A 54,258-nucleotide genomic window follows, 5' to 3' on the forward strand; every position below is an offset into this window, starting at 1 on the left:
GCTGCAGCTCCAGTTGGGCCAGGTACTCGGCGTGGGCCTCGGGGGCCTCGCGGTGGGCGCGAAGGGCGGCGACCTGGCGGGCCTCGGCCTCGGCGCACAGGGTGGCGAACTCGGTGCTGGCGGCCGGTGGGCGGTAGGCCTCTCGGTGGGCGGCGAGGGCTTGGTGGTAGCCGGCCGACGCGGTTTCCCGGCTCCGGACCGACCTTGCCTCGGCGCCCGGGGCGGCCTCGGGGTTTACCGCGGTAAACCGATCTGGCTCGGCGGGGGTGACCGTTCCGATCGGCAGGACGCGGATGCTGCGGACGGCATCCGCACCGACCTTGTCGTTGATCTGGTGGCAGAGCTGTCCGCCGAGGAGTCGCAGTTGGGTGGCGTAGGCGGGGGATCCGGGACGCAGGTCGAGGCGGCGGCGTTCGGCGTCGTAGGCGACGGCCAGGACGTTCCCGTCGTACTGCGGGTAGAGCTCGGTCCAGCGGGCGAGGATGTTGCCGCCCTGGACTCGGCCGGTCCAGCCCTGCTCGGTGCGGAGCCGGTCGAGGACGGCGCCGAAGGTCTGGGGGTCGCGGCCGTCGATGCCGCGGCGCTGGAGCCGGCGGACGGGCTTGACCGGTCCGGTGCCCGGTCGGCGGCCGGTCTTGTAGGCGGCGAGGGCCTGGCGGGCGAGGTCGGCGCCGGAGGGGCGCGGTGCGTCAGGCATAGGTGGCGTCCTTCCAGGGGTTGATGCGGATGTTCGTGGAGATCTCGAGCTGGGCCAGGCGGACGAGCCGGTCGCCGTACACCTTGCGCGCGCCGTCCTCGCCCGCGGTGGCGATCCAGGCGCGGACGATGCCGAGGTCGGAGGTGGCCTGCAGCTGCATCTCGGCGAGGTCCTCGGTGCTGAGGTCGATCTCGCCCTCGGCGACGTCGATCCCGGCTCCCTCAGCGACGGGGAGAGCGCAGCCAGCCCAGTCGCCGACGGCGTTCCGGGGGCCCTCCTCGTGCGAGGCGGAGTCGAGCTCGGCAAGGCGCGCGGCGTCCTGGGCCAGGGTGCTGCGGATGAAGGCGGCCGGGTGCTTCGGACGCCAGCCCAGGCACATGCCGCTGAGCTCGTCGGCGATCTGCTGCCCGGTCAGACCCCGGTCGAAGAGCGGCCGCAGCACGAACGCGAGCCGCCGGAGCCGCCGCTCGCCCTGCGTCCAGTTGACCAGGGCGCGGACCAGGCGGGTCTCCTGGAGCTCCCGGGCGACCTGAGCGGGAGAACGGCGGGCGGCCCCGCCGTTGCTGTTGCGCTTGTTGTCGGTCGAGGTGGATGCGGTTCGCCGCGCGCGCTTGCGCGTCGTGTCTTCTTCACCACCCACTACCTGCACCTGACCCTCCTCATCTACCGAGACCAGGGAAGGGGGCGCACAGCGGTTTTCCACAGGCGGGTTGTCCACAGGCTTCGGGGGGGTGGCGAGGGCGCGGGCCTCGTAGCCGGAGCCGATGATCCGGTGGCCCATGGCGCGGTCGTAGACCGGGGGGATCACCGCGGCGTAGATGGTGGCGGTGCCGGCGTAGCCGGTCAGGCCGAGGGCGCGGCGGACGTTGGTCTTGGTGCCGTGCACGACCCAGACGAGGGCGCCGAGCTCGCGGAGGACGGCGACGTGCCGCTTCACGGTCGCCCGGTTGATGCCGAGGCGGGCGGCCATCTCGTCGAGGCAGTACCGGGCGTGCCCGGTGTCGTAGTCCATGCGCGCAGCGAGGTCCTCAGCGACGGCGAGCGTCGTGCGGTTGGCGCGTGGGTGGTAGCCGGCCTGGATGAGCCAGCGGGTCGAGCGGAGCCACCGGCGGGGGCCCGTCCGGCGGGACGCCGTGTGCGCGATCTCCTGCTCGGCACCGCGCACGAGGACGTGCTCGGAGACGGTTCTCTGGCACGGGATGTCACCCGAGGGGAGGGAGATAAGCCGCGAATCGCCCTCTCGGGCGCGCGGAAGCTGACAAACAGCAGCGTCGTACTGCACTATGTACCCGTTCCTGCTCTCGGAAGAGGGCATGAAAAAGCCCCGCTTCGGTGGGTGCTGGTTCTGGTGCGAACCTGAAGGACGCTCGAAACTCGGGCCCCGTCGCCAAACGGGATCTGAAGTTCGGGCCTTAGCTCGAAGCGCCAACTTCGAGCCGTAGGAAGTGGCCGCGCACGGTGCGCCAACACCAGCGGCCGGCGGTTGAGGATGTGCCCCCGCCAAGGGGCCCAGGGACCTCCCGCCTAGGAAGTCGCTACGTCATCTGATCTCTCTCTCTCTCTCGTTCGTTCGTCACGCCGGTCCTCGAGGCGAGGAATCCCGGCTGCCTGATGGTCGGCGCGGTCAGAGGCGGCGAGTATCGCCAGCGCGAACTGCCGCGCCTCGGCGGTCTTCGTGGGGCTCGCGGCGCCCGTCAGGGAGGACAGCTTCAGGAGCTGGCGCCTGCTCTCGGGCAGCGTCAGGTCAGCGGCGGCCGAGGACTGCCCGGCCGGGCTGCTCATCGCGTGGTGGGGGTAGTCGTGGTGTGGCCCGCGCTCGACGCCGGTGTGATCTTCACGGCGGAGCACTGGGTCCCACTGGTCGCCCTCCAGGGAGGGCGGCTACTCTGCTGCATGTCGGCCTTACCTAACTTCCGGTGGGTGTGCCGACGGAGGCCGGCACCTTCTGGCGAGGTGTGTCGGCCACGGCCCCGCTCCAACGCTTGCCGGCGAAGGACTTCAGCGGGGCCTTCGCCCTTTTCAGGGCTCCGGCCAACGGGCGTCTCGGTCCGCTCGGTGTCTGAGTGGTCGTCTGGCGCCAGGCGCAGCCTATCCCTTGAGCTCGCCATCGAGCTACCTCCCTTCCGGATCGGTCCGGTCGTGTCGTACGAGCCGACTTGTCATCAGATATCCAGGTCATCGGACAGTCGTGCGATCGGGCGTCCGTGTCCTAGGAAAGTTCAAAGAAAATAAGTCGTTCAAGCAGCCGTGCGGCCCTGTCCAACGGAAGAGACCAGCAGCGAAAAGGAAGTAGGAGGAGCCGGGCTGCTCGGGCCGTCGGTGGGTGGCTGCTCGGCGGCACGGGCCCGGCGCCTCGCGCGGGCGCGGGTGGCCGCAGGTCTGCAGACCGTCTTGCAGCGGCACCTCTCGTCGTTGTACCGGCGCTCGCCGTGTGCCATCCCCTCTTTCCGGGCGGCCTGGCCGGCGGCCCGAGCGGCGAGGAACGCGGCGGCGAACTCGGGGTCTTTGGTGGCGTACTGCGTGGGCACGTACCCGGTCACGCCGACCCGGGCGGCGGCGTCACGCAGGTATGCCCCGGCGGTGACCGCCGCGAGGAACTTCTCGCGGGCGTCGGGCGTGAACGTCGGCGGGCGGCCCCGCCCGCGGGTCACGTCCGGTCCCGGGCGGTGCGCACGTCGGTGTCGGCCGGGTGCAGGGTGTTCAGGGACCGCTCGGCCAGCTGCCCCATGCCGGTGTACCCGGCTTCTGTCAGTGAGCCTCGGAGGCGGCGCAGGGCGGCGTCGTCCCAGCGGGGCTGTTCGGCGAGCTTCCGCAGGCGGTACCCGACGGTCAGGGCGGTGTTCCACACGCGTCGTACGGCTTCGGCGTCCAGGTCGGGGAAGAGGAGCTCGGGGAGCTTGTCCGGCTGGCCCACGACGTCGAGCTCGGCGGCCGCGAGGACGCCGGCCAGGAACTGGGCGGAGGAGACCGCGCGGGCGGTGAGGGCCTGGTCGGCCTGGCGCAGGGTGGTGGGGTGGGTGGTCACGCGGCGGTCTCCATGATGCGGACGGGCAGGGGAAGCAGCGACGCAGCCGGGGCCCGGTGCGTGAGCACCAGGTGCCGGGCGGCCGCCGGGGCGGGGACGGGCCGGACGCGCGGGTAGTCGGGCAGGCCCGGGATGACGAGCTGGACCGGTCGGCCGCGCTCGATGCGTCGCTGGCGGGCGCCGTTGGTGCTGGGGGCGGCGACGATCGGCCAGCGGCCGTCGGGCACGACCCGGGTGCGGGCCGGGAGGATCCCGCAGGCGCGCGCCGCTTCGAGGAGGAGTTCGCGGCTCGCGGTCTCCTTGTCCAGGCCGAGCAGCGTGCACAGGGCGGAGCGCTGCCAGTTCGCGGTGCGGAGGTCCATGTGGGCCCGGTAGGCGACGAGCTCCTCGTCGGTCTCGCGGGCGAGCGCGGCCAGGAGGCGGCGCTTGGCCGCGAGGCTCTCCGGGGAGAGCTTCGCGATGGCCGGGGGCAGCGCGGCGGTGGGGGCCGGTTCTGGCAGAACCGGCTGGGCCGTGCGGCTGGCGATGAGCGCCCGGTGCCGGTCGAGGGACCGCTGCCCGCCCATGATGTGGTCCGGCTCGGCCAGGCCGCCGCCGGGGACCTCGGTGTTCGCGTAGATCCGGCAGGCGGCCAGGACGGGGCACCGGTTGCAGATGGCGATGGCACGGCGCTCGTACTCACGGCGCAGGGCCTGGGGCAGGCCGCCGTCCTCGGTAGACCTCGCCCAGGCGTCGAGAGGAAGGGTGTCGTCGGCCGCGGACATGCGGGGCTGGTCCGGGTCGGGGGCGCAGCCGCGGTAGGCGTAGTGGCGGTGTTCGGTGAAGTCGGTGTAGGCGGTCTCGGTGGTGGTCACTGGGTGGGGCCCCCTTCCTGGGAGTGGCGGGTGTGGGCGTAGGCGGCGTCGACGGTGTCGCAGGCCTCGGTGAGGACGTCGTCGGCGGTGGTGCGCGCGGCGAGCCGGGCGCGCAGGGAGGCGACGTCGCGGTCGAGGGAGCTGTGGATGAGGCGGACGGCGGCGGCGCGGTTCCGGTCGCGATGGCGGTGGTAGACGGTCCCGGCGCCGTACCCGGCGAGGACGCCGGCCAGTACGGAGAGGGTGAGCAGCGCGGGGTGGGCCACGGCGGGGCCTCCAGAGGGTGGGGTGGGTGGGTTGGCCCCGCCGTGGGGCGCGGGGTCAGGCGGCGTGGAGGATGGCGCGCAGGCGGGTGCCGATCCAGGCGCCTACCTGGGGGGAGACGGCGTTGCCGAAGCCGTCGACCTGGTTGCGGGCTGAGCCCCAGACCTTGAAGGTGCCGCTGTAGTCGGCGAAGTCGACGTCGAAGCCGCAGCCGCGGCCGACCTCGTGGGCGGCCATCATGCGGAAGTAGCACTCCTCCAGCGGCAGGTCGGCCAGGGATGCCCGCCACTCGGCCGTGAGCAGTGCCGTGGTGTCGCGGGTGGTGAGGGTGCCGAGCGGGTCGAGCAGCGGGTGCGGTGCGGTCTCGTTGCCGAGGGGCCCGTTCTGCTTGAACCAGCCGGCCGCGGTGAGCAGGCCGGGGATCTGGTCGGAGGTGAACGTCGGCATGGCCTCGCCGTGCACGGTGGGGACCGTGTTCTTGCGGAACGGGATGATCCCGGAGGACACCACGGCGAGGGTCTCCGAGCCGACCTGGGTGGGCAGGGGCTCCCCGGCGCCGCGCGGACCGCCCTGGTAGTTGTCCACGGCGAGCGCGATGGGCGGGGTGATGATGCCGGTGGTGTTGGTGGCCGGCTGTGCCCACAGGGGTTCGTCGAAGCCCCGCGAGCGGCAGTTGGAGCCGGGCCGCTCGAAGGTGTTCCCGGCCGCGGCCATGATGGCGCCGGTCGAGAGGATCGACGTCTCCTGCTGGCTGGTCTGGGTCGCCAGCGGCTGCCAGGGATGCCGCTCGGAGCCGTAAACGGCCTTGGCGGGCATGAGGACGGCCGGGAAGTCGGCGAACCGCTGGCGGCAGCGTTCCGCGCGCGCCATCGTCGCGGCCGCGAGCGGCCTGGGCCGGTCCCCGATCCGGGTGCCGAGCGTGCTCAGGTCCAGCGCGGCCAGCGACGGCGTCATCGGCGGGACGACCGGCCGGCGGCAGCTCGGGCACCGGTACTCGTACTGCTTGCCGTAGCGCACCGACCCGGTCGGCGGGATACCCGTGCGCCAGGTCCACACGGCCTCGACGTCCTTGTCGCAGTGCAGGCAGTGGGACACCGGACGGTGCTCCAGGTCCGGCGTGGGCAGGGACCGGTCCCAGAACGCCCAGTAGGCCCGGTCGCGGGACTGCGGCACCCCGAAGAACTGGCTGTTGAGGTACAGGACCTTGTGGTTGTAGCCGAGGATGTCGAACTGCTTCAGCCACCAGCGGTACGTCGACCCGTCGCCCACCTTCCGGCGGCCCTGGACTGCGGGGCCCCATGAGGTCAGCTCGGTCGTGCACTCGACGAGGATCAGCCGGGGGCGGTGCTGCGCGGCGTAGTGCAGCACGCAGTTCGCGGTGGCCCGGTCCCGCTCGGAGCGGGTGACGCGCGCCTCGTAGTCGGGGTCCTCCAGCTCGAACAGGCCCACGCCCTGCTCGTACGCCTTGATCGTGTTGGCCTGGGAGTGGTTCACGCAGCTCACGCCGGCCGCCAGGAAGTCGGCAGGGGGAAGGTCCCGGGCCGAGTGGTAGTCCGCGGCCTCCGGGTCCTTCCCCCTGCCGACTTCCTGGCGGCCGGGGGAAGGTCCCGGGCCGAGTGGTAGTCCGCGGCCTCCGGGTCGACCAGGTCGGCGATCCAGTGCTCGGCCTCGGGGTGGTTCGCCTCGTGGACCTCGACCTTGTAGGCGTTGTGGTTCGCCGCCATGATCGTCGTGACACCGGCCAGGGAGAGGCCCTTGGTCAGTCCCCCGAAGCCGGAGAACAGGTCGACCGCCGTCACCTCGTCGTGGCGGAACCGGCGGCGCCTGACGGCCGGGCGATGTGTGGCGGTACGGCGCTTCTTCAGCATCTGGGGCGGCATCAGGCACTCCTCTCGTGGTCGTTCCCGTCCGCGGCGGCCTTGCGCGCACCGCCGATGCGGCTGATCAGCCCGCCGAGAGTGGTCAGCTCCTGGGTGTCCGGGGCGAACAGGGCAGCGCCCAGGAGGCCTCGCTGGGACAGCTCGCCCCGGTACAGGGCGAGCAGCTGCTCGTAGGTCGTCTCCGGGTTCAGGGCCTTGGCGACGTAGTCCTGCACGGTGGGCATCGGCGTGCCCTCGCTGAGCCACCGCACGATCTTGTTGCCGGTCTCGGTGTTGGGCAGCTCGATCCGCTCGCCGGACTCGAACAGGCCCGGGTAGGAGCACTTCGAGACGGTCATGGTGTGTTCCATGTCGAGGTCGCCGACGAAGTCGAACTCGTACTCGGCGTCTGCCCGCTGGTCCGGCTTCAGCCCGACCTTCTTGGGCTCGACCCCGCCGTTCTTATTGGTGACCAGCTCGTACGCCGTCTTGACCCGCAGGGTCATGATCACGTGACCGGGGTAGGCCATGACGGCGTCCCACATCTCGTGCTCGACCGGCTTGATGGTCTTCCAGCCCGAGGTGAAGGCGTTGTTGGAGCGGGAGGCGCTGGTCGTGCGGTCGACCTGTTCAAGGACGCCGCCTCGCCCGGACCAGTAGTGCGTGCCGGAGTCGATGATCATGACGTCGATGCCCTGCCGCGCGCCGACGGCGAGCGCCCGTACCAGGGTCTGCGGGCGGAAGTCCGGCATCCGCAGGTGCTTGAAGGGGAACAGGCTGGCGTAGTGGCTGGCACGCCCGCGCTCGGTGTCGCAGACGCCGATGTTCGTGCCCATGCCCGCGGCCATGGCCAGGGCGGTGTAGGACTTCCCCGCGTTGGCCGGGCCGGTCAGGGCGATCATGGCGTTCGTCGCGGGCCGGGTGGCGTCCACGAAGGTGAGTTCTTCGCGCTGGTTCGGGACGTGCTGGGTCGGACCCTCCGCCGTCTTGCTGGCGGGGGCCTCGGTGGCCGTGGCCATGAGGTCTCTCCTATGGGGTTGTGGCAGTGCTGTGCGGCAAGGGGCCCGGTTGTCGGCGTCCAGGCCCGGGGGCCGCGCGCCGGCGTTACGCCTTCGCCGTGGTGATGTTGTGCTTCTGCAGCAGGTACGCCGCGGCGACCCGCGCCGGCGTGACCGTCCAGCCGTACTCCTGGGTCCGCTCCGGGGCGATGTCCTTGACCTGCTGCATCAGGTCGCGGTCCGGCGTGACGTTCAGGTTGACGGTTTCGGCGGTGGCGCCGGAGTTGCGGCGGGCGCGGACCGGGGCGTCGGGGACGAACTTGCCAGCGAGGAAGGCGGTGAAGGCCTCGTTCACGTCAGCGGTCAGCGACTCGGAGGCCAGGGCCTTCAGCTGCTCACGCACGTCGCGGGGCATGGGGATCGCCAGGTTGGGGTTGCCGCCGCTCCTGGTGGCCGGCTTCAGCTTCAGCAGTTCCCAGCCGCGGGGGGCCAGAACCTCGTCGAGCGCGTCGGCGAGGAGCGGGTCCGTCGGGCGGAGCTTGTCGGAGGCGACGACGAGGCGGGCGCGGATCGACTCGGAGGTGGAGCGGGCCATGGTGGGTCCTTCCGGCATGCGCCTTCGGGTCCGAGGTCCGGCCGGAGGGCGCGTGGGGGCGTGGGCCATCACAGTCTCCCATCTTCTATTGCGCGAGCCATAGGTTATGGACTCACGTGCCGGGCCGGGGTGGCCCTGCGACGCCAAGATTACCCATAACCTATTGTGCACGCAATAGGTTATGGGTAGAGTGGAGTCACACCACGAAGACGGGGGCACCGATGAAGCACACCAACCGCCAGACCACCACCCGCACCCTCACCGACCTCTACCGCGCCATCGACCGCCAGCACGCCGTCACCATCACCTACCTCAAGCCCGGCGAGACCGAGCCCACCGTCCGCACCGTCGAGATCCACGAGCTGCGCACCACCACCGCCCGCATCGCCAAGGACGGCACCGTGAAGGGCGGCGACATCGTGGTCGTGGCCATGTGCCGCCTGCGAGGCGAGGCCCGCGAGTTCCACCTCGCCGGGATCCTCACCTACACCGTCCACCGCATCGCCCACACGCTCGCCATCCCCACGAACACCACCTACGAGCCCACCCCTTCCGCTCCCGCACACGACGAGACCGCGCTCATCCACTTCGAGCTGGAGCGCGACCGCGACGACGCCGACTACCGCCCCCGCCGCCCCCTCACCCAGACCGACGCCGACCTCGCCGCGTAGGAGCAGGCATGAGCTTCCAGAGCATCTTCGACGCCATGAAGAACGCGTACGAACGAGACCACCCGGACGCCAAAGATCCGATCCCTCCGACGACCACGCCGTACCTGGAGGCCCGCCAGCTTCCGCCCGTGGACCCGCAGGTGCCGTCCGCCCACGTACGTACCGCCTACCACCTGCGGCAGGGCCCGAACATGAACAATGGCGAGCACGCCGTCCTCGACCAGCCGCTCCACTCCGGCCGCCTCAACCGCAGCACCGGCGACGCGCTCTGCAAGCCCCAGGCGAAGTTCTGGGGCCTCTACGAAAGCCCCGAGCTGACGGTGTCCTGCCAGCGGTGCCTGGAGATGGCCGCGCGGCACGGCATCACCATCCGCACCGCGCGCTGACCACGCAGCATGGCGAAGGCCACCACCCCGAACCGGGGAGGTGGCCTTCGAAGTTCACACGTATCGCGCAAGCGCAGCCTAGCTGAACCCTTCACCAGGCCGCCACCCCCTTCAAGGAGCGGCCCCGCGCCGTGCGAAGTACGCGGGGCCCGCCCTCGGGGCACACCCGTCCTGGGGGGTGTCACAACGACCGTATGCCGCCCGCCGTCAACGGGCCCGTGAGTACGAGCCGTACGGGTTACGCCACCCCGAGCGCCCGCGCCCGGCGCACGTCCAGCGGCACCGCGTCGACCGCCCGCCGCAACTGCTCCATCGTCGTCGGCAGCGGAGACCACCCGTAGCGGCCGGCCATCGAGAAGTTCAGTGCCGTCACGCCCTTCGCGTACGCCGCCATCACTCCCTTGTGCTGCAGCGTCACGCCCGGCGGGCCCACCGTGGTCGCGCGCAGCGTCACCCACAGCCCCGACCGGCCGCCCTCCAACGGCAGCGCGTCGACCACCTGCTGCCGGGACTCCAGCCACCGCCGCACCGCCACCCGAGTGCCTGCAGACAGCTCGTACCACTCGACCTCGGGTACCGGCTCCAGCTCGCCGACCGCCGCCAGCACCCGCTGCCGCGTCGCCTCTGAACGCTGGGACCCCCACCCGTACAGCACCGCCTCCACCGCCGACGGATGCACCTCTGCCAGGGCGGCGATCTCCCCGATCCGCGACGCCGACGCCCGCTGAGGCCGCCGCCGGATCCCGACGGCCGCCAGGCCCTCGGCCAGGTCCGTCAACCGCAGCGCCGCCAGCTCCCCCGAGCGAGAGCCCGAGTCCAGCACGATCCCGACCATCGCCAGGACCCGGTCCCGCTCCGGCCCCGACATGCCGATCCCGCCGCGCTGCAGCGGCCCATGCGCGGCCAGGTCCGCCAGCCCCCGGTACAGAGCCGCCCGGTCCCGCGCCGGCACCGTGTCCTTCAGCTCGGGCTGCTCGACCACCGGCAGCCACACCGCCTTCTCCGGTACCGCCAGGTCGGCCAGCAGCGCCAGGACGTCCCGTACGATCCGCAGCGTCGCCACCGGCAAGGGCCGGCCCACATCCTCCGCGCGGGCCCGCAGCTCACCCGCCTCGGCGAGCTCCCAGAACGCCCGAAGCGCCGGCCTGGTGAACAACCGCGCCGCCGACCGCCGCGCGTGCGCGGGGATCTCCTCGCGGCCGACCGCCCGGTCGAGCATCCCCACGACCATCCAGAGCTGATCCGCCCGCGAACGCGACACCTGCACAGGGACACCCCCGACGCCGGGAACCGGCTCCCGGCCGTCCCACAGCTCCCGGTCCCGAGGAGCGATCCGCTCTACGGCCTCCGCGACCTGCCGCACCGAGGGCGCATCGTACGTCTGGCCCACCCGACTCTCCTTCCACCCACCCCGAGTGGATCGTACGGGCGGGGGCGCGCGACGGCGTCCTCGTGCGTCACAAGGAGGTGCCGCCGCGGTTCTTCTGCGCTCGCTCCTGGGCAGCCTGGCCGATCTTCACCAACGGGTTCCGCGCTCCCTTGCTGTCCTCCTCGTCGATGTAGCCGATCAGCGCCTTCGACCGGTCGTCCCACCCGCCGTGCCGGCCGATGTCGACGATGTCCGCGCCGGCGTCCCGCGCCGACTTCACCCCGCCGCGGCGCAGCGCGTGCGAGGTCCATTTCCCCGGCCGGCCCGTGCGCCGGATGGAGCGGTCGACGACATCCGACGCGGCCTCTTCCGTCATCCGCCCCGACGGGTCCCCAATCGGCTCGCCGCCCCGTGTCATCTCCGGCGCCAGGTAGCCGTACCGGTCGATGCGCTGGAACAGCGGGAAGGCCGTACGGTCCTCGCCCGCCAGAGCGGCCTCCATCTCGGCGACCAGCGCGCGGACCGACCGCACGGCGCACAGCTCGGGCTCCGGGTCGAGCGGCACCTCGACCTCCTGCCACTTCTTTCTCTTCTTCCGGTACACACGGACGAGGAGCCCCCCCGCCGTCGGCCTCCGTGAAGCTCGCCGGCCAGTCCAGCGGCACCAGCTCGCTGCCGCGCGACATCAGCGCGTGCCCGAGCAGCATCAGCGCCGCGTCCCGGCGCCCGGCCAGCGTCTGCCGGTCGAGCAGCGCGAGCGCGTCGGCGAGCACGGTGCGGTCGGCGGCACTCGCCTTGCTCGGCATCGCGCGCGGGTCCTTCGCCACCGACAGCTCAGCCTGATACCCGCGCACCACCTTCCGCGCGCCCATCGTGTCCGGCGGCTTGTGCCCCTCGGCCCGGTGCGCGGCCCGGATCGACGCGATGACCCGCCCCATGGAGGAAGGGCTGTACGGGAGACCGGTCTTCTCCCGCGGTGTCCGCTTCAGGTGCGACAGGTACGCCGTCACCGTCTGCGGCGCCGCGGGCATCGGGCGCCGGCCGACGACCGCACACCACTCGGCGAAGCGCAGCATGTCCCCGCCATACGCCCGCTCGGTCGACCAGGGGATGCCGGCCTGGACGTCCTCCTCCGCCTCCGGAGGCAGCCAGGCGTCAGGGTCCGCCTCCGGCTCCCCCAGCGGGGCGACGAGTTGGCCGCGCACGGGCACGAGGTCGCCGACGATCTCCGCGTCCACGATGTCGTCGTCGCTGTTCACCGGCGTGCCCCAGGAACTCCGAGCGCCGGGTGCGTCTTCAGGTACCATCCGTCACCCGCCTCTGCCGGGCCGCCGCAGTAGCAGCAGAGCACATCGACGTCGAGGCGCCGGACCCGGTGATGGCTGTAGAGCCCGGCGGCGCACGATGCGCAGGCGGTGCCGCCAGCGGTCGCCTTCAGCATCGGTCGGCCGGTGGTCGTGAAGAGGACTGGGTGGCGCGGACCATGCGGGCAGTGCATCTCGCGCCCGTGCTCCAGCAACCAGTGCACGGGCGTTGCAGGGCCTCGCTCAACAGGGCATCCGCACACCTCCGCGACGTAGGTGCGGTCCCCGACGCGGTCCTCGACCTCCACCGGCTTCGGGCAGTGCGGCAGGAGCCGCAGGAAGACCTCGCTCATCGGGCGGCGTCCTTCTCCTCCTGGGTGGCGTACGTGCGCGGGTCGAAGACCAGCTCGGCGTGCCACATGTCCGCAGGGTCCATCACGTGCTCGATGCTCTCCACCCGGTACCGGGTACAGCGCCGGCCGCCGCGCGCCTCCAGAAGCAGGAAGTCGCCCTCGCGGATCAGGGTGCCGTCGTGACCCCAGCCCGAGGCCTGGACGCGCTGACCGCTGTCCGTGACCCGGCTGATGGAGTAGTCGTGTCCCCAGAACCGTCGGCCGGGGCCGAAGTCGTGCGTCCGGTCCGGCGCGGGAGTGGTCGTGCTCATGGCGCTCTCCCCTCCTGTGATCTTGGCTCTTGAGAAGAAACATTATCTGGAGCCAGACGTACCGATACCCCCGAACCATCCACCATTCGGGGGCACCTGACGACCAGTCGTTCCGTTGCAGACGACTTCTGTGAGAGCGATCCTAAGCTCAGAGGGTCACTCGCGGGGATCCACTGCCAGGCCGAGGATGGCTCAGCCCCCGTCGCTCGCTCGCCACGACGGCGGCACGACGTGCGCATCGATGTCCGCCTTCCGGAGAGAAGTCGTTACGACGAACTGCCGACAGAATTCGAACTCCTCTCTGGTCGGCTTCCTCCCAACGACATCCCGGCTCGTGAGCACTCGCTCCATGGCGGCCTCGTCCTCGTGGTCCCCTCCCCAGAAGATGTTCCGAGGGGTCAGAGCCTGGAACCTGGCGTAGTGGTGCAGGCTGCCTCCCAGGACCAGCCACTGCATGGCGTCCTGCAGGGCGCCGACCGTGTCGTCAAGCCGGTCCAACTGGCCGCTGAACTCACCGACATGGAAGTTGCTCCTGTCGAAGATCTTCCTGAAGGTGCCGCTCAGCTTCCGAAGGTGCGTTTCCCTTCGGGAGATCTTCGACAGAAGGGAGCCGTAAGGCCAGGACGGGTCCCGAAGGGTCGTCAGGAGAGCCAACTGCAGCAAGGCGAGACCCGCTCCTCCCTGGTCCGCCTCGAATCGCTCCGACGCTCGGCTGACCCACTTCCGGACTTCCTCCTGAGGGATGACGTACGAGGTGTCGACCGACCACAAGGGTGCGTCGAAGACGCGCGGGACGTTGTCGTCGAAGAATGCGAAGGTGTCGCGAACGGCCTGCTCCACCGTGTCGGCCGACGGCAATCCCGCAGCGTGCTTCAGCCCGTTCCGAGCATCGTTCAGCCTGCGCATGCCGGCCGCGCCGCTCAAGTCCTTGGCCTTCTTGAAGTAGTCCAAGAAGGTCGTGTTCTTGTCGACCGGAACGCTCCGGACATCACAGGTCAGAACCAGGAACATCTCCACCGCATCGTGCAGTGAGAGCAAGCTCGACGATCCCATCGGCAGGGGCTGACGGGCCTGAGACACTCCCTGCTCGTAGAGCATCCGGATGTACGCCAGCCGTTTCACGGACTGCTCGTCCAACATCGTCATCACGTGCCCCTCTCGCAGGCGCTACGAGGTCAGTTCCATCGAAGGTACAGGTGCCGACGGACTGTGCTGTAGGCATTTGTAGAGTGCGGAGCTCATGGGCCTGCTTGACCGACTTATTTTCTTTGAACTTTCCTAGGACAACAGCCGGCGGGGATCCTCCGGCGCGGTCAGATGCTCCAGGGGATCAGTTCCGCCGGTACGGGTTCGGGGGTGATGCCGTGTGCGGTGAGGAGCCGGTTTTGGGCCCGGACGTGGACCATGGCCTGGCGTAGGAGCCGCTCGCGGGATTCGACGTGCTCGCCGAGCTCGGCGACCTGGGCCTTGAGCTGGCCGATCTCTTCGCGGAGGCCGTCGATCTGGTCCTGGAGCGCGGTCCGGATTGCGTGGAAGGCGGCCTGGTCGAGCTGGCGTTGGTCGACTTCGGCCGTGGCCTCGGCGGCTTCCACGGTGGCGGCCGCCGTCTCCTGCGCGGTGTCGCGGGCGGCGGCGCGCTGCTGTCGGGCGTTGTAGGCGGTGCCGATCAGGGCGAGCACCGCGGTGGCGATGGCCGCCCAGATGCCGCTGTTCATCGAGGTCTCCATGGTGGGGGTGCCGGGCGGCGGTGGCGCCGCCCGGCCGCGCTGGATCAGACGGTGGGCAGGACGGGCTTCTTGGGGACCTTCGCGGTGACCTGGGTGCGGTCCCACATGCCGATGGCGATGGTGATGGCGGCCATGACGACGGCCTGGCGGTCAGTGGACCAGTCGAGGCCGTAGCCGATGGCGAGGGCGAGGGCGCCCTGGGCGACGCCGATGATGGCGGCGCCGAGGCCGTCGTGGACGAGGACGGCGATCAGGAGGCCCATGGCGGCCGCGGCGACGGCGTTCACGTTGGCCTGGGTCTCCGGGGAGGCGTCCCAGCCGAAGGCGGCGGCGAGCTTCACGAGGACGGCAACGAGCGTGAGCCAGGCGGCCGGCTCCCGGCCGAGGATGAGCGGGTTCTTCACGGAAGGACTCCAGAGGGAAGAAGGGGTGGAGGTGCAGGGTCAGAGGGGCTGGGGGACCTTGAGGGCGGCCCAGGTCGTGGGGCCCGGGATGCCGTTGGCGTCGGCGCCGGAGAAGCCGCACTTCCGCTGCCACTTGGCGTATGAGAGCCGGTCGGCCTCGGTCCAGTGGTCGCCGGGGCCGACGGCGTACGCGGAGCAGCCTTCGGCGACGAGTCGGCGGCCCATCAGGGTGATGAGCTCGGAACGCCGGCCGGGGCTGAAGAATCCGGCGCCCGGGAACGGCGCGTACTTCGGCGCGGACGGAGCCTTGCCAGGCAGGGTGCCGAGGAGCTTCTTCAGGCTCCCCTCCCCCGGGACGCCGTCGGCGGCCGCGCCCGTGAGACCGAGAGAGCGCTGGAAGGCCTGGTAGTTCAGGGTGTCGGCGTCGGACCAGGTCGGGCCGGGCCCGGACTTGTAGTGCTTCCCGAAGCCGCGGGCGACGAGGGCCTGGCCCACCTTGGTGATGTGGCCGCCGGTGGCGCCGTAGCCGTACTTCAGCCCGTTGATGCTGGCCTGGTAGCGGGCGGGGGTCTTCGAGCCGCCGCCGGTCCCCGGGGTGGGCTTCTTCCCGACGATCGCTGCGGCGCGCTTCACGATCTCGTCGAGCTGGGCCACGATCTTCGCGCCGGGGCAGGAGGTGTGCCCGCCCCAGGCCTTGCCGCCCATGGCGTGGTAGCCGAGTCCGCGGTCGTCGGGGCCGGTCGCCACCTTGAGCGGGACGTCGTACGTCTTCACGACCCAGGCGAAGACCTCCGCGACGCGGTCGAGCTGCTGCTCGGTGAGCGACTGGCCGCCGCGCCCCTCGTCCTCGATCGACAGCCAGCTCTTGTTCCCGCCGGCTTGGGCCCAGCCTCGGTGCTGGGTGTCGATCCACTGGTAGAGCCGGCCGTCACGGCTGGTGCCGAAGTGGGAGGAGGCCTGGGAGGCCGGGTTGCGGAACCACGCGTCGGTGCCCGCGAGGGTGCCGTCCATGATGTGCACGACGAGGCCGCGGACCTCGAGCTGGCCGTTCGGCGTGTAGTTCGGGACGGGGCGCCAGGTGGCGCCGGGCATCCGGGCCATCAGGCGTTCCCCCGCTCGGCGTCGGCGAGGTCGTCGTCGGTGGCCATCCCGCGCACCTGGCCCTCCGGGGGCGTGGTGCCCTCGTGGACAGGAAGGGTGGCCACCTCGTCGGTGGTGGTGTCGGTGTCGGGCATGGCCCGTGCTCCAGATCTTCCCCGCGCCCAGAGCTGATGTGGGTCTTCGCACTCGGTGGTGCGTCCCTCGGGGGTGGAGCGTGGGCGGAGGGTCGCCCTGGTCACAGGGTAGGCGGGTGGGGCCGGAGTGATCCCCCTGCTCCACCCGCCGAGAGCCGGATCAGGGGCGGCGGTAGGAGCCCTGGATGGTGATGGTCGCGCCGGCGGTCAGGCTGGCGCCGGTGAGGTTGGTGCCGGTGGAGTTCCGCACGCGGTCGAAGGTGGGGCTGACGGTGCCGGGGAGGGAGACCGCCTGGAGCGAGCCGCTGTTGCCGGTCATGGAGTCGCCGTTGGCGGAGACGACCTGGCGGGTGGTGCGGTCGATGTCGGTCGGCGCGGTGATGCTGATGGGGCTGCTGCCGGATCCTGCGGTCGACCCGACGACGATGTAGGCGCAGAAGTAGACCTCTTTGCCGATGACGCGGTACCAGCCGGTGCGGGTGGTGTACGTCGGCGATCCGGCGCCCGTGACAACCGGGGTGTAGGCGCTCCAGCTGGTGTCGTCGACGGTCAGGAAGGCACCCCGGAGGTTGCCGGTGACCGTCAGCGCTCCCTCAGCCGTGAGGCCGGCTGTTTCGACCAGGAGCCTGGAAAGGCCGCGCTGGAGGAGGACCTGGGTTCCGGTGACCTGGACGAGGGAGGAGGTCCCTGCGGAGCCGTCCTGGGCGAACGCCTTGATGGTGGAGACGCCGGTGTTGGCGCCGCCGATGCCTTGGATGAAGCAGTAGGAGCGGGTGTCGTTGGTGTCGAGCATCCACTGGCCGCCGTGGCCTCCGGCGGGCGACACCGTCATGAGCTTGGCGCCGCCGGAGTCGGCGGTGGGCGCCTGGAGTTCGAGCCTGGGCTGGAGGTCTCCGCCGAATTCGAGGGTGGAGGAGGAGAGGAGGCCCGGCTGGGTCTCACCCGGGTCGCCGGAGTAGAGGGCGACGCCGGGGGTGCTGGCGCCGCCGGCGTCCGGGGAGATGACGACGCGGCGCCCGGTGGTGCCGGTCTGGATGACCTTGCCGATGAGGACGTCGTCGGGGACTTCGTCGGCGACGACGGGTGCGGGGGCGACGGGCCCGTTCTGCGCGGAGGCCGTGGAGCCGGTGCCGGAGGTGTTGCGGGTGACGAGGCGGACGTAGAGCGGGGTGTCGGCCGGGATGGTGACGGTGGCGCCCTGTGGGGTCTCGATGGTGCTCTGCAGGGTGTCGGGGGTCGGGGTGAAGCCGCTGGAGGCGGACGAGTGGACCTCGACTCTGGCGAAGTCGAGGGGCGTGATGGAGCCGTCGGCGAAGGCGCCGTCCCAGCTTGCGGCGATCCCGCCGAGGACCGACTGCACGAGGGGCGTGGTCGGTGTCGGCGGGACGGGGCCGTTGACGACGTTGACGGCGGTGGTGCCGTCGGGCTGCTGGCCGACGAGCGCGCGCAGCGAGCCGCCGGTGTCGCGGATCTCGATCGCGGTGTCGTCGAGGGAGGCCGAGGAGAGCCGGGAGGTGCGCTCGACGGCGGCGAGGCGGCGCTCGATGGAGGCGAGGGTGGCGCCGATGTTCTGGGTCATGAGGTTCCTCCGTACTGGTAGAGATCTGCGGGCTTGAGCTGCACGGTGGCCTGGGGGCCGCCGGGGGCATCGGGGCGGACCGTCCAGCCGGTGATGCGGCACCAGCCGGTGTAGGTGGTCCAGGGGTTGTAGACGCGGGTGTAGATGTCGTCGCCGACCTGCCAGGAGCCGAGCGGAGCGGCGGGGGTGTCGCGGACGACGACCTCCTCCACCGCGCCTAGGCGCTGCCGGGAGATGCGTTCGGCGGAGGCGCGGGACGCGAGGACGTCGTTCGTGCGGATGTCGGGCAGGTCGAGGACGTGCTCCATGCGCAGGCGGCCGTTGCGGACCGCGGAGGTCTGGCGGCGCTTGGCCGAGCCGTCTCCGGCGCCGGAGGCGACGACTACCTGGGCGTACTCGTCGGCGGCGAGGGCGATCTCGGGGTCCTCCACGAGGTTCACGCCCGAGGCGAAGGAGATGTCGGTACGGCGGGCGCCGAGGCGCGGCCAGCCGAGACGCAGCCGTCTGATCACGGCGGTCTTGCTGGTGTTCCACTCGGCGGTGCAGGTGTAGTCGGGGGTGGCGTCGCCGGAGACGAGGTCGTCCAGGCGCTCGCCCAGGTTCGGTGTCTCCCAGGCGTTGAAGGTGTAGACGTCGCTGGGCGTGCCGACCGTGGATGTCGATGTGGTGGTGTCGACGACGACGCCGAGGTTGCCGTCAACGACGGACTGGGCGTAGGCCCAGATGTCGCGGATGACGGTGCAGCGGTCGGCGTAGGTGTAGGGGCCGCGGCCGGCGAGCCTGCCGTCGAGGTCGTGGCGGTGGTGGAGGTACGACGACCAGGACGCGGCTTCAAGGCGGACGGTGTTCTTCTGGGGGCGGATGTCCCAGATGAGGCCGCCCCACACGATCTCGCCGTCGGCCTCGACGTAGATGAGCGTGTTGCCGGGGTCGACCGCGGCCAGGTTCTGGGCAGCGAGCTTCGGCGCCAGGGCGCCGGTGAGCGCGCCGGGGCCGTTGAGCTCGGGCCCATAGGCGAGGTCGCGTAGCGAAAGGTTGTGGGTGAGCCACTCACCCGTCAGGACGTGCTGGGTCAGGACACGGGTGCTCACCGGGGTGCCTCGAAGAACTCGATGTCGGCGCAGAGGCTGGTGGCGGAGTCGACGGAGACGAGGCCGGCGTTTCCGGGTGCGCCGCCGACCTGGATGCGTGCGGTCTGGCTGGTGCCGCGGTAGTTGTCGGGGAGGGTGAGGGTGTCGGCGACGAAGACGGTGGAGCGGCGCAGGCCGGTGGCGTTGTCGTCGAGGAGGGTGTTCTGGGTGACGAGGGAGGCGCCGAAGGAGGCGCGCATGACGCCGAGGAAGGCGTTCGAGGCGAAGCGGATCTGGCCGACGTCGAACTTGATGTTGGCCTTGGATGCCCAGAGGGGGACGGGGACGGCCCAGCCGGGGGCGGTGGTGAGGTTGGTGTAGGTGGCGGTGGTGCCGCCGACCTCGTTGCTGATGGAGGCCGGGGAGGCGATCCACAGCTTGCGGTCGCGGCGGGGGTTCGCGATCTGCCGCAGGTCGACGATCCGCGCGTCGGTGACCGTGGCCGTGCTGGCGGGCAGGTCGATGCGGGCCAGCGGGATGCCGGTGCGGCCGTCGGGGATGGTGGTCGCCGAGCTGGAGACGTTGGAAATGACCTGGAAGTAGACGACCGGGTCGACGGCCGGATTCAGAGTGCCCTCGTACTCGGGGTCCTCGATGCGGACGATGAGCATGTCCGAGCGCGCCGAGCCGCCGGTGGGTGCGATGGAGACGTTGGCCGAGCCGACGTTGCTGAAGGCGTAGGAGCCCTGAAAGGCGTTGGCGCGGCCTCGGACCACTCCGGACCCGGCGGCGATCTGCACGGCGGCGCCCGGGGTGCCGAGCTGGGTGACCTTGAGGTCGGTCCCCTCGGTGACGCCTTCGTTGCCGCGGGACAGGTCGCGCACAAGCATGCGGAAGGACTGGGCGGAGTGGTCAGCGCCGTTGACGAGGATCGGCTGCGGAATCAGGGGCACGAGACGCTCCTCAGAGGGCGGTGTAGGTGCCGCGCCAGGTCAGGCGCAGGCGGGCGGTGTTCGTGGCGTCGAAGGCGGTGAACCGCATCTCGCTGGTCCCAGGCGGGACGGCGAACTGGTCGATCCGTGAGGCGGGGGCAAGCAGAGAGAGCGCGTTGCCGCCGTTCTCTCTGGTGACGGTTCGGAATCCGGGGCGGGTGTCGATCTCGATCCACTGGCCGGCGGTCAGGTTGGCGGTGGGAAGGGCGAGCGTCCGGCCGGTGGGAACGTGGGTGACGGTGACGTTCGCGCACGGGCCGGTGATCCGCAGGACGGGCCAGGCGTCGGCAGTGCCGGTGTTGGTGACCCAGCCGGGCCGGTCGGCGGCGACCGTGCCGTTCTGCACGTGGATCGGGGCGTGAACGGGTGCGCGGAACCCGCCGCCGGTGAGCCAGCCGAGGGGGATCTCGGTGACGGTCTCGGTGTCGGAGTACCAGAGCGGGTCGGTGGCGGCGAAGGAGATGTCGAGGGGGACGTATCCGTGGATGGCCTGGCGTACGTCGGCGTCGAGGAGCCGGACGCGGCCCTGGAGGCGCTTGACGGGCCGGCCGGGCCAGGCGATGCGCAGGGTGTGCGTGGCGCCGCCGGCCAGGCGTACGGCCGGGGCGTGCAGCGGCTGCTGGAGGGCGGCGAGGACGTCGAGGGCGGCCGCGCGGTCACCGGGGGTGCGGATGGCGGCGTCGATGCGGATCTCGCGGGTGGCGTAGTAGTCCGGACCGGGCCAGGCGCCGTCCATGGACGGCTGGTCGAAGTCCTCCTCGCGTACGGGCGGCCGGCCCAGGCCGGAGATGTCGCGGATCTGGACGCTGGTGCCCTTGCCGATGACGACGCCGGCGAGGTCGAGCTGCCCGGTGGTCAGGGTCGGGTCGGTCATCGGTTTGCCACTCCCCCTCGACGCGCTCGGCGCTGCTGGTGGCCGATCTCGGCGGCGATGTCGCGGGCGCTGGCGCCCGTGCGCAGCGTGGAGACGGTGATGTTGGTGTCGCCGGCGTCCTTGAGGACGACGACCTGCTGGGAGCCGCGGACGTCGGTCAGGCCGAGGCCGTGGCGGCGCGCGGCTTCGGCGAGGACCGGGAGGGCCTTGCTGCGCTTGTGGGCGCCGAGGGGCACCAGGGCTTCCCCGCCGGTGCTGGGCTCGGCGAAGGTCATCAGGCCGGCGTTCGTGCTGTAGATGCCTGCGCGGATGCCGCCGTCGGCGTACGCCTGGCCGCGGTTCGCCTTCGCCAGGTCGGTCAGGAACTTGCCCGCGCGGGCGCCCAGGGCGGACCGGATCTGTCCGGTGGCGCGGTTGGCGATGTCGATGATCTCGTCCTCGCCGAGGCCGGTGGTGGCGGCGACGTCGTGCAGGCCGGTCTTGGAGGAGCTGATGGAGGCGATGACGGCGACGAGCTGCTGCACCTGCTCGCTGGTGAGCTGCGCGTTGGCCTTCTTCGCCGCGGTGTTCGCGGTGCCGGCCTTGCGCCGGTCGGCGACGGCCGACGCGGCGAGGCTGATGGCGGTCTCGTCGCCCTGGGCGGCGAGCTGCCGTGCGAGGTCGCCGTAGCCGCGGGCCGCGAGGGTCGCCAGGTTCTGCGCGAATCGCGCGTCGGTGGCGGTGACGGCGTTCAGGGAGCGGGTGTAGTCGGTCAGCGACACCTTCGCGGTGGTGGCCAGGCCGCGCAGGGCGGCGGCCATCTCGTTGACGTACTTGGTCGAGCCGCGCGCCATCTTCTTGGTCAGGGAGACGCCGTCGGCGCCCATGGACGCGAGGGCCTGCGCGACGTCGGAACCGGCGCGTTCGGCGACGACGGCGAGGTCGCCCTGCCACCACCGCATCTGCGCGGACGACTGCTTCAGCTTGCGCTCCAGGGCGCCGAGGTCGAAGAAGTCGACCTCCTTCACCTTGCCCTTGACCTTCACCTTCTTGGTGCGGTGCGCGGCCTGCCCGGCGTCGGAGGGGGAGAACAGGGCGCCGGTCTGCGGGTCGTAGCGCCAGTCGGTGACGGACCCGGTGGCGTTCCACTGGATGCCGGAGGGGTCGCCGCCGAGGCGCCGGACGATCTCCTCGGTGATCGCGCGGGAGCGGGGGCGTGCGTCGGTCCGGAAGGGGACGTAGCCCTCGCCCTGGGTCTCCCGCTCGCCCCAGACGCGGTAGGAGCCGGCCGGGGCGATCTGCGCGATGTGCTGGTTCGGCCGGTCCCCCGGGTCGACGGCGCGGCCGCGGATGCCGCCGGTGGCGTAGTAGTCGACGACGGCGCCGGTCGCGCGGGCCTGGATCATGTCCGGGACGCCGTTGGCGTCGCGGTCGCCAGCCGACGCCGACATGTAGACGCCGATGCCGACCTGCTTGCCGTGGATGTTGTCGATGGCGTTCTGGATCTGGGCGGCGGCCGAGATGGGGCTGTTGGTGGGCACCGTGATGGTGACCGTCTTGTCGCGGGCGTTGTCGCGGATGGAGAAACCGAGCTGCTGGAGCTGCTCGCGGGCTGCGCCGGTCGGTGCGGCCATGGTGAGGGTCTTGCCTTGGGTGGCGGCCACCTTGTCCTGGATGGCCTGCAGCTCACGGACGGCGGCGACCGAAGGCGCCTTAATGTCGAGGGTCTTGCCGTCGGTCGCGGCAAGCTTCTCGATGAGCAGGTCGAGCTGCCCTCGGGCCTGGGCCGTCGGGGCGGTGATCTTGTACTCGCGGGTGCCGGGGATCAGCTCGATCTGGTAGCCGATCTCCTCGAGCTCGCGCTTGGCGTCGGCGCCGAGGGCGTCGACCTTGATGGTCTTCGCCTTCGGCGTCCGAGCGAACTCGGCCTGGATGGCGATGAGCTCGGCGAGGGCGGTGTCGACGCCCTTGGTCTGCAGGAGGATGGTCACCTGGCCGGGGATCAGGCCCATGGAGTCGGCCATCTTTTCGGCGGCCTCGGCGCCGATGCCGTAGCCGTCGGCGACCTTCAGCGCGGCGTCGCGGCCCTTCTTCATCTCCCGCTGCGCGGCGGCGATGGCTGCGGGCACGCCCTGGTTCTGGGAGAGGGCGAAGTCGTACGCGGCGATCGCCGCGGCGGCCGACGAGTCGGCGATCGTGTTGTAGGTGTCGAAGAGGGCCTGGCCGTTGGCGGTGACGGTGCTGATCGTGCCGTTCTGGCCGATGAGTGCCTGGCCGTAGCCCTTGGACTTGTCGATGCCGTTCGCCATGGCCTCGGTGGCGCGGGTGACGGCTTCGTTCACGCGGGCCTGCGCGGCCTGGAGGGACACCGACCCGCCGGACAGCAGGTCGAGGGCTTCGCGTAGGGCGCGGGTACGGGAGTCGGCGTCGGCGGTCTTGTCGGCGAGCTGGCCGACGGACCGCTTGAGCAGGTCGTAGGCGGTGGTGTTCTTCCCGGCCTTGGCGACGCCCTGGGCGAAGGCCTCGGCGTCGTCCTTTGCTTTGCGGAAGTCGCCGGCGAGGCCGCCGATGCCGACCCGCAGGTCGTCGGCGGCGCGCCCGGCGACGGTGAAGCCCTCGGCGCCGACGCCGGTCTCGGCGTCCAGGTTCCACGTCTTCTGGGCCGCGGCGGCCGCGGCGAGGCGGTCTTGGAGGTCGTCGAGGGAGGAGCCCTGGTTGGTGTAGGCGTCGACGAGCTCGGACATGGGGATCCGAGCGCGCTTGGCGACGTCGACGAGGCGCTGCTGGCCGTCGAGCGTCGTCTTGATCTTCGTCGCCATGAGGGTCTGCATGGCGACCTGGCGGACGTTCTCGTCGACGAGGCCGTTGGACTCGCGCAGCGCGGCGGACAGGTTCGCGATCTGGTTCTCGTGCTCGCGGGCGGCGGCCGCGGCCTTCTGCTGGAGAGAGGCGAGCATGCCGAGGCCGATGGCGGCGCCGGTCAGGGCGAGGCCCCACGGGCCGCCGAGCGCGCCCACCAGGCCGCCCACAGCGGTGCGCAGGCCGGTCCCGGCGGCGGCGGTGACGCCGCGCAGGCTGCTGGCGAAGCCGGTGGCCTGGCCGGAGGCCGTACGGAACGCGGCGCCCATCTGCCCGACGGTGGTGACGCGGGTCTGCAGGACGGCGAGCGCCGCGCCGTAGCGGTTGATGGAGGTGCCTGAGGCGGTGGCGAGGGCCTGCTGGATGCGCATCTGCTCGCCGAGGCTGCGGTAGGCGCCGGTGAGCCGGCCGCCGACCGTGCTGGCGAGGCCGCTGGCGACGGGCCCGACCCGGCGCATGAGGAGCATGGCGAAGACGGCGGACTGCACTGGGCCGGGCAGCGCGCCGAACATCGAGACCAGGCCGCCGACCATCTGGCCGACGGGGCCGAGGACGGTGGAGAGGACCTCGATCGCGGAGGCGGCGAGGTCGAGGACGTAGACGACGGTGTCGAGCGCGGTCGCGGCGCCCGAGCTGCCGTTGGTGATGTCGCCGAGCGCTTCGAAGACGGGGGTGGCGCCGTCGGCAAGGTTCTCCAGGACGGTGACGGCCATGCGGCCGGCGGTCATCAGGACGTGCAGGGCGGTCGCCGCCAGGTCGAGCGCGCCGTCCGTGAACGGGGCGAGCATGTCCGAGGCGGCGTCCTGCACCGCGCCGAACGTGCGGTGGGCGTCGGCGGCGATGCCGGGGCCGAACAGGGTCGCGAAGTCGTTGGCGTACTGGAAGAACTGCTCGATCCTCGGGGTGGCCTGGGCGAGCCCGGAGGTGACGGCGCGGGTGAGGTACTCCAGGCCGGGGGCGGCTCCGGTGTAGAGGGTGAGGCCGGTCTGCCTCGCCTGGGTCTTGAGCTGGAGCATGGCGCCGGCGAGGCCTTTGCCCTTGGCGGCTGCGATGTCGGAGGCGGCACCGGTGCGGGAGACGGCCTGGATGAGCGCGTCGTAGGAATCGACGCCCTGGTGGGCCAGCGCGATGGCGCCGGACATGGCGGGCTTCCCGAAGGCCTTGGCGACGGCGGCGGTGAAGTCCTGCTGGGTCAGGTCGTGCTGTGCGGCGGACAGCTTCTCGACGACGTACCGCAGGCCCTTGAAGCGGCCCTCGGCAGTCCACGCCTCGATGCCGAGGGCCTTCAGGCCTTCCTTCATCTGCGGGGTCGGCTTGGCCAGGTTGGTGAAGATGCCGCGCAGGGTGGTGCCTGCTGTCTGGCCGAGGATGCCGGCTTTGCCGAGCATGCCGACGCCGCTGGCGGCTTCCTGCATGGAGACGCCGAGGCCGTGGGCGACCGGCCCGGCGTACTTCATCGCGTAGTAGATGTCGATGATGTCGCCGGACGCCGCGTTCGCTGTCGCGGCGAGGGTGTCGGCGGCGACCTGCGCCAGGTCGGCGCCCATGCCGAACTGGTCCATCATGTCGCCGAGGTACTTCGCGGAGTCGGCGGCGTTGACCTGCGCGGCCGATGCGAGGACGAGGGAGGCCCGGGTCGAGGAGATGGCCTGCTCGGTGCGGAAGCCGGCCTTCGCCAGCTCGACCATGGACTCGGCCGCGTCGGTCGCGGTCGCGGCTGGCAGGCTCAGGTCGTTGCCGAGCTGGTTCGCCGTCAGCGCCGCCCGGCGCATCTGCACGGCCGTGCCACCGGTGACGGCACCGAACGTGTTCATCGCCTGCTGGTACTCGTTGCCCTCCTTGACCAGCTCGGCGCCGCCCATGACGAGCGCCCCGCCGGACAGCACCGCGGCCGCGCCGGTGAGCTGGTGGCGCATCCGGCCGGTCTCGTCGGCGTAGCGGCGCATCGAGGCGGCGCCGCGGTCGCCGACCCTGCTGGTGCGGGCGGCCGCGCGCTCGGCGGCGGTGGCGAGGCGGGTGAGGTCGCGGACGGCGTTGTCGATCTGCCCGGACATGCGGGCCAGGTCCCGGCCGGCGGTTCGGGAGTTCGCGCTGAGGGCGTTCAGGTGCTGCTGCGAGGTGCGGGCGGCGGCGCCGTACCGGCCCAGGCGGAGCCCCGCGCGCTCTGCGCTGGCGCCGAAGCGGTCGACGTCGCGGGCGGCGGTGCGGGCGGCCGAGCCGAAGGAGCGCACGTGGCGCGCGGCGGTGTTCGCGTCGCGGCCGAGCCCGGCGACGTGGGTGCGGGCCGTGCGGGTGTGGGCGCCGAGCGCGCGGGAGTGGGTGGCGGCCTGCCGCAGCTCGCGGGACAGGCTGCTGCCCGTGCCCCGGATGTCCACGGACAGGGTCCAGTTCGCCACCAGGCCGCCCTCCTTCTACTCGTCGTCTCGGTCTCGGCGCCGCGCGCGCCGCTCGCGTTCCTTCAGGTCGCGCTCGACCTCGCGGGCCGCGTGCACGGCGTACGGGATGAGCGCGATCTTCTTGCCGTGGAGGTCGCCGCCCTGGGCGGCTTCCTCCTGCTTGTCGGCGATGACCTGGCAGCCGATGCACCGCTGGACGACGGCCACGTAGGCGTCCTCGGTGTCGTCGCTACCGCCGTGGTCCCAGTCCTCGTGCCGGGTCCCGCACTGCGCGCACACGGTCCGCGTGTAGTCGCGGTAGGCGAGGGCCATCTCCCGATCCCGGGCGGTCCAGGTGCCGGTCCCGGCGCCGCGCCACTGGCTGTAGGGGATGCCCCAGCGGTCGCACAGCTCCAGCTCGGTGCGGAACCGGTCATCGGCGATCAGCCTTTTCCCACGTCCGCGCGGGTCTCGTTCTGCACGTTCCAGGCCGTGTTGAAGAGCTGGGCGGCCTCAGCTTCACCCCAGGTCTCCAGGAAGCTGCGGGCGTCATCGACGGTGAGCTCGTCCAGGGACGCCGCAGCGACCAGAGCCGGGCCGAACGTCTCGACGTTGACCTCATAGCCTTCCTCGGCCTGGGCCTCGGTGGGCGGGTGCAGCTTCTTCAGGCCCTCGAAGTCGCCGCGGGGCAGCGCCTGGAACCGCAGGTCGTACGCCTCGGTGTCGAACGCGGCCTGTGCGGCGTCCAGCTCCTGCTGGGCGAGCGTGACGGCTTCGGCGATGACCTGGTCGCCGGGCCGGTTGGCGGCGTCGGCCTTCGCGCGGCGCAGCGTATGCCGGGCGAGGTCCAGGGTGGTCTTGATGGCGGCGTCGTCGCAGATCGTCATCTTCAGCACGGGCCGCTGGCGGGCGCGGGCTCGGGCGGCCGGCGACTGGGTGGTGCGGGTCTTCGGGGGCATGGGGGTGTTCCTCCATCACGGGAAGGGGGGACCCGGCCGGGCGCTCGCGGCGCCCCTTCCCGAACGCTGGGGCGCCCGGCCGGGAGTCGGGGTGGGGGTGGCGGAGGGTCAGCCGCCGGGCGTGGTCGTGGTGACGGCGACGGCGGGGGTAGTGCCGCCGGTCAGGCCGGCGCCCGAGGCGGTCATCTGGGCCACGTTCTGGCCGTCGTACTGGCCGCCGAAGGTGACCGTGACGGCGGCGCCCGGGAGCGGGCCGCCGGCGCAGACGACGTCTCCGGGGTTGATGTTGGCGAGGCCTTCGAGGGCGGTCTGCACGGCCGACGCGGCGGCGTTGAAGGCGATGGCCGCGGTCGTCTGGCCGGAGAACGTCAAGGTGAAGGTGCCGCCGGTCGGGGTGCCGGTGATCGCGATCGACTGGACCTCGTCCGTACCGGCCGGCGGGACCGAGAGGTTCAGGGCGGGGGTGTCGGTGATGACGAACTTCGCCATCCACTTCGCGGCCTCGTTGTCGAGGGTGATCGTCGAGGACTTCGAGGCGACGGTGACCGGGTAGACGTCCATGGAGTTGGAGCCGGGGACGTCGCCCTTGCGCAGGAAGATGACGAAGCCGCTGGTGCCCTTGGCCAGGGCGGTCTCCAGGGCGTCGTCGGTGTCGTCCTCGTAGAAGGTGAGGGTGGAGTCGGCGGCCTGGTCCTCGCCCTCGATCTTCGAGGTGAACTTGGATTCCAGGTCGGGGGTGTCGATCGGGCTGTTCTCGAGCTGGAAGCCCTCGACGGCGGCGACGGCCTTGGTCAGCTTGGTGGCGGTGCCGAGCTCACCGCGGGTGGGGATGTAGGCGCTGGAAGCGATGGTGGTGGCGAAGAGGATCTTCGTCTTGCCACGACGGGAGAACCTGGGCATGCGTGGGACCCCTTGAAGGCGCGGTGGTGATGGCGGCCACTGCGTGGTGGCGTCCGCGTGGGGGTCCCGCCGCGGTGCGGGTCAAGCCTGACCGGGGTCAGGCGGGCGTCAGGGTGAACCTGAAGCGCTGCACGTAGCTCATGATGGCATCGGCTGGATCATTCGTTCCCCCGGGTTCGGTGTCGAGCTCACGGGTCATCACGACGGCGCCCGGGACGGGCAGATCGTGCAGCCAGTGGCCGGTGGCCGGATTGCGGGCGAGGAACGCCGTACGGGCCTTGTCGGCGAGCCACTCCGCCTGCTCGGCGCTGCCCGCGCTGCCGGGCTTGGCCGGGTCGGGGGCCGACACCGACGTCACCTGGTAGACGACGCTCAGGTCGTCGTGCTCGTCGGCCAGCGGCGGCCCGGACACGGCGGTGTCCAGGCTGTAGAGGACGTAGTAGCGCAGGCCTGCGCCGGCGGGGAGGCGGCCGCGGCCGACGGGCAGGCCGGTCGTCTCGGCAAGGAGGGCGAGGACGGCGTTGGTGACGGCCCTCTTCTCGATCATGCGAGTACCTCCGCGACGGCGAAGCGCATCTGGGCGTGGAGGGTCATGGTGATGAAGTCGATGGCCGGCCCGACGTGCGGGAACGGCGGCTGGTCGTAGTGCCTGCCCAGCGAGTCGATGCCGGTGAAGCCCCACTCCAGGCGGCGGCTCTGCGGCGCGGTGGTGCCGAGGGTGCACTGAGCGCCGTACGGGATCCGGCGAGGCACTGACACCCAGGAGCGCCGGTAGGCGCCGGTGATGACGTTCGGTCCGGGCCGGCCAGACGCGTTGCCGCGGATGCGGGCCTGGCCGAGGACGCCGGTGTGGTCGACCGCCTTGTAGATGGCGTCGGGGACCCGGGCGGCGGCGCGGTCGAGGCGGTCGGCCATCTCGTCCGGGGTCATGGCGTGGGCCCGGGGTTCTGGTCGAGGCCGGTGATGCGTACGGCCTGCACGGTGGCGGCGTCGGTGGCGTCGGAGCAGATCCAGGAGCGGCCGAGCAGGTCGGCGTTGGCCGGGTTGTGCACGGCGGTGATGGTGGCCTGGGCGTCCTTGGGGAAGCCGGGGTGGTCAAGCGGGGTGAGGAGCCGGTAGCGGGAGCGGATGTTGCCGGTCCACGGGAGTTGGGAGTCGGGGATGGAGACGAGGTCGCCTTGGGCGGTGGGGCGGATGACGGCGCCGGGCCCTTCGTACAGGACGGTGTCAGCCGGGTGCTCCAGCTCCCCGGTGGCCGGGTTGAGGACGGGCTCGCCCGCGCCGGGCAGGACGATGCGGACGGTGTCGACGAGGAGGTGCTTGTCGATCCAGCGGACGACGCCGGCCAGGGCGCGGTCGAGACCCGGGAGGGGGATGGTCATGTGCGGCCCTCCGCCCAGTCGATGAGCTGCGCCAGCATCGCCTTCGTGAGCTCGTTCGGGGAGCCGTCGAGGTCGTTGCGCTGGAGCGCGGCCTGGTCGAGCGCGGTCGGGTTGATGTGGCGCAGGAACTCGGCGACGGCCGGGCCCGGGTCGGTCGTCTCGGCGACGGCGACGTGCGCCAGGCCGTCGAAGGCGGCGGAGTGGCGGGGCGAGGGGTACAGGACGAGGAGCGGCGGCTGCCCGACGCGGTGCTCCAGGGTGTAGCCGGCGAGCGCCCTGCTCATGTCGGCACCGTCGAGGACGACGGTGGCGGTGTGGCCGTCGGCGGTGATGCGGACGGTGTGCGGTTCGTCGGCGAAGGTCTGTTCGTTCACGCCCGGTCCTCCTCGGTTCCGTCGGAGTCGTTGGCGAGTTCGGTGCCGGAGCGCACGGCGACGGTGAAGCCGATCGGGTTCGGCTTGTCCGGGGCCGGGCCGGGGAGCGCGGCGAACAGGCGGCGGACGGTCTTCTCGGCGTCCTTCAGGCTGGTCCGCTCGCGCGTGCTGGCGGTGAGCTGCACGGTGCGGGTGCCGTCGGTGATGTAGATCCGCATCAGAGGTCTGCTCCTGATTCGAGGCCGGGGGCGGTGGTGAGGTCGGGGCGGGGGATCCACTGGCGGATGCAGCCGAAGTGGGCGATGGGCCAGGTCTCGGCGTCTTCGGCGGAGCGGATGGTGCCGTTGGCCTTGTCGAGGTCGTTGTGGCCGGTGAAGCCGCACTCGCTGCCGTCGATGCACTCGAACCAGTGGGCGTCGAGGTCGTAGCGGCCCAGGGTGAGGGCGGCGGTGTTGACGGTGGTGGTGGCTTGCTGGCCGAGGGCGGCGCGGGCCCAGGCGTCCACGGGGTGCTTGGCGGCGTTGCGGTAGACGACGGTGTCCAGTCCGTGCCGGTCGAGGAGGGCTCGGCGGTCGACGCCGGCCGTGGTGCGGGCCTGGACCTGCGCGGTGCGGGTGAAGGCCTGCGCGCGGCGGACGGTCTCCTGGATGCGGGTGATGAGGTCGGTGTAGTACCGCGCCGACAGGCTGGTGATGGCGGCCTGGTGCCGGTCGGTCCAGGTGAACGACCGGTGGTCGAGCGGGAGGTGGCGCAGGGCGCGGGCGAGCGCGAGGGTGGCGCCGGAGCGGTAGAGCAGCGGGAGGTCCTGGGCTGCCCATCGTTCGGCGACGGCGCGGGCGGCGCGGTCGAAGACGGCGACCGCGGTGGTGAAGGTCTGCAGGGTGCGGCGGACGCGCTGGATCGCGCCGCGTGCCCGGTCGGCTCGCTGCAGTTCGAGGGCGCGGATGGTCTCGAGCTGGGCGCGGTGCAGCTGGGCCCAGGCGGCGGCGAGCGCGAACGCGGCGGAGGCGATGGCGGCGTCGCGCTCTGGGGCGGCCGGCTGGAGCGGGGTGGTCATCTGCGGGGTCGCTCGACGAGTTGGAGGATGCCGAGGCCGTCGGGGGCGCCGCTCGGGCCGGTGGGGTCGTCGGGCGCCGGGGGCTCGCCGTTGGCCAGGGCGGCGATGTGCCGTTCGAGGGCGCGGATGTTCTCGCTGTACGAGAGGGAGACGACGCCGGAGACGGCGAGGGTGCTGGGCTGGTCGTGGATGAGCGCGGCGAGGCGCTCGCGCAGGAGCTCCAGGGCGACGGGGCGGGCGGCTCCGAGGCGGGCGTAGCGGTTGTCGAGATCGGCGAGGTCGGTGCTGGTGCCGAGCTGCGAGATGAGCCAGGCGCGTACGGCGGCATCCATGCGGGATCTCCGGGTAGGCGGCGGGGCGGGAAGGGACACGGGTACGGGTCCGGCCCTGGCGCCCCCACCGGGGCCGGGCCCGTACTCGCTTACTGACCGCCGGTGCCCTCGGCGGCGGTCTCAGCCGGCTTGCGCGCGGCCGTCTTCTTGGCCGCCCGGGTGGGCGGCTTCTCCTCGGAGCCCTCGGTGCCCTCGTCGGGCTCGGCGGAGGGCGAGGAGTCCTTGTCGGATCCGGTGTCGGAGTCGGCGCCCGGGGTGTCCCCCGGGCCGTCGCCGTCCCCCTGGCGAGGGTCCTGTGGCGTCTCCTGCTGGTCGGCGTCGGGCGCCGGCTTCTGCGGCAGGCGCAGACGCGGGAGCTTGCCGTCGACCCAGGCGGACGGGTTGGTCACCAGGGCGGCGAGCCGGGGCTCGGGGCAGGTGCCCGGGTGCAGCTCGACGGTCTGGTGGGTGTCGGGGTCCTTCACGAAGACGGTGGTCCGAAGCTGGGCAGCAGTCATGGCGGTCACCAGATCGTCGCGGCGATGTGGATGTCCGGGGTGTACATGACGGGCATCGCCGCGGCAGCGCCCTTCGTCCACACCTGGACCGGGTCGTCTTCGTAGCCGGAGGTGACGATGATGCCCGGGGCCTCCTCGCGGTCGATGGACGGGTTGCCGCCCGAGGACAGCACCATCCCCTCGGCGGTGAGGCCGTACTGGGTCTCGCCCATCTGGCGGGCGTCCGGCGGCAGGAGGAAGAACATGTTCTCGGGCAACGGGCGGACGTCGGTGCCGTCCTCCAGCGGGATGGTGACGTCGTAGTCGACGATCGGCGGCAGGCCGTAGCGGCCGCGGACGACGTTGACCTCGTTGGGGGCGAGGACGGCCGTGGGGATGGTGGAGGCGCTGTTGACCGAGCCGTAGTACGCGGCGCGGTAGCTGTCGTTCGCCATGGCCAGGGCCATGCCCTTGTAGGAGGTGAGCGCGCGGGTCGGGCGCGGGGCGCCGGTCTTGCGGAGCAGCTCGATCCAGCGGAGCTCGTCGCCGAGCATGTCGGCGGCCGGGTTGGTCCAGGCGACCGGGGCGGTCGGCATGTTCGCCGCGGGGACCTTGTGGTCGGCTTCCAGCATGAGGTTGTTCTCGCCCTGAAGCGTGAACTTGCCGTCGACGAGGCAGTCGCCGGCGGCGAGCTCCATGCGGTGCTTGACGGACAGCACGTGCGCGGCCGCATCGTCGTAGATGGCTGTCACGAGGTCCTTGGAGTCCATGCCGCGCTGGATGTTCTCCAGGATGGTCTCGAGCTCGCCGATGATGTACTTCTGGCCGAGCGGGAGGAGCTTGCCCTCGGTCGCCCAGCGCTCGATCTGCCGGGTGGCGACGCGGGTCTGGGCGTCCCAGGCGCGGTACGTGGCGGCGGCGACCCGGCGGCGGGTGCCGCGGATCTGCCACTTCACCGAGTTCACGGTGCGCTCGGGGAAGACGGACTGGGTGAGCGCGTAGTCCGCGGGGGTCTGGATCTCGCGCACGAAGGCGTTGATCTCGGTCGGGTTGATGTCCCGCAGGAGGACCTCAAGCATGTCGTTCGGCATGGGGGCCTCCTCAGACCTTGTAGACGAACTGGGTGTTGGAGCCGGCCGGGACGTCCTTCGGGTCGAAGGCGACCGGCAGCTTGGCGACGTCGATCTGGCCGTGGACCATCAGCGGCGCGGCGGCCTTGGTGGAGCCGGGGTAGAAGCTGACCTCGGTGAAGAGGAACCCGGCGAAGAGCTGGGTGCCGTCGGAGGCGGTCGCTGTGCCGCCGCCCGTGGTGGTGGCGACGGTGACGCCCGGGGTGGTGCCGCCGGTCAGGGACGCGGTGGCGGTCATCTGGGTCACGTTGTCGCCCAGGTACTGGCCGCCGAACGTGACCGTGTAGGGGCCGCCGGCGTTGCCGGTGACGGTGACGTCGCCCGGGTTGATGTTCGACAGGGCGACGAGCGCCGCCTGCACGGCCGCGGCGGTCGCGTTGTACGCGATGGCGGCGGCGGTCTGCCCGTTGAGCGTGAGGGTGAATGTGCCGCCGGTCGGGGCGCCGGTGACGGTGACGGACTGGACCTCGTTGGTGACGGCCGCGTACGGCTCGTACAGCCCGGTGGCGGTGTTCCGGCCAAGGGGGATGCCGGACTTCAGCCGCCTCTCGGGCTGGTACTTCGACGCCTCCAGCCAGTGGATGTTCTGGTCAAAGGCGGTCAGGTCGAGGGTGACCGTCTGGTTCGCTTCGATGCCGAGCATGCTCATCAGCCACGGGCGGCCGACGGAGAGCGTCTCGCTGGTGGTGTACGGCTGGATGTCCACGCCGAACCCCTTTCGCGGTGATCGCGGAAACGGTGGTGAGGCACTGCGTGGTGCCGTCCACGAGGGGTTGGGCGTGGTCCCAGGCTGTGGTGGTGCGGGTTGGTCAGGCGGCGTCGGCCGAGCGCAGCCCCATGTCGATCGCGCGCTGGCGGGCCGCCTCTCGGAGGGCGTCCTTGCCGCCAGCGGGGGTGCGCGGCGGCGGGCCGCCGGCCGGGGCGCCACCGGGGGCGGGCGGGAGCGGGGGCGCCGCGGGGGTGCCGCCGAAGAGCGTCGGGCGGCGCTCCTTGAGCGCTTCGGCGGCCGCGGTGATGGCCGCGTCGTCGGCGCCGTCGGGGAGCTTGCCCTTGACCAGCTCGTACGCGTCGTCCTGGTCGTCACCGTGGGCGTTGAGGCGGGCGAGCGCGGCACGGACCTTGGACTCGCGGTCGCGGGCGGCAGCGGCGTCCTCGCGGGCCTGCGCGGCCTGCTCCCGGGCCGTCAGGGCCGCCTCCCGGGCGGTGAGTTCCTCCGCCGTCTTCTGCGCCTCGGTGAGCTGTGCCTTCCGTGCGTCCTCGGCGCCCTTGAGCAGGGTCCCGAAGGTGGTCGGGTCGAAGTTGTCGACGTCGATGGAGAGGCCGGACGCCTCGGCGAGCTCGCGGAGCAGCTTGCGGCGGCCGCGGCCCTGCTGCGTCGCCATCAGGGTGTTCAGGCGCTCCTGGGTCATCGGCAGGCCGGAGTCGCGGTCGAGGAGAGGGCCCGGACCGGCGGGGGCTGGCGGCGCGGGCGGCGTCGGGCGCGGCGGGATGTCGGCCGGGCTCGGCGCCGGCGGAACGACCGGGGCGGGCGGCACGACCGGCTCGGTGCCGCCGGAGTTGTAGAAGACGGCGAGCGCGTCGACACCCGCGTACGGGTGGGACCAGGCGGTGTCGGCCGGCGTAGGGCGGTACAGCGCGGGGCGGCGCATGGGGGCACTACCTCCCGAGAGAAGTTCGTCAGGCCCCGCGCCTTGATCCAAGGAGAGCACACATTCGCCGGGTCGTTCCCCCAGGTCGTGCCGGATCTCCATGAAGGCGGCTGCGCGCTGCGAAACCTCTGAAGATCGAGTACGGCCGCCCGCATCTTTTTTGACGGAAAGTGAGGAGGCTTACAGTGCGGCCCCTTTGCGTGTGCTGGTAGACGTCGCTGCCGTAGTCTGCCCCTCGAAACGACTCGTCTGGCTCTCCTGTCTGCGCCCTCGTGCGGAGACAGACTCCGCCCTCGGAGACAAGGAGACGATCATGAGGAGTTGGTTCGAGAGGCGCAAGAGGTTGTTCCGCCGCCTCTTGGTGCTGGCCGCCATCGCGGTGATGGTGGGTCTGCTCAAGGGGGCTGCGACCGAGGCCGGTCAGGAGCTGTACAGGGCCGCTCGGGTCTGGTGGTAGAACAGCTGAAGCCCAGCCGATATCCGTGAACCTGATATCGACCGGGCACGGGCCAGGCAAGAGCCTCGCAGGGCTGGCACCCTGCGGGGCTCTTGTTCGTTCCCAGGCCCCTCAGCTGTCCTTGTCAGCAGCGCAGTTGCCTCGGCGTACCCGACTCAAAGTGCGCTCGTCTGCACACAAGCACACAGCGGGTCTGACCCGATGCAACTACGCCTCGGCGGAGGTGAGCAGGGCTGCTCATTCGCCTACCTGACGTCACGAGGGTAGTGGAGGTGTCAATCGCGGTCGACGCGTATGAGCCGTTGTGTCATAGCTCACCGGACGCGACGCTCTGCTCAGGATTGGGCAGCTGCGGCGTGGGCGGCGTCGGGTCGGGCTCGATGTCGATGCCGAGGTAGTCGCCGACGGCCTTCGTGGAGCCGGTCGCGTCGGCGAGGATCCGGGCGTCCTCGAAGCGGCGGGACTGGATGAGCTGGATCTCGGTCTCGGCGTCCTCCATGGGCCAGCCGGCCTCGGCGAGGATGCGGATGCCGGTCTCCAGCGACATGACGCCGCCCTTGACCGCGTTGGTGACCTGCTCGAGGACGGCGGCCTTGTCGGTCGGGGTGTACGGGCCGAAGGCGAGCTCGGCGGGCTGCGGGCGGACCCCGGCCCAGTCGGGGTGCTGCCCGGCCAGGGAGAGGCGCTGCACCATCTTGAGCAGCAGGACGTACTTGTGCGCGCGGGCGAGGCGCATGGCGCCGACGAGGGAGTTGAGCGGGCCGAGGGAGATCTCCAGGGCGTAGCCGGAGGGGACCTCGGTGGGGTTGACGGTGCCGAGCGCGACGGCGGGCAGCCGGGCGATGGTCGCGGCCCGCTCCGAGAGCTCCGTGGTCCGGTTGCGGAGCTCGGCGAGCTGCGGGGAGGTGTCGACGGCGTCGAGCCGGCCGCCCTCTCCGAGTTCGAGGATGGTGCCGGGGGCGACGGCCATCTCGCTGCGCCGGCCGCTGCCGCCGCGGCCGGAGATCGCGAGGATCGGGGCGCCGGTCGTCGCGGAGGCCTTCGCGGAGTCGGTGTCGGTGCCGGAGAGCTCGTCGAAGACCTGCAAGACCTTCGCGAGGGACGAGGTGCCCCAGTGCTCCTCGGCGTCGGGGACGGTGTTGGGCACGTGGACGATCGGGAGGAAGTCGATGTAGAGGTCGAGCCGGTCGAGGACCTCGCCTGCGGCGTTGGTCGCGAAGTGCGCCTTGTCCATGGGCAGGTCGTCGACGTCGTGGGGGCCCTTGAGGTCGCCGAGGTCCCAGGTGGCGTCGGTGAGGTAGCAGGTGAAGTGCGACGGGGTGTCGTTCCACGGGTACTGGCGGACGATCAGGCCCTCTGGGGTGATGGTGTCGCCGACGCCGAGGACCGGCTGGGCGGGGGTGCCGTCGTCGGGCTCAGTCTCGACCAGGGTGCGCACGGGCCGGCCGGTCTGGTCGATGCCGGAGGTGGTGGCTGGGTGGATCCAGCCGAGCTCGTAGGTGATGCGGCGAAGCCGCGGCTTCAGGCCGCGCTTCTTGTCCTCGGGGAGCTCCCAGGCGAGGTGGACGCGCTCGGGGTAGTCGGTCGCGTCGCCGTCTTCGCCGAGGACGGGGAAGTAGAAGCCGGGGTCGTAGGTCTTGCAGCGGACGCGGCCCTTGGCCGGGTCCCAGGCGAGGAGGTAGACGCCGTCCCCGTAGGTGACGGCCTTCCGCTCGGTCTGCATGACCCGCATGGCGAGGAGCTCGTCCACGGCCCAGGCGCGGAGCAGGGTCTGGACGCGTTCGGCCATCGCGCGGTCGGTGCCCGGCTCGTCCTGGGCTGCGGTCTGTTCAGCGCCGGGCACGACGATGGTCTGCTCGTCGCCCAGGACGTGCGCGAGGACCGCTTCGACGAACAGGCTCGGGTCTCCGAACTCGCGGCGCTCGCGGGCGGCGTCGCCGTCCCGGAACGCGGCCAGCTCGGCCGCCTGGTTGTTGTCGTACGCGGCGAGCAGCTTGTAGGCGGCCAGGCGCCGCTCGTCCTCGGCCGGCACCCAGGAGGCGGCAGCCTCGGGGAACGCACGGCGGTGCGGCATGCCCAGGGCGTCGGAGTAGATCGGCTTGTAGTTCGCCCAGCCCCACGCGTCGATGAGGACGGACTTCACGCCGCTGAACAGGCCCACGGGGCACCCTCCGCTACCAGGCCCCGCGCCATGTGATCAGCGTACGGGGCGCGGCGGGCCTCGATCCCCAAGGACGGCGCGGAGGTCTGATGGTGGCTGCTCGCCAAGATTCACCCCGATGGGGGAATCGCCGTTTGCCTGCATTACACAGAAAAGCGCGCTATGCCTGGAACTTGTGATCCGATACGGCCCGTAAACTCGGTACCGGAATCGATCGTCTCCACCCAACAACCCTGACTCCGACGCCAGCTGGGCCGGGGAACTCGGCTGCCCGTCCCACCCGGCACACACCCCGGTGAGACTGCCGAGAGGTTGGAGGGGAGCAGATGGACGACGACGGTCCCAACTGGGACTTTTGGAACTTCGTGATCACCGTAATCGGTTTGGTAGCCCAGGTGATCATGAAGTAGCCGGTCCCAGCGGGACACTCCCGCGACGGCTCCTCGCAACCAGCGGGGAGCCCTTCGCGTTGTCGCGAGCCCACCTCAGCGTACTGAGCAGTGCGCCGAGGTCCAATGTACTGAGAATTTTCGCTAGTGGAAAATCCCGGCTCCAAGAATTCTTGGAGCCGGGAACCTTTCAGAGTTGGATTCCCGAAGGATTTCGATCTCTCATCGGCGCCCCGCGAGACGCTGGTCGGAGTACGAGCCGCTCGTGGACGGGGCGGCGGCGGGGTCGGCGAGCTCGGTGAGGGCGTGGACGGCGGCGTCCATGCGGTCCGGGGAGTCCATGCCGGGAATCCAGGTGACGAGCTGCCCTTCGAGGCGGGGGTGTTCGCCGACGTGGTGGACGAGGCCCTGGGAGTAGAGCTGCGCGATCGGCTCCGCGCGCAGCCGCTTGCCCTGCTTGGCGTGGACCTCGATGACCGCGGGCATGAGCCGGCCCTTCGTCTCGCCGCTCTCCGTGAGCTCCTTCCAGGCCTGCACGATGATCTGCTTGGCCATGTCGCCGCCGAAGTTGTCCTCGACGACGATGGCGTCGGCGTCGACTTCCAGGGCGAGACGGCAGGCCTTGTGCCCCCAGGTGTCGGCGCCCATCCGGTCGGACTGGTCGGCGACGACGTAGAAGTGGCCGTCGGCGGTGCGGCCGGCCGCGACGAGGCCCGTCTCGTCGTTGACGTCGTCGGCACCGCCCGCGTGGTCGACGGCGACGACAATGCGGGAGAGGTCGACACCGCGGAGTGCGACGGGCCCGATGCGGTGGTCGGTGATCCAGGGCCACTTCCACACACCGCCTTCGAGCGGGCGGGGCTTCTGCTGGTAGAGCGACCACCAGACGCGCTCGCCGACAGCGCGGCGGAACTTGTTGAGGGTGCGCCGGTTGAAGCGGCCGGGCCACAGTGCGGCGCCGATCGGGCGGCCGAGCGGATCATCGGCGGAGTCACAGATCGCGGGCAGGTCGATCTTGATCCAGTCGTCGGCGTCCTCGCCTTCGAGGAGGCGACCGGCGAGATCCTGCTCGTGCCACCTGGTCTGGATGACCAGAATGCTGCCGTTGGGCTCCAGGCGGGTGTTGATGACGGAGGTCCACCAGGACCAGAGGCGGCGGCGGAGGGTCGGGGACTCGGCGTCGGCGGCGTCCTTGATGGGGTCGTCGACGATCGCGAGGTGGGCGCCCTTGCCGGTGAGGCCTCCGCCGACACCGGCGGCGACGAGTCCGCCGCGCAGGCGGTCTCCGGTGACGGGGTCGGCGAGGTCGAAGCGGGCCGCGGCCTGGGAGCCGGCGTGGAGGGCGAGGCCGATGCGGGGGCCGTACGTCTTGATGGCGTCGCGGATCCAGCGGGAGTGCTCCTCGGCGAGGTCGGCGCCGTAGGAGGCGATCATGACGCGGTGGTCGGGGTGCCGGGACAGGTACCACAGCGGCGCCCACCGGGCTGCTCTCTGGCTCTTCCCGTGCCGCGGCGGCATGGTGATGAGCGCCTTGACCGACTCGCCGCGCGCCATCCGCTGGAAGAGCCGGTCGATGAGGACCAGGTGCGGGGCCTGCATCTCGATGCCGTCGGTGAGGGTGACGGCCATGGAGCCTGGGGAGCGTTCGAGCGCCATCGCGTACTCGACTTCGGCGAGGACGGTCCGCAGTTCGGGGCTGGCGCGGCGGGCGACGCGGCGCCGCTCGGCGCGGCGCATCCTCCGGTAGGCGGTGATGAGCCGGAGCGTGGCGTCGGCCTCGGAGACGACGTCGGGGTCGAGGTCAGGCCGAAGTACGGTCGTCATCTTCGTCCTCGTCGACGTAGCGCAGGTCGTCGTCCTCGTCGTCGTCCGTCTCGTCGGTGTCGGGGTCGCCGGCGGTGGCGATGAGCCTGTTCAGCTCGGCGAGGCCGACGTGGTCGAGGCGGACCGCTCCCCCGCCGGGCCCGGACACCTCGGTCTTCACGGGCGCGTCGAGGCCGTTGAGCTTGGCGCGGCGGTCCATGAGCTTGAGGACGGTGTCGACGGCGCGCATGTCGACCTCGTTGCCGATGAACTGGCCGTCCTTGCCGTAGACGGGGCGCTCGGTGGTGGCCTGCCTCCAGACGGCGTCGAGGAGGGCGTCGAGGCGTTCGTTCTCCTGCTGCCGGTAGACGGAGGCCTCGGCGGCGGCGTCGTCGCGGTGGGCTTCCAGGGCGCGGATGAGGTCCTTGGACGCGGCTCCGGGGCTGGCGTATCCGAGGTCGAGGATGCGGTGATCGTTGAAGGGCACGCCACGGAGCCGCAGGCGGATCAGATCGGCGCGGCGGGCGGCGACTTCGGCCTGCTCGGCCAGCGAATGGGGCATGGCGGTGGGGGCTCCCGCTCCTGGTCAGGCCCCGCGCCTTCCGTTCGATGATCCCCGATCTGAGCGCATCCGATCCCCCGGGCCCGACGGCGGTGGCATATTCGCGGGCATGAGACATGTACGAGGGGTGGGGGCCGCGGCGGTCGGCGTGGCTGTGGTGTTGCTGGTGTCGGGGTGTTCAGGGGGTGGTGACGGGTCGTCGGCGAAGGCGCCAGAGGTGACCCCGACGACGGGGGCCGAGGTGGTGCCCACCGAGATGCCGGTGGAGCCGACGACGGCGGCGCCGGCCACCCCAGCCTCCCCGCAGGACGAGCTGAAGGCGCTCGCGGCGGAGAACGGCTGGCAGGTCGACGAGCTGTATGCGGGGTCGGCGGTGGCGTTCGTGGAGGATGTCTGCGCATCGCTGCCGGTGAGCGGCGTCGAGGGAGCGTCGCGGCCGCAGTGGCTGGCGGAGGCGGGGAACTTCGACGGCGACGGGAAGGCCATCTTGCAGGCGGGCATCCCGAAGCTGTGCCCGAAGTGGACGGGCGTGCTGAAGCAGGCGGTGTCCGGGAAGTACGACCGGTGGTTCGGCAGCGGGACGTTCGTGGTGTCGTCGAAGCCGGCGGCCGCCGGGGAGGACGAGACGATCCCGCCGGGGACGTACCGGGCCGAGGGCAAGATGGACGGCTGCTACTGGGAGCGGACCTCGGAGTCCGGGGAGATCGTCGACAACAACTTCGCCACAAGCGCGCGGAAGATCACGGTGACGATCCGTTCGTCGGACGGGCAGTTCACGTCAGAGCGCTGCTCGGTGTGGAAGCCGGTGAAGTAGCCCCGGGCATGGAGCGGCCCCGCCGGACGGGGGAGACCGGCGGGGCCGTGAGGTTCTCCGCGACGGGGGTGCGCGGGCGAACCTGGGGGGAATTCTTGCACGTCCGGGGCCCGTAACGGGCGCGGGGACACCATGAATTGCGCGCCCCGGACGCTGCAGGAACCATCGTGGCGCACGGGCGGGCGTTTGTCTGAGGTGCTATCCCCGGTACTCCCCTGGCGGGGGGTCAGAGCGTTCCGGCTTCCCAGCGGTCGAAGCCGCGCTCGCGTACGTGGCGCCAGTCCTGCGGAGCGCCGATGAGCTGGTCGGCCCAGCTGCGGGCGGCCACGGCATCGGCGGCCTCGTCGCGGGTGAAGGCCTCGTGGATCTCGGAGATTGCGTCGCCGTCGGGGCGGATGCCCTTCAGCTCCCAGCCGTAGACGCCGACGTCGATGTGCCCGGGTTCGAGCGTGTAGCGGGCGAAGGCCGGGGCGGCGGTGGCGGTGGTCGGCTTGGTGGTGATGGGGCGGTCGATGTGGCGGTGCTCGACCTCGCAGCCGACGTCGGCGGCGCGGAGGTAGGCGGCGATCTCCTCGGCGATGGCGACGGAGCGGTGGCGGCCGCCACCGCACATGACGTGGATGTCGACGCGGGTGGGCTGGGCGGTGCCGACCCAGCGCTTCTGGTTCTTGGGGTCGAGGAGGATCAGGGCCTTCTCGGCGTTGCGGGAGACGAGTTCGCGGGCGCCGCGGGTGGCCATGACGTAGTGGCGGACCTCTCGGTCGAGGCCGTTGGAGTTGAGCATGCGCTCGCGGACGGCGGGGTCCTCCGGGGGGTTGCGCAGGGCGCGGGTGTCTACGAGCAAGGCGTCGCCGGTGGGGTTGTCGGTGTGGTTCTCGCCGAAGCTGGTGATGACGCAGCGGAGGTGGTTGTCGCTGTAGAGGGCGGAGGCGTCGTCGTAGGTCATGGGGTGCCTTTCTGCTGGTCGGGCAGGGGCGGTGTGCGTGGGCCGGGGTGGGCGGCGCGGAAACGACACTACCCCATATTCTATTGTCAAGACAATAGAATATGGGGTAGCTGGTTCGAGGGTCAGGCGGCCTCCTCGGCGGCCTCCGGCCGCGGGCCGAGAGCCACCTTCGAGGTCTTCCCTTCCTTGATCCGGTGGATCTTCCCCGCCTTCTCCAGCTTGTTGAGGACGTTCGCGAAGGTGGACTCCGAGACCCCACAGGCGGCCTGAAGCTGGCCCCGCTCCACGTAGTCGACGTCGCCAGGGTCGATGTCGTCGCCGACGTCGACCATGTCCACGTACATCGGGTCGGACTCATCGCGGAGGGCAGCCAGCACCTTCTCCTCCGAAGTGAGCTCCTTGGCCTTCGGGAGGTCGACACCAGGGAACGAGGTCCCGGCCTCGCCGGTAGCGCCTTCGCCGTCCTTCTCCTCGAACCCGGGGATCGGCGTGCGGGCCAGCTCCTCCATGTACGCCTCGTCGCCCCACCAGGGGACGTCGACCGGCGCGAGGATGTTCTCCGGCCGGATGTGATCAGTGGCGTCCTCAAGGGTGTCGATGCGCATCATCCCGGCACGGCCGCCGGGGGCAGCGACGTATCCGAGGCCGAAGGTGCGGCGCGGGTCCGACTCCTCCATGGTCGGGTCGTACACCAGCGCGTCGTCCTCCTCCACCCACACCGGCGGGATCAGGGAGGGGTCGATTCCCTCGAAGCCAGGGGGGAGGTCGCCGAGGTTCACCTGGTCGCTGTCGGTGCGCAGGATGATCCAGGTGCCGCCGGCGATGAGGTTGGCGCGGATGGCCTGCTCGCCGCCGAGCTGGTCGAGGTTGACGGTCTGGTTGATCAGGACCCAGGGCATGCCCAGGGAGCGGGTGAGGGAGGCGCCGTCCTTGACGATCTTGATGGCTTCCTTGCGGTTCGGCGCGCCGGGGGCGAGCATTTGGGCGGCCTCGTCCAGGATCGTGGCGCAGTACGGCCGCATCGCGGACGGCTCGAAGTTCTTCAGCTCCAGACGGGCGGCCTCTTCGATTCGGTGCTGCAGGACCCACCAGGACAGCCGCATGGCGCCCAGGGCGCCCTCCTTCGTAAGGCCGCTGTAGGCGGCCATCTTCGGGATTGCCGGGTTGCTGGCGCCCTTGGGGTCGCCGTAGATCTGGGACATCTTGTTGGCGTGGTACGCCAGGCTGATCATCTGGCCCGTGCCGCCCTTGCCGGAGCCGGTGGTGCCAGCGATCACGACGTGGAGGGCGCCCAGCTTCGGGTCGAACAGCTGGATCTTCGCCGGGAAGCCGGAGACGATCTTGCCGATGTTGACCCAGCCGCCCGGGGTGGCCTTGAGCGAGTCCAGGCCCTGGAAGTCGTGGCCGGCCTCCAGGGGGTTGTGGTCCATGACGCGGATGATCGCGCGCCGGGGGTCGCGCCGGCCCGGCTCGTAGGAGACGAGGTCGATGGACCGGCGCAGCGCGCCGGCGAGCTCGCCGAGGTTGACGACGCGGGGCAGCGCGTCCAGGTCGTCGTCGGCGACGACGCGCGCCACCTGGCCGCCGGTGTTCTCGTCGTGGCCGACCTCTTCCAGGTGGGTCTTCGGGAGGACCCGTGCGCGGACTCGCTTCCAGGCGCCTTGGAGGGTGGAGGGGTCGAGCTCCGCGCGCTGGGTGTACCAGACGGTGATGAAGACCTCGCCGGAGTGCGCGCCTACCTTCATGTCGATGTCGTCGACCGTGCGGCCGAAGAGGGAGGAGACGGTGTCCTTCGCGACGTTCACGGAGTCGCCGAGGGCGGCGGTGATCCGGCCTTCCCAGCGGTCGGTGTAGATCACGACATCGGAGAGCACCTGGTTCTTGTGCCGGCCGTTCTTCGGGTCGCTGATCACGTGCCCCCAGGCCGCGATCATCTTGTCGGCCATGGACACGGCGGCCGGGGCGCCGGTGTTGGCCGGGGCGGCCTGGACCGCCTGCTGGGCCTGCGTCTGCTCCACCTCGACCTTTCGGCGGCCGAAGACGCGGCGCAGGCGCCAGCCGGTGAAGACGACCGCGGCCCACCAGCCCAGCGACAGGATCCCGGGGATGGAGAGCGGCTCCAGGGCGCCGGCCAGCAGGGCGTCGGTCGCCTCGGCGCCGCCCAGCTGCCCCAGGGCGAGGCCCATGCCGGTGGTGATCGTGGAGATTCCCATGGTGTCGCGGTGCGCCCGCGCGATGTCGATCCCGGGGAGCTGGTTCGCCCAGCGGCCGAGGCGGTTCATGTAGTTGGCGCCGGCGAACGTCGCTCCTGCCACGAAGCCGATCCCGGCGTAGGCCGCGGCGTTCGGGTCCAGGAACGGGGCCAGGATGCCCACCCCGACGGGCAGGAGGACCTGGAGCGCTGCGGCGGCGCGCTCCGCCGGCTCCGCGTTCGGCACGGTCTTGGTGATGGTGGTGGACATCAGGCGGGACTCTCCTGTCTGGGAACGGGGTGACGTGCGAGGAGCGCGGCCGGCCGCTGGGAACGCGATCCCCGGGGGGCGGCCGCGCGTCGGTAGGGGTGGTGCGGTGGTGCTACTCCTGCTCGAACCAGTCGCGTGAGACCTTCTCCAGGTCCGTCACGTCCGACCGGTCGAAGGCCTCCTGGAACCCGGCGTGGGTGGTGCGGGCCTGGTCCCCGGCGGCCTTCGCGGCCTTCGCGGTGTCGGCCGTCTTCGACGCGTAGTCGATCGCGCCGTCCGACACCCCGCGGATGATCCTCGCCAGCTCCTGGCACTCCGCCAGGGAGTCGCGGTCCACGGTCTTGGCACCCAGCGCGTCCGCGTCGGAGGCGGTGTCGTCGGCCAGGTCCTTGATGCGGTCCGCGGCCTGCTTGACGCCCTCCGCGTTGCGGGCCAGGGCCCTCTCCTTGGCCTCGGTCTTGCGGACGAGGGCCTTGAACGTCAGCTCTGCCATGATCGGTACTCCCGTCCGGTCCTACGCGGCGGGCGCGTAGGAGCCCTTGTCGTTGTAGAAGCGGAGCTCGGCGGGCTTCGTCACGTCGCTGTCGACGACGGCCTTGTAGAGCGGCGCGTACCGGGTCCCGATGTTGGTCAGGACGACCTTGCACATCTCCGCCGCCCGCTTCGCGCGCTTGTGGAGCTCGGCGGCCTCCGCCGCCTGGGCCTTCGCCGCGTCGGCCAGCTTCGTCAGCTTCGCCGCGAGCTTCTCGCCGCCCTCGACGGCCTTCGCCTGCTCGGCCAGCTGCTGGCAGTCCTTCGCCTCGTCCTGAGCGGCGGCCTCCAGCGACTTGCACGCCTCGGCCACCTTGATCAGGTGGGTCTCCTTGGCTTCCAGCTTCCGCTCGTACTGCTTGAAGTTCCGCAGCTCCTTCCGGCTGATCGCCCCCCGGGCGCCGTCCGTGCCCAGGGTCAGCGTGTTCGCGTCGATCTCCTTCACCAGAAGGGGCTTCACGTCCGTGCTCACTCCGTCGTCCTCCTTGTCCGGCGGGGCGATGACGAGCGTCTGGCCGTTCGGCCCGGTGACCGCCGTCCCCTTCGGGTCGTCCTTCTTCGGGTCCTGCTGCTTCGCCTTGTGGTCGGCGCGGGCCTTGTCCAGCCGCGTGTGCTCCTCGGCGTTCGCCTCCTTCTTGTCCTGGTAGCCGTCCTTCGCGCCCTGCGCGTACGCCTGGACGTGGTCGATCACGTTCCGGACCTTGGAGCCGTCGCTGTGGCCCGTCTCCCTGGAGCGCTGAAGCGGGGTCCGGCCGCCGGCCCCGTCGGAGCCGGAGCCGCCGCCCTTCCCGCCCCTGCCGTTCTTGCCAGGGCTGCCACCCGAACCGGAGCCGCCGCTGCTCCCGGAGGAGCCGCCCGAACCCTGGCCGCCGCCCTTCTTCAGGTCGCCCTTCGCGCCCTGGCCCGCCTTGCCCTTCGAGGCGTTCGGGGCACCGGAGTTCCCGCCGGACGAGCCACCGGCCACCGTTCCGCCAGCGCTCCCAGCGGCACCAGGCTTTCCGTCCTTGCCCGCCTTTCCACCAGCCCCCGAGCTACCCGATGAGCCGTCTTTCCCCTTGGCCCCAGAGTCCTTAATGGGCTTCGGTCCGGCCTCCTTCGGAGAACTCCCGCCACCGTTTCCGCTAGCTCCGCGACCACCGCCGGATCCTGCATTCCCATTCGAGCCGGACGAGCCGCGCCCACCACTTCCGGTGGCGCCGCCATTCCCACCACGCCCGGCACCTGCTGAGCCGCTCCCGCTGGAATTGCGGCCCGAATTCCCGCCTCCACCGGCCCCTCCTTGGGGACCGTTCCGGGGCGGAAGTCCGGGCGATTTCGTGACCGTGGTGGTCCGGGTCTCCTTCACCTGGAGCGCGGCGGCCCTGGCCTTCGCCACGTCCAGGCGCTTGTTCGCGGTCCCGCCGCCCTTCGCCCAGCGAGTCGCGCCCGCCCGGATCAGGGTCTTGAGCACGCCCTCCTTGTACCGGGCGCCAGCCGCGTCGGACCCGGCGCCGGCCAGGTCCTCCGGGGCCTTGAACGACTCGCTGGTGACGCCCGGGGAGCTGCGGCCTACCACCCCGCCGGGGTCCGCCTTCGCGGTCGGGTCGTCACCGTCCGGCCGGGCCCCGGCACCGGTCGCGGTGACCGGCCTGGCCGGTTCCACCGCGGCCATCAGGGCGGCCATGATGCCGGTGTTCCCGGCCGCCGCGGGCGTCCCGCCGGCGGCCGCGGCGGGCGGATCGGGCGGTCCTCCGGGGACCGGGGGCGCCGTGTCGACCGCCATCTCTCACTCACCTTCCTCGTGTACCACCAGCGACCACCGGCGCTCCGAATTGCTGACCAGCCCGACGCTCTTGAGCTCGGACAGCTTCACGCCCAGATGGGGCACGGAAACGCCTGTCGCCGTGGCCACTTCATGCACCGTCATCGGAGCGACGCCGGCCTTCAAAGAGGCCAGGATCTTCTCCTTGACCGTGAGCGCAGAGGGCGATCGCTTCTGGCTTTCCCGGAGCTCTTCCAGCCCTTCCGGAGATGGGAACAGCCCTTTGTCCCGAAGGGCCTGAACCGCGTCGGTGACCATGTGAATGGGGTTCGCCTCTCCGAAGTCGAACCACTCCCCGATCCCCCGGAAGCGCTTCAGGTGCTCGTGGATCAGCCTCTCCAGAAGGCGCCCGCCCTCGACGGTCGCCAGGATCCGGAGGGGGTTCGGGTTGCCCGATTGCAGCTCCATCAGGCGGTTGCGCGCGTTGCCTGCAGAGCCGATCTTCACCCGCCGGTCAGCTGCGGATCCGATCACGTAGACCACGCCGTGCGCGTTGCTCCTGCCGGTCCTGTCGTGCCTCATACTCTCCCTCGATCGTCACTCAGAGTGGTTACTCCCTACTCGCTTCCCGAACTGGGAAGGCCGCGAGGGCACCTCCAGAGGCACCTTTTCGCTGTTCAGGCGGCCGGGAGCAGGGAAGGAGTAACCACCTCGACTACTTTTCGTGACTATGCGTCGGCCTTCTTGCCCTTGCGCGCGAACACCGCGATGGCCAGGCCGCCTCCGGCGACCAGGCCCAGCAGGGTCGGGGAGTTGATCCCCTCGCTCCCCGCTCCGCCTGCACCGCGGCCGGCGGCCTGGACGTTGCTGGCGGCCGTCATGAGGGACCCGTCGACGGTTTCGTACTGCTGCTTGCAGTCCGCCACGACGGCGCTCCGCGAGGGCGGTCCGTAGCCCTTGTCGGCCAGCGCGAAGGAGTCCTTCACGCACTTGTCGACGGCCGCCTGGACCTTCTCGGCGGAGGCGGTCGCGGCCTTCTGGTCGCTGCTCGCCTGCGCGTTGCGGATCCTCATCTCCTCCAGCTCCAGCTGCTTCATCTGGATCTGGAGGGCGGCGGCCTCCTTCTCGTCCTTCGCGACGGCCGCCGAGTGGACCTGGAACCAGATGGTCCCGCCGCCGACGAGCGCGACCCCGGCGACCGCGACGGCGACCTTCCCCCGACGGGTCAGACCAGCCTTCTCGGACTTCACGACCGGCGTTCCGTACGGGCTTTCATCGGCGTACGGGGAAACGTCGGGAGCGTCGTTCCCGAAGGCCATTCCAGCCACCATTCCGGCCTGAATTCCTTCGAATGCGCTCTCTTCATCCGGTGTCATTTTATTCTCCGTTCTTACGCGCCAGGCCGGAGGCCGCAGAGATCATGGCCTCCACGCCTTGGAAAGTGTTGCCGGAAAGGTCGTTCCACGCCCAAAACTCCATCTCCACACCCTGGCGGGCCAGTTGGGTCTGGAGATAATTCACGGCCTTCCCCCGGTCGATCGCGGTCACATGCCCGGTGGATTCCAGAAAGGTCTGGGCACCCCTGATGCACATACGGCCGGTGGGAGAGAAGTCGAAGGACTGGCCCCAGCCGTAGCGGGTCAGGACTTCGATCACCTGGGCCAGGTGGTACGAGGGCTTCAAGGGGCGCGGCTCCTGCCAGAGCCCCAGGTCAGCCATCGCGGACCGGACGCCCTTGGGGATCAGGCGCTGCCCCCAGGTCGGGGGGTCCGGGGCCAGCGTCGGGAGCGGTACGTGCAGCCGGTGGGGGCCGCGCGGCGGCCGCGGGGTGACCGGGGCAGTCGGCCGCGGCGCCGGGCGGCGGGCCGCCGGCGCCGTGACGGGCAGGCTCTGCGTCGCCATCAGTCGGCCGCCGGGGTGCTGTGGCGGGCGTCGATCAGGGCGTCGAGCGCGCTGTGGTCGAGGGTGACGGTGACCATGACCGGGGTGGTCTTCTGGGTCTTCCACTGGCCGTGTCCGTCTCCGGGGACCGCGGCGGCCATCTTGGCGAGGAGGAGGCCGCGGGCGGCGTCCAGGAGGTCGATGGCCTCGGCGACGGTGGTGCCGGTCCAGGTCTTCGGGGGGTTCGACATCGGGGGCTCCTTCTGGGTCAGGCACTTCGGGTGTCGGTGGTCTGCTTCGCGTCCTCGAAGAGGACCCGGGCGGACTTCAGGCGGTCGTAGGCGGTGGTCTGCTTCAGCCCGAAGTCGTTCATCACGTCCTCCAGGGACACGGCCTCCGGGCTGTCGGCTTCGAGGAGGCGGGCGAGGACCTGCTCCACTTCGGATTCGCGCTTCGAGCGCTGCCCGCCGAGGGCGACCGCTCCGGCACCCGAACCTGAAGTGGCACCCGAAGCTGAAGCCGAACCCGTGGCCCCGGGCCGAAGCGAAACCGAAGTGGCGCTTCGGGTCCGGGCTTCGGCCGCCACACGCTGCGCCCGGTCCTGCGCGGCGGCCAGCTCCTGGCGTCGAACCTCTTCGGCTTCGGCTGCGGCCTGCGCGAACTTCTGCTGCCGCTCCATCTCCCGGGCACGGCCCTGCTGCTCGCGCTGCTTCAGTTCGGCTTCGGCTTCGGCCTCGCGGCGCCGCCGGGCGATGGCTTCGAGCTTCGCTTCGGTTTCGGCTTCGACCACCCGGGCCGCCGCTTCGGCTTCACGGCGCTTCGCTTCCACTTCGAGCCGGGCCGCTTCGGCCGCGACTTCGGCCCGGGACTTCGCTTCGGCTTCGGCCGCTTCAGCTTCGGCACGTTCGGCCCGGCGCTTCGCTTCGGCTTCGACGTCGCGGAGTTCGGCCGCGTGCTTCGCTTCAGCTTCGGCTTCAGCCTTCGCCTTCGCTTCGGCCTGCCGCTTCGCTTCGGCTTCAGCCTGCCGCTTCTCCTCCTGGTAGGGGAGATCGATCGCCTCCTCCACGCTCATGCCGTCGGCGACGAGGTCGAGGACGAGAAGCTGGTCGGCGGACGCCTTCCGGCGCCACCGCCGGCCGTGCTGCTTACGCAGCTGCGCGCGGTAGATCCGGGCCTGCCGCTCCAGGTCGATGACGGCGGCGTAGGAGCGGATGTCCCACAGCCGCTGGCGGCGCCAGATGACGAAGGTGTTGAAGGGGTTGAGGAACCAGCGGGACAGGGGCGGTGACTCGATGTGCTTGTCGGCGGTGATGTCGGCGATCCGGCCCACTGCGTGGCGGGCGGCCTCGACGGCGATGACGAACAGGATCGGGATGACGCCGTGCATGCCGACGCCGACCGGGTCGGGCCAGGCGGCGACGGCGTTGAACGCGATCGTCGCCGCGGTGAGGCCCCAGGCGGTCTGGCGGAGCAGGGGGTAGGGGATGCGGCGCCAGGTGAGGAGGAGGTCGAGGGCGAGGAAGGCGATGATGCCGGCGTCGACGGCGACCGGGAACGCGTCTGCGAACGCACCGAAGCCCTTCGCCCTGGCGAGCTTGGTGACGGCGGTGTAGGAGCCGATGAACCCGAGGGTCGCGATGGTCAGAACGGCGGCGGCGACGGTCCCGATGAGGACCTTCTGCACCATCGACAGCGGCTCGGGCTCAGAGCTGCGGGGGGTGGTGACCCCGCCGGTGGGCAGGGGCTGCCACTCCCCCATGGTCAGGGGCTGGGGCGGCACGGGGCCGGCCGGGGTCATGGTCACAGTGATCGGTGTCCTTCCTGGTCTCGGAGTCAGCGGTTGATGCGGGCGGCCTGGTAGTCGGCCTTCGTGCAGCCGGCGTCCTCCGCGTAGTCGAGCGCGTTGTCCGCGAGGGCGACGGCCTCCTGCACTTCGGGGCTGTCGGGTCCGTGCTCGGCGAGGGTTCGGGTGAAGTGCTGGCCGGCTGCCACGGCGAGCGCCGCGGCGATGTCCTTCTGGGACATGTGCTGCTCCTCTCGGGTCAGGTGGCGGTGGGAGCCCTGGGGCCGGGAGACCGGCCCCAGGGCGCCCGCAGCGGTCAGGCGGCGCCGTGGCGGGCGTGGTCGGTGGCGATGGCGGTGAGGCGGGCCTGCTCGTCCGCGCTGACGCCAGCCATCTCGATCTGGACGCCGCACCCGTCCTGGCCGCAGGTCACGGTGCTGCTCGGGGAGTCGCTGCGCCGCGTGGCGTTGACCGCCCACGCCACGTTCGCGACGGCCAGGGCGACGACGGACACCGTCGCCATCACGGAGGCGCCGGACATCCAGACCTGGGTGGCGATGACGGTGCTGGCGGAGGCGGTACCGATGACGACGACGGAGTTGGCGATGGGCGAGGACATGGGGCTCCTTCGGTGAGGTCTCTGGTTCGGGGAGAGGGGTGGTGTCCGGCCCGTTGTCGGCTCCCGGGCCGGACACCGTGGGGAGGGTGGTCAGGCGACGGCGAGGCGGTACTCGGCGACCATGTCCGGCAGGTCCTTCAGGCGGTCGGCGACCTGGTTCAGCAGCACCTGCTTCGCGGCGGCGTCCGGAGCGCGCCACTCGGCGTCGTCGATGAAGGTGACGGCGTCCCTGATGTCCTCGAAGCCGTTGATGCCGCTCCGCTTGAAGATGTGGACGGCGTCGAGGAGCTGGTTGCCGAGGTCGCACAGGTCCACGACCGGGTTGTCTTCGACGACGAACGCGACGTCGTCGGCGTACTTGGCGAGGATCTTCTCGGGGGTGTGGTCCACGGTGGATGCTCCTTCTGCGCGGTCCGGCGCGGGCAGGGCGGTCAGAGGGTGTTGATCAGCGGCCGTTGTACGGGAGCGCGCGGCACGTCTCGGCGTGCTGCTGCGCCCACTTCCGGGCGGCGGCGAGGGGGGCCAGTGCGGCGGCGGAGGCCTCGTCGGCGTCCGCGCTCAGCGGGACGGCGTCGGTGGCGGGCACCTGGTGCTCCTGGTCGGCGCAGCCGTTGCCAGCGCAGCGGACGAGGGCGGCGATGGCGACGCCGTCCTGCATCTCGGTGAAGGAGCCATGCTTGCGCTTCCGGGAGAACTTGACCTGGAGGTCGGCCTCGATGACGGCGCCGCCGACGCCCTGGTACCGGCCAGCGGGGATGGCGACGATGTGGTTGGTGCTGAGGACGCGGCGGCCGCTCTCCAGGTGCCGCCTCTGGATGCGGATCTCCTCGGGGACGGCGTCGGCCGGGTTGGGCGCGAAGTTGGTGTACATGGCGGGCCCTCTCAGGTGGTCGGGAGCGGGGCCCGGCCCGTTGCCGGGCCCCAGTGGTGCCGTGCGGGTGGGTCAGGAGCGGTCGATGAGGGCGGCGGCCTCGCCGGTGTGATCACGCGGCGCGAACTCCGCCAGCTCGTACGCGAACCGCTCGCCGCACAGCTCGACCTGCTTGGCCGTCTCCGCGTCCAGGCCGTCGAGCGCCGGGTTCGAGTCGGCGTTCGTCAGCCGCTGCACCAGCAGCCCGAACGCGGCCAGCAGGTCGGTGCCGTTCCCGGCGATCGTGGAGAGGATCGTCTGCGTCTGGTCCGCCGTCAGGGCGTCCAGCGCAAGGAGGCGGATCCCGTCGCGGATCATGTCGACCCCGGGGTGGACCCCGGCGGTGTCGTCGAGGACGCCTTCGAGCTCGTCGTCGAGCGGCGGAACACCGACCTCAACCGGCGGCTGCAGCTCGCCCGGCCGGTGATACCAGGGGTAGGAGCCCTTCGCCATCACAGCTCCCCCTCCACCGACTCACCCAGGAACGCCTCGTACGCCAGGACACCGGCCTCCGGGTCGGCGCCGTTCAGCGCGTCCGCGAGGAGGCTGATCGGGTCGACGGCGGCGAAGTGGTCCTCGATCGCAGCGACCAGCAGCGGGTCCAGCTCGTCGTACTCCGCGCCCGCTGCCATCACGCCACGACCTTCGAGGCGGAGGCCGGGCCGGACGGGGTGAAGCCGCCGCACGTCCCGGGGCACAGCCACATGTCGCAGATCGGGCAGCGCTCGTTGCTCGCGGTCAGCTTCGCCAGCCGCTTCTTCTCGAACCGGAGGTTGTCCAGCGCGGCGGCCTGCGTCTCGCACGGCACGCTCTGGAAGCTGGGCGACTCGACGTAGGTGGTCAGCCGTCGGACAGCGGCGCGGGCCGCGTCGACCTCGGACCGCTCGACCGCCGGGGCGAGACGCAGCACCGGCTGCCGCTCGAAACCGGGGGCCATCTCAGCGAGCGTCCGACGCGCCGGACGGGCCACGTTCGCGTCGTCCAGCCGCGCTCGGCGCAGGGCCTCAGCCGCGCCGTGGGAGGCGGTGTAGATGGAGGTGGGGGTCTTCGTGCGATCCTGATTCATGGCGGATCTGGCCTCCTGTGTGGCAGGTAGGGCTGGTCTGCTTCGCGGTCCCTGGTGTGCAACCACCAGGGACCGTTGTGCTTCTGAGGGATCCTCAGCGGCACAACTCAATATTCCTAGGACTAGACTTGCGTGTCAAGCTAGGCGGCGAATAGTCTCGTGATTAGAGAGGAGGACCGGATGCCGAAGCCCCAGCCGAAGTACCGCGACATCGCGGACGAGCTGCGCGCCCAGATCGAAAGCGGAGAACTCCCGCCCGGCAAGAAGTTGCCGTTCACCGACGACCTGGTGGAGCGGTTCGGCGTGTCGAAGCAGACCGTCAGGGCTGCCGTTGACGTGCTCGCGCAGGAAGGGCTGGTCGTAGTGCGACGTCGCTACGGAACCGTCGTCCGAGATAGGCGACCCGTCCGGATACCGCTGAGCCGCTACCAAGGCTCGCTGGACTCAGATGGCCAGCTCGGCCCCTTCGAAGCCGCCTGCGAGGCGCAGGGGTTGAGGGGCGTCATGAAGACCGTGTCGGTGGAGCAGGTGCGTGCCCCGGATGTCGCGGCCCTGCTGGGCCTCGAGTCCGAAGACGCCTTGGTCTGCCGGCGTCGTGAGGCGCACATAGAGGAGCAGGTCGTCCAGTTCCAGCAGGCCTGGTACCCGCTCGACGTGGCGCAGGCAGCCGGCCTGGACCAGCCGGGCAAGGTGACAGGCGGCGTCTACGGAGCGCTGGCCGCTGCAGGAATGGCGCCAGCTGAGGCCGACGAGCGCGTCGGGGCCCGGATGCCCACGAAGGAGGAGGGAGCACAGCTCGGCACAGGGCTTGCCCTGCCCGTGCTCACGGTTGAAAGGATCAGTCGCGACAACGCTGGTCGCCCGCTGGAGCTGCTCCGTGTAGTTGCCGCGGGAGACCGGATGGATCTCGTCTACGAGGCACTGCCTCTTCCCGGAAGGCACCAGGCATGACCGTGCTGCGGCACTGACCGTTCAGTCCTGGACTCCATCCAGGACGGCGAACGGCCGGAGGGGCTACCGACCCCACCCGGCCGTCCTTGCACCACCGATCTGCGAAATCGGCAGCAATGACGCACCAACCCTCATCAGGAAGGCCGTCTCCATGAGCCTACTTCTTCTGAGACATCGAAGTAATCCAGCGTCCCGTAAGGACTCGCTGTGACCCCCGGCGGCAGGTCTGACCTGCCCTCTTTCGTCACCTTCAAGACGGGCGCCGAGCTCCTCGTCGAGCAAGGGATCGCAACCAGCATCACCCCCGACGGCGTTCGGTACATCGCTCGCCAGGACAACCAGGAATGGCCCTTCGGCGAAGGCAAGCCGCACCCGTACGAGAAGGTCGGCAACGCCCGCGTCATGGCCACCAAGCCGTTCCTGGACTACTTCCGCAGCCACCCGCCGAAGGGGCGGGGCCCGGACAGAGCACCCCGCAGCACCCAGTGAACCGGCCCGTCTGGCGCGCGATACGCCAGCCCAGACATGCCGAAGGCCGGCGAGTTCACAGCTCACCGGCCTTCGAAGCACAACAGCGGGTGGTCGCCCGCTGCACCAAGACCCACCTCGTGAAAGTCAGGTCTACGGGATGACTGTACCCGGATCACCGGTGGAGCCCACCAGAAGCGGCGCACTGCGCCGAGTGAGCCAGCCGTTTGCTGGAGGCCTGCGATGAGGAAGCGAGCATCGAGGCCGAACCGTTTCGCGGCGGTCGAGAACACGGCGATCGACGCGTTGCCGTCGGTCTTGGCGACGGGCCTGTTGACGAAGCTGATCCGCGCGCGTGACGGCGAGGATGTGACCGTCGAGGGCCTGTGCAAGACGCACGTCGAGGGCCGTGAGGCCCTGACCAAAGCAATGCGAATGCTCGTGGAGAAGGCGTTCGTCGTGAAGTTCAAGCTGCAGCGGGCCGCCTCCGAGATGGTCGAGGAGGACGGGGAGCTCGTCGCGAAGCGCGGGGGCTCCTGGTACACGACGTTCAGCGTCGACTCGTTCGCCTTCACGGCCGAGGACGTGAGCGCCATGCTGGCGGAGATCTATGACGGCGGGAACGTGAAGTCGCACCGGATCGAGCCGGAGCACCTGGACCCGAACAAGAACGGG

Annotated in this window: 64 protein-coding genes (1 of these 64 only partly in view); 7 read left to right on the forward strand and 57 right to left on the reverse strand. The window is 71.1% G+C overall.

From position 1 onward, the window contains the following. The 10 genes from ABD981_RS04770 to ABD981_RS04815 all read right to left on the reverse strand — a co-directional run. The coding region (locus ABD981_RS04770) for a DciA family protein (RefSeq protein WP_345528038.1) at positions 1-697 on the reverse strand (697 nt) is incomplete at its 3' end. Further along, positions 690-1,862 (reverse strand): helix-turn-helix domain-containing protein, encoded by a 1,173-nt coding sequence (locus ABD981_RS04775; RefSeq protein ID WP_205628216.1) that lies wholly within the window; start codon positions 1,860-1,862, stop codon positions 690-692. The genes ABD981_RS04775 and ABD981_RS04770, both read right to left, overlap by 8 nt. Before the next feature lie 1,072 nt (positions 1,863-2,934). Beyond that, a complete protein-coding gene (locus tag ABD981_RS04780; protein ID WP_046909250.1) occupies positions 2,935-3,348 on the reverse strand; it encodes a hypothetical protein in 414 nt (137 codons plus the stop codon). After that, a complete protein-coding gene (locus tag ABD981_RS04785) occupies positions 3,345-3,722 on the reverse strand; it encodes a hypothetical protein (RefSeq protein WP_046909249.1) in 378 nt (125 codons plus the stop codon). The genes ABD981_RS04780 and ABD981_RS04785 overlap by 4 nt, the downstream gene beginning before the upstream one ends. Further along, positions 3,719-4,576: a hypothetical protein gene (locus tag ABD981_RS04790; protein ID WP_046909248.1), complete on the reverse strand. Its 858-nt coding sequence runs from the start codon at positions 4,574-4,576 to the stop codon at positions 3,719-3,721. Before ABD981_RS04790 ends, ABD981_RS04785 begins: the two co-directional genes overlap by 4 nt. Then, complete coding sequence (locus ABD981_RS04795) at positions 4,573-4,842, reverse strand: hypothetical protein (protein ID WP_046909247.1); 270 nt, start codon at positions 4,840-4,842, stop codon at positions 4,573-4,575. Before ABD981_RS04795 ends, ABD981_RS04790 begins: the two co-directional genes overlap by 4 nt. 55 nt (positions 4,843-4,897) lie before the next feature. Beyond that, on the reverse strand, positions 4,898-6,334 hold the full coding sequence (locus tag ABD981_RS04800) for a DNA cytosine methyltransferase (protein WP_345528042.1): 1,437 nt from the start codon (positions 6,332-6,334) through the stop codon (positions 4,898-4,900). 5 nt (positions 6,335-6,339) lie between these two features. Then, positions 6,340-6,720, reverse strand: a complete 381-nt coding sequence (locus ABD981_RS04805; protein WP_345528044.1) for a DNA cytosine methyltransferase — start codon at positions 6,718-6,720, stop codon at positions 6,340-6,342. After that, positions 6,720-7,718, reverse strand: a complete 999-nt coding sequence (locus ABD981_RS04810) for an AAA family ATPase (RefSeq protein WP_123954700.1) — start codon at positions 7,716-7,718, stop codon at positions 6,720-6,722. Before ABD981_RS04810 ends, ABD981_RS04805 begins: the two co-directional genes overlap by 1 nt. A gap of 85 nt (positions 7,719-7,803) precedes the next feature. After that, positions 7,804-8,292, reverse strand: a complete 489-nt coding sequence (locus ABD981_RS04815) for an aldo-keto reductase family protein (RefSeq protein WP_046909246.1) — start codon at positions 8,290-8,292, stop codon at positions 7,804-7,806. Positions 8,293-8,513: 221 nt separating this feature from the next. Here ABD981_RS04815 and ABD981_RS04820 point away from each other — a divergent pair, with 221 nt between their 5' ends. Then, positions 8,514-8,963: a WYL domain-containing protein gene (locus ABD981_RS04820; RefSeq protein ID WP_046909245.1), complete on the forward strand. Its 450-nt coding sequence runs from the start codon at positions 8,514-8,516 to the stop codon at positions 8,961-8,963. Positions 8,964-8,971: 8 nt separating this feature from the next. Beyond that, a complete protein-coding gene (locus ABD981_RS04825) occupies positions 8,972-9,349 on the forward strand; it encodes a hypothetical protein (protein WP_123954699.1) in 378 nt (125 codons plus the stop codon). Positions 9,350-9,587: 238 nt separating this feature from the next. On the opposite strand, the gene ABD981_RS04830 is transcribed toward ABD981_RS04825, so the two are convergent. From ABD981_RS04830 to ABD981_RS04965, 28 genes are all read right to left on the reverse strand, one after another. Continuing rightward, a complete protein-coding gene (locus tag ABD981_RS04830) occupies positions 9,588-10,739 on the reverse strand; it encodes a helix-turn-helix domain-containing protein (protein ID WP_046909244.1) in 1,152 nt (383 codons plus the stop codon). A gap of 67 nt (positions 10,740-10,806) precedes the next feature. Beyond that, positions 10,807-11,322 (reverse strand): site-specific integrase, encoded by a 516-nt coding sequence (locus ABD981_RS04835; protein WP_345528049.1) that lies wholly within the window; start codon positions 11,320-11,322, stop codon positions 10,807-10,809. A gap of 651 nt (positions 11,323-11,973) precedes the next feature. After that, positions 11,974-12,375 (reverse strand): hypothetical protein, encoded by a 402-nt coding sequence (locus tag ABD981_RS04840; protein WP_046909243.1) that lies wholly within the window; start codon positions 12,373-12,375, stop codon positions 11,974-11,976. After that, a complete protein-coding gene (locus ABD981_RS04845) occupies positions 12,372-12,686 on the reverse strand; it encodes a hypothetical protein (protein WP_046909242.1) in 315 nt (104 codons plus the stop codon). The genes ABD981_RS04840 and ABD981_RS04845 overlap by 4 nt, the downstream gene beginning before the upstream one ends. A 192-nt stretch (positions 12,687-12,878) precedes the next feature. Further along, positions 12,879-13,832, reverse strand: a complete 954-nt coding sequence (locus ABD981_RS04850) for a hypothetical protein (protein ID WP_046909241.1) — start codon at positions 13,830-13,832, stop codon at positions 12,879-12,881. Positions 13,833-13,999: 167 nt separating this feature from the next. Next, on the reverse strand, positions 14,000-14,401 hold the full coding sequence (locus tag ABD981_RS04855) for a hypothetical protein (RefSeq protein ID WP_123954697.1): 402 nt from the start codon (positions 14,399-14,401) through the stop codon (positions 14,000-14,002). Between the two features lie 56 nt (positions 14,402-14,457). Continuing rightward, positions 14,458-14,817 carry a hypothetical protein gene (locus tag ABD981_RS04860; protein ID WP_123954696.1) on the reverse strand — a complete coding sequence of 120 codons (360 nt, stop codon included), beginning with the start codon at positions 14,815-14,817 and terminating at the stop codon, positions 14,458-14,460. A 39-nt stretch (positions 14,818-14,856) separates the two neighbouring features. Further along, positions 14,857-15,918, reverse strand: a complete 1,062-nt coding sequence (locus ABD981_RS04865) for a peptidoglycan-binding protein (protein ID WP_046909240.1) — start codon at positions 15,916-15,918, stop codon at positions 14,857-14,859. Next, positions 15,918-16,052 carry a hypothetical protein gene (locus ABD981_RS04870; protein WP_276205592.1) on the reverse strand — a complete coding sequence of 45 codons (135 nt, stop codon included), beginning with the start codon at positions 16,050-16,052 and terminating at the stop codon, positions 15,918-15,920. The genes ABD981_RS04865 and ABD981_RS04870 overlap by 1 nt, the downstream gene beginning before the upstream one ends. A 160-nt stretch (positions 16,053-16,212) precedes the next feature. Continuing rightward, entirely contained in the window at positions 16,213-17,631 is a 1,419-nt protein-coding gene (locus tag ABD981_RS04875; RefSeq protein ID WP_046909239.1) for a hypothetical protein, read from the reverse strand. After that, entirely contained in the window at positions 17,628-18,722 is a 1,095-nt protein-coding gene (locus tag ABD981_RS04880) for a hypothetical protein (protein WP_046909238.1), read from the reverse strand. Before ABD981_RS04880 ends, ABD981_RS04875 begins: the two co-directional genes overlap by 4 nt. Next, positions 18,719-19,654, reverse strand: coding sequence for a hypothetical protein (locus tag ABD981_RS04885; protein ID WP_046909237.1), 936 nt, complete (start codon positions 19,652-19,654; stop codon positions 18,719-18,721). Before ABD981_RS04885 ends, ABD981_RS04880 begins: the two co-directional genes overlap by 4 nt. 10 nt (positions 19,655-19,664) lie before the next feature. Beyond that, a complete protein-coding gene (locus tag ABD981_RS04890) occupies positions 19,665-20,567 on the reverse strand; it encodes a phage distal tail protein (protein WP_046909236.1) in 903 nt (300 codons plus the stop codon). Continuing rightward, positions 20,564-25,801 carry a phage tail tape measure protein gene (locus tag ABD981_RS04895; protein ID WP_046909235.1) on the reverse strand — a complete coding sequence of 1,746 codons (5,238 nt, stop codon included), beginning with the start codon at positions 25,799-25,801 and terminating at the stop codon, positions 20,564-20,566. Before ABD981_RS04895 ends, ABD981_RS04890 begins: the two co-directional genes overlap by 4 nt. A 15-nt stretch (positions 25,802-25,816) precedes the next feature. Then, positions 25,817-26,113, reverse strand: a complete 297-nt coding sequence (locus ABD981_RS04900) for a hypothetical protein (protein WP_046909234.1) — start codon at positions 26,111-26,113, stop codon at positions 25,817-25,819. Positions 26,114-26,223: 110 nt separating this feature from the next. Then, positions 26,224-26,739: a hypothetical protein gene (locus tag ABD981_RS04905; protein WP_046909233.1), complete on the reverse strand. Its 516-nt coding sequence runs from the start codon at positions 26,737-26,739 to the stop codon at positions 26,224-26,226. Positions 26,740-26,847: 108 nt separating this feature from the next. Beyond that, positions 26,848-27,639, reverse strand: a complete 792-nt coding sequence (locus ABD981_RS04910; protein WP_046909232.1) for a phage tail tube protein — start codon at positions 27,637-27,639, stop codon at positions 26,848-26,850. 97 nt (positions 27,640-27,736) lie between these two features. Continuing rightward, positions 27,737-28,186 (reverse strand): hypothetical protein, encoded by a 450-nt coding sequence (locus ABD981_RS04915; RefSeq protein ID WP_046909231.1) that lies wholly within the window; start codon positions 28,184-28,186, stop codon positions 27,737-27,739. Next, on the reverse strand, positions 28,183-28,569 hold the full coding sequence (locus ABD981_RS04920; RefSeq protein ID WP_046909230.1) for an HK97 gp10 family phage protein: 387 nt from the start codon (positions 28,567-28,569) through the stop codon (positions 28,183-28,185). The genes ABD981_RS04915 and ABD981_RS04920 overlap by 4 nt, the downstream gene beginning before the upstream one ends. Beyond that, positions 28,566-29,021: a DUF6093 family protein gene (locus tag ABD981_RS04925; RefSeq protein WP_046909229.1), complete on the reverse strand. Its 456-nt coding sequence runs from the start codon at positions 29,019-29,021 to the stop codon at positions 28,566-28,568. The genes ABD981_RS04920 and ABD981_RS04925 overlap by 4 nt, the downstream gene beginning before the upstream one ends. After that, positions 29,018-29,395 (reverse strand): hypothetical protein, encoded by a 378-nt coding sequence (locus ABD981_RS04930; RefSeq protein ID WP_046909228.1) that lies wholly within the window; start codon positions 29,393-29,395, stop codon positions 29,018-29,020. Before ABD981_RS04930 ends, ABD981_RS04925 begins: the two co-directional genes overlap by 4 nt. Beyond that, complete coding sequence (locus tag ABD981_RS04935) at positions 29,392-29,613, reverse strand: hypothetical protein (protein ID WP_046909227.1); 222 nt, start codon at positions 29,611-29,613, stop codon at positions 29,392-29,394. Before ABD981_RS04935 ends, ABD981_RS04930 begins: the two co-directional genes overlap by 4 nt. Next, entirely contained in the window at positions 29,613-30,452 is an 840-nt protein-coding gene (locus ABD981_RS04940) for a hypothetical protein (RefSeq protein WP_123954694.1), read from the reverse strand. Before ABD981_RS04940 ends, ABD981_RS04935 begins: the two co-directional genes overlap by 1 nt. Continuing rightward, complete coding sequence (locus ABD981_RS04945; protein ID WP_046909226.1) at positions 30,449-30,784, reverse strand: hypothetical protein; 336 nt, start codon at positions 30,782-30,784, stop codon at positions 30,449-30,451. The genes ABD981_RS04940 and ABD981_RS04945 overlap by 4 nt, the downstream gene beginning before the upstream one ends. A gap of 89 nt (positions 30,785-30,873) precedes the next feature. After that, positions 30,874-31,281 (reverse strand): hypothetical protein, encoded by a 408-nt coding sequence (locus ABD981_RS04950; protein ID WP_131723895.1) that lies wholly within the window; start codon positions 31,279-31,281, stop codon positions 30,874-30,876. Positions 31,282-31,286: 5 nt separating this feature from the next. Next, a complete protein-coding gene (locus ABD981_RS04955; protein WP_046909224.1) occupies positions 31,287-32,351 on the reverse strand; it encodes a major capsid protein in 1,065 nt (354 codons plus the stop codon). A 10-nt stretch (positions 32,352-32,361) separates the two neighbouring features. Then, a complete protein-coding gene (locus ABD981_RS04960; RefSeq protein ID WP_046909223.1) occupies positions 32,362-33,096 on the reverse strand; it encodes a hypothetical protein in 735 nt (244 codons plus the stop codon). A gap of 103 nt (positions 33,097-33,199) precedes the next feature. Further along, the gene (locus ABD981_RS04965) at positions 33,200-34,039 is read right to left on the reverse strand and encodes a phage scaffolding protein (RefSeq protein ID WP_046909222.1); all 840 of its coding nucleotides are present in this window, start codon (positions 34,037-34,039) and stop codon (positions 33,200-33,202) included. A gap of 313 nt (positions 34,040-34,352) precedes the next feature. Here ABD981_RS04965 and ABD981_RS04970 point away from each other — a divergent pair, with 313 nt between their 5' ends. Then, the gene (locus ABD981_RS04970; protein WP_165590967.1) at positions 34,353-34,496 is read left to right on the forward strand and encodes a hypothetical protein; all 144 of its coding nucleotides are present in this window, start codon (positions 34,353-34,355) and stop codon (positions 34,494-34,496) included. 307 nt (positions 34,497-34,803) lie between these two features. Here the strand turns inward: ABD981_RS04970 and ABD981_RS04975 are convergent, their stop codons facing one another. From ABD981_RS04975 to ABD981_RS04985, 3 genes are all read right to left on the reverse strand, one after another. After that, positions 34,804-36,657, reverse strand: a complete 1,854-nt coding sequence (locus tag ABD981_RS04975; protein WP_046909221.1) for a hypothetical protein — start codon at positions 36,655-36,657, stop codon at positions 34,804-34,806. A gap of 611 nt (positions 36,658-37,268) precedes the next feature. Beyond that, positions 37,269-38,870: a terminase large subunit domain-containing protein gene (locus ABD981_RS04980; protein ID WP_046909220.1), complete on the reverse strand. Its 1,602-nt coding sequence runs from the start codon at positions 38,868-38,870 to the stop codon at positions 37,269-37,271. Beyond that, positions 38,848-39,411, reverse strand: a complete 564-nt coding sequence (locus ABD981_RS04985; RefSeq protein ID WP_046909219.1) for a hypothetical protein — start codon at positions 39,409-39,411, stop codon at positions 38,848-38,850. The genes ABD981_RS04980 and ABD981_RS04985 overlap by 23 nt, the downstream gene beginning before the upstream one ends. A 217-nt stretch (positions 39,412-39,628) precedes the next feature. Here ABD981_RS04985 and ABD981_RS04990 point away from each other — a divergent pair, with 217 nt between their 5' ends. Then, positions 39,629-40,225, forward strand: coding sequence for an Rv1352/Rv1906c domain-containing protein (locus ABD981_RS04990; RefSeq protein WP_046909218.1), 597 nt, complete (start codon positions 39,629-39,631; stop codon positions 40,223-40,225). A gap of 226 nt (positions 40,226-40,451) precedes the next feature. Here ABD981_RS04990 and ABD981_RS04995 read toward each other — a convergent pair whose 3' ends face one another. From ABD981_RS04995 to ABD981_RS05070, 16 genes are all read right to left on the reverse strand, one after another. Continuing rightward, the gene (locus ABD981_RS04995) at positions 40,452-41,171 is read right to left on the reverse strand and encodes a RapZ C-terminal domain-containing protein (protein WP_123954693.1); all 720 of its coding nucleotides are present in this window, start codon (positions 41,169-41,171) and stop codon (positions 40,452-40,454) included. A 122-nt stretch (positions 41,172-41,293) separates the two neighbouring features. Next, positions 41,294-43,633, reverse strand: coding sequence for a hypothetical protein (locus ABD981_RS05000; protein WP_046909217.1), 2,340 nt, complete (start codon positions 43,631-43,633; stop codon positions 41,294-41,296). Positions 43,634-43,745: 112 nt separating this feature from the next. Continuing rightward, positions 43,746-44,126, reverse strand: a complete 381-nt coding sequence (locus ABD981_RS05005; RefSeq protein WP_046909216.1) for a hypothetical protein — start codon at positions 44,124-44,126, stop codon at positions 43,746-43,748. Between the two features lie 21 nt (positions 44,127-44,147). Beyond that, positions 44,148-45,128, reverse strand: a complete 981-nt coding sequence (locus tag ABD981_RS05010) for a hypothetical protein (RefSeq protein WP_240495310.1) — start codon at positions 45,126-45,128, stop codon at positions 44,148-44,150. An 801-nt stretch (positions 45,129-45,929) separates the two neighbouring features. Beyond that, positions 45,930-46,448, reverse strand: a complete 519-nt coding sequence (locus ABD981_RS05015) for a GIY-YIG nuclease family protein (RefSeq protein WP_165590966.1) — start codon at positions 46,446-46,448, stop codon at positions 45,930-45,932. 185 nt (positions 46,449-46,633) lie between these two features. Further along, on the reverse strand, positions 46,634-47,155 hold the full coding sequence (locus ABD981_RS05020; RefSeq protein ID WP_240495309.1) for a hypothetical protein: 522 nt from the start codon (positions 47,153-47,155) through the stop codon (positions 46,634-46,636). Positions 47,156-47,282: 127 nt separating this feature from the next. Beyond that, positions 47,283-47,624 carry a DUF6197 family protein gene (locus ABD981_RS05025; protein WP_240495308.1) on the reverse strand — a complete coding sequence of 114 codons (342 nt, stop codon included), beginning with the start codon at positions 47,622-47,624 and terminating at the stop codon, positions 47,283-47,285. Positions 47,625-47,806: 182 nt separating this feature from the next. Further along, positions 47,807-48,037: a hypothetical protein gene (locus ABD981_RS05030; RefSeq protein WP_046909213.1), complete on the reverse strand. Its 231-nt coding sequence runs from the start codon at positions 48,035-48,037 to the stop codon at positions 47,807-47,809. Between the two features lie 17 nt (positions 48,038-48,054). Next, the gene (locus tag ABD981_RS05035) at positions 48,055-49,584 is read right to left on the reverse strand and encodes a DUF2637 domain-containing protein (protein WP_123954692.1); all 1,530 of its coding nucleotides are present in this window, start codon (positions 49,582-49,584) and stop codon (positions 48,055-48,057) included. A 35-nt stretch (positions 49,585-49,619) separates the two neighbouring features. Further along, a complete protein-coding gene (locus tag ABD981_RS05040) occupies positions 49,620-49,811 on the reverse strand; it encodes a hypothetical protein (RefSeq protein ID WP_046909212.1) in 192 nt (63 codons plus the stop codon). A gap of 74 nt (positions 49,812-49,885) precedes the next feature. Beyond that, entirely contained in the window at positions 49,886-50,188 is a 303-nt protein-coding gene (locus ABD981_RS05045; protein ID WP_046909211.1) for a hypothetical protein, read from the reverse strand. 90 nt (positions 50,189-50,278) lie between these two features. After that, entirely contained in the window at positions 50,279-50,578 is a 300-nt protein-coding gene (locus ABD981_RS05050; RefSeq protein WP_046909210.1) for a hypothetical protein, read from the reverse strand. 55 nt (positions 50,579-50,633) lie between these two features. Continuing rightward, positions 50,634-51,059: a hypothetical protein gene (locus ABD981_RS05055; RefSeq protein ID WP_046909209.1), complete on the reverse strand. Its 426-nt coding sequence runs from the start codon at positions 51,057-51,059 to the stop codon at positions 50,634-50,636. 72 nt (positions 51,060-51,131) lie between these two features. After that, positions 51,132-51,551, reverse strand: a complete 420-nt coding sequence (locus ABD981_RS05060; protein ID WP_046909208.1) for a hypothetical protein — start codon at positions 51,549-51,551, stop codon at positions 51,132-51,134. Continuing rightward, complete coding sequence (locus tag ABD981_RS05065) at positions 51,551-51,730, reverse strand: hypothetical protein (RefSeq protein WP_046909207.1); 180 nt, start codon at positions 51,728-51,730, stop codon at positions 51,551-51,553. The genes ABD981_RS05060 and ABD981_RS05065 overlap by 1 nt, the downstream gene beginning before the upstream one ends. Then, entirely contained in the window at positions 51,730-52,164 is a 435-nt protein-coding gene (locus ABD981_RS05070) for a hypothetical protein (RefSeq protein ID WP_046909206.1), read from the reverse strand. The genes ABD981_RS05065 and ABD981_RS05070 overlap by 1 nt, the downstream gene beginning before the upstream one ends. Before the next feature lie 180 nt (positions 52,165-52,344). Here ABD981_RS05070 and ABD981_RS05075 point away from each other — a divergent pair, with 180 nt between their 5' ends. From ABD981_RS05075 to ABD981_RS05085, 3 genes are all read left to right on the forward strand, one after another. Beyond that, the gene (locus tag ABD981_RS05075) at positions 52,345-53,115 is read left to right on the forward strand and encodes a GntR family transcriptional regulator (RefSeq protein WP_046909205.1); all 771 of its coding nucleotides are present in this window, start codon (positions 52,345-52,347) and stop codon (positions 53,113-53,115) included. A gap of 207 nt (positions 53,116-53,322) precedes the next feature. After that, positions 53,323-53,604 (forward strand): hypothetical protein, encoded by a 282-nt coding sequence (locus ABD981_RS05080; RefSeq protein WP_046909204.1) that lies wholly within the window; start codon positions 53,323-53,325, stop codon positions 53,602-53,604. A 222-nt stretch (positions 53,605-53,826) separates the two neighbouring features. After that, positions 53,827-54,258: the 5' portion of a hypothetical protein gene (locus ABD981_RS05085; protein ID WP_046909203.1), read on the forward strand. Its footprint extends 1,044 nt past the window's final position; the window shows 432 of its 1,476 coding nt (coding positions 1-432); its start codon is at positions 53,827-53,829; its stop codon lies beyond the right edge, outside the window.

It is taken from the genome of Streptomyces showdoensis (assembly GCF_039535475.1).
Classification (GTDB): domain Bacteria; phylum Actinomycetota; class Actinomycetes; order Streptomycetales; family Streptomycetaceae; genus Streptomyces; species Streptomyces showdoensis.

Bases quoted from the DNA above. Each gene is read 5' to 3' on its own strand.
- ABD981_RS04955 (WP_046909224.1), bottom strand. From the start codon at position 32,351: ATGCCGAACGACATGCTTGAGGTCCTCCTGCGGGACATCAACCCGACC.
- ABD981_RS05055 (WP_046909209.1), bottom strand. From the start codon at position 51,059: ATGTACACCAACTTCGCGCCCAACCCGGCCGACGCCGTCCCCGAGGAG.
- ABD981_RS04915 (WP_046909231.1), bottom strand. From the start codon at position 28,186: ATGATCGAGAAGAGGGCCGTCACCAACGCCGTCCTCGCCCTCCTTGCC.
- ABD981_RS04825 (WP_123954699.1), top strand. From the start codon at position 8,972: ATGAGCTTCCAGAGCATCTTCGACGCCATGAAGAACGCGTACGAACGA.
- ABD981_RS04890 (WP_046909236.1), bottom strand. From the start codon at position 20,567: ATGACCGACCCGACCCTGACCACCGGGCAGCTCGACCTCGCCGGCGTC.
- ABD981_RS04985 (WP_046909219.1), bottom strand. From the start codon at position 39,411: ATGCCCCATTCGCTGGCCGAGCAGGCCGAAGTCGCCGCCCGCCGCGCC.
- ABD981_RS05035 (WP_123954692.1), bottom strand. From the start codon at position 49,584: ATGACCCCGGCCGGCCCCGTGCCGCCCCAGCCCCTGACCATGGGGGAG.
- ABD981_RS04950 (WP_131723895.1), bottom strand. From the start codon at position 31,281: ATGACTGCTGCCCAGCTTCGGACCACCGTCTTCGTGAAGGACCCCGAC.
- ABD981_RS05065 (WP_046909207.1), bottom strand. From the start codon at position 51,730: ATGGCAGCGGGCGCGGAGTACGACGAGCTGGACCCGCTGCTGGTCGCT.
- ABD981_RS05060 (WP_046909208.1), bottom strand. From the start codon at position 51,551: ATGGCGAAGGGCTCCTACCCCTGGTATCACCGGCCGGGCGAGCTGCAG.
- ABD981_RS04910 (WP_046909232.1), bottom strand. From the start codon at position 27,639: ATGCCCAGGTTCTCCCGTCGTGGCAAGACGAAGATCCTCTTCGCCACC.
- ABD981_RS05075 (WP_046909205.1), top strand. From the start codon at position 52,345: ATGCCGAAGCCCCAGCCGAAGTACCGCGACATCGCGGACGAGCTGCGC.
- ABD981_RS04935 (WP_046909227.1), bottom strand. From the start codon at position 29,613: ATGCGGATCTACATCACCGACGGCACCCGCACCGTGCAGCTCACCGCC.
- ABD981_RS04900 (WP_046909234.1), bottom strand. From the start codon at position 26,113: ATGGCCCTCGCCTACCGCGACTACACGCGGACCGTGTGCGCGCAGTGC.
- ABD981_RS04840 (WP_046909243.1), bottom strand. From the start codon at position 12,375: ATGAGCGAGGTCTTCCTGCGGCTCCTGCCGCACTGCCCGAAGCCGGTG.
- ABD981_RS04820 (WP_046909245.1), top strand. From the start codon at position 8,514: ATGAAGCACACCAACCGCCAGACCACCACCCGCACCCTCACCGACCTC.
- ABD981_RS04995 (WP_123954693.1), bottom strand. From the start codon at position 41,171: ATGACCTACGACGACGCCTCCGCCCTCTACAGCGACAACCACCTCCGC.
- ABD981_RS04925 (WP_046909229.1), bottom strand. From the start codon at position 29,021: ATGACCATCCCCCTCCCGGGTCTCGACCGCGCCCTGGCCGGCGTCGTC.
- ABD981_RS04945 (WP_046909226.1), bottom strand. From the start codon at position 30,784: ATGGATGCCGCCGTACGCGCCTGGCTCATCTCGCAGCTCGGCACCAGC.
- ABD981_RS04905 (WP_046909233.1), bottom strand. From the start codon at position 26,739: ATGCCCCCGAAGACCCGCACCACCCAGTCGCCGGCCGCCCGAGCCCGC.
- ABD981_RS04970 (WP_165590967.1), top strand. From the start codon at position 34,353: ATGAGGAGTTGGTTCGAGAGGCGCAAGAGGTTGTTCCGCCGCCTCTTG.
- ABD981_RS05070 (WP_046909206.1), bottom strand. From the start codon at position 52,164: ATGAATCAGGATCGCACGAAGACCCCCACCTCCATCTACACCGCCTCC.
- ABD981_RS04845 (WP_046909242.1), bottom strand. From the start codon at position 12,686: ATGAGCACGACCACTCCCGCGCCGGACCGGACGCACGACTTCGGCCCC.
- ABD981_RS05040 (WP_046909212.1), bottom strand. From the start codon at position 49,811: ATGTCCCAGAAGGACATCGCCGCGGCGCTCGCCGTGGCAGCCGGCCAG.
- ABD981_RS04870 (WP_276205592.1), bottom strand. From the start codon at position 16,052: ATGCCCGACACCGACACCACCACCGACGAGGTGGCCACCCTTCCTGTC.
- ABD981_RS04865 (WP_046909240.1), bottom strand. From the start codon at position 15,918: ATGGCCCGGATGCCCGGCGCCACCTGGCGCCCCGTCCCGAACTACACG.
- ABD981_RS05000 (WP_046909217.1), bottom strand. From the start codon at position 43,633: ATGTCCACCACCATCACCAAGACCGTGCCGAACGCGGAGCCGGCGGAG.
- ABD981_RS05005 (WP_046909216.1), bottom strand. From the start codon at position 44,126: ATGGCAGAGCTGACGTTCAAGGCCCTCGTCCGCAAGACCGAGGCCAAG.
- ABD981_RS04965 (WP_046909222.1), bottom strand. From the start codon at position 34,039: ATGCGCCGCCCCGCGCTGTACCGCCCTACGCCGGCCGACACCGCCTGG.
- ABD981_RS04855 (WP_123954697.1), bottom strand. From the start codon at position 14,401: ATGAACAGCGGCATCTGGGCGGCCATCGCCACCGCGGTGCTCGCCCTG.
- ABD981_RS04850 (WP_046909241.1), bottom strand. From the start codon at position 13,832: ATGACGATGTTGGACGAGCAGTCCGTGAAACGGCTGGCGTACATCCGG.
- ABD981_RS05030 (WP_046909213.1), bottom strand. From the start codon at position 48,037: ATGTCGAACCCCCCGAAGACCTGGACCGGCACCACCGTCGCCGAGGCC.
- ABD981_RS05025 (WP_240495308.1), bottom strand. From the start codon at position 47,624: ATGGCTGACCTGGGGCTCTGGCAGGAGCCGCGCCCCTTGAAGCCCTCG.
- ABD981_RS04940 (WP_123954694.1), bottom strand. From the start codon at position 30,452: ATGACCACCCCGCTCCAGCCGGCCGCCCCAGAGCGCGACGCCGCCATC.
- ABD981_RS04815 (WP_046909246.1), bottom strand. From the start codon at position 8,292: ATGGCCCGCTCCACCTCCGAGTCGATCCGCGCCCGCCTCGTCGTCGCC.
- ABD981_RS04980 (WP_046909220.1), bottom strand. From the start codon at position 38,870: ATGACGACCGTACTTCGGCCTGACCTCGACCCCGACGTCGTCTCCGAG.
- ABD981_RS05045 (WP_046909211.1), bottom strand. From the start codon at position 50,188: ATGTCCTCGCCCATCGCCAACTCCGTCGTCGTCATCGGTACCGCCTCC.
- ABD981_RS04920 (WP_046909230.1), bottom strand. From the start codon at position 28,569: ATGACCCCGGACGAGATGGCCGACCGCCTCGACCGCGCCGCCGCCCGG.
- ABD981_RS04810 (WP_123954700.1), bottom strand. From the start codon at position 7,718: ATGGCCACGGCCACCGAGGCCCCCGCCAGCAAGACGGCGGAGGGTCCG.
- ABD981_RS04875 (WP_046909239.1), bottom strand. From the start codon at position 17,631: ATGACCCAGAACATCGGCGCCACCCTCGCCTCCATCGAGCGCCGCCTC.
- ABD981_RS04805 (WP_345528044.1), bottom strand. From the start codon at position 6,720: ATGCCGCCCCAGATGCTGAAGAAGCGCCGTACCGCCACACATCGCCCG.